General features: G+C 72.2%; 52 protein-coding genes and 1 pseudogene. 23 read left to right on the top strand and 30 right to left on the bottom strand.

Annotated elements, in window-relative coordinates; genetic code table 11:
• The 3 genes and pseudogenes from HS99_RS19665 to HS99_RS19655 form a co-directional block, all read right to left on the bottom strand.
• A partial coding sequence (locus HS99_RS19665; RefSeq protein WP_503104914.1) for an NADH-quinone oxidoreductase subunit C occupies window positions 1-818 on the bottom strand: 818 nt, incomplete at its 3' end.
• Window positions 806-1,300: pseudogene (locus tag HS99_RS19660) on the bottom strand (NADH-quinone oxidoreductase subunit B); the annotation flags it as partial. The gene HS99_RS19665 and the pseudogene HS99_RS19660, both read right to left, overlap by 13 nt.
• Window positions 1,291-1,707 carry an NADH-quinone oxidoreductase subunit A gene (locus HS99_RS19655; protein WP_030284196.1) on the bottom strand — a complete coding sequence of 139 codons (417 nt, stop codon included), beginning with the start codon at window positions 1,705-1,707 and terminating at the stop codon, window positions 1,291-1,293. The gene HS99_RS19655 and the pseudogene HS99_RS19660, both read right to left, overlap by 10 nt.
• Window positions 1,708-1,991: 284 nt before the next feature.
• Between HS99_RS19655 and HS99_RS19650 the strand changes: the two genes are divergently transcribed.
• The gene (locus tag HS99_RS19650; RefSeq protein ID WP_030551569.1) at window positions 1,992-3,212 is read left to right on the top strand and encodes a sensor histidine kinase; all 1,221 of its coding nucleotides are present in this window, start codon (window positions 1,992-1,994) and stop codon (window positions 3,210-3,212) included.
• A gap of 149 nt (window positions 3,213-3,361) precedes the next feature.
• On the opposite strand, the gene HS99_RS19645 is transcribed toward HS99_RS19650, so the two are convergent.
• Window positions 3,362-4,474, bottom strand: coding sequence for a S1C family serine protease (locus tag HS99_RS19645; RefSeq protein WP_030551571.1), 1,113 nt, complete (start codon window positions 4,472-4,474; stop codon window positions 3,362-3,364).
• A gap of 222 nt (window positions 4,475-4,696) precedes the next feature.
• Here HS99_RS19645 and galE point away from each other — a divergent pair, with 222 nt between their 5' ends.
• Entirely contained in the window at window positions 4,697-5,683 is a 987-nt protein-coding gene (gene galE / locus HS99_RS19640; protein ID WP_030284203.1) for a UDP-glucose 4-epimerase GalE, read from the top strand.
• Between the two features lie 37 nt (window positions 5,684-5,720).
• Here galE and HS99_RS19635 read toward each other — a convergent pair whose 3' ends face one another.
• Window positions 5,721-8,141, bottom strand: a complete 2,421-nt coding sequence (locus HS99_RS19635) for a serine/threonine-protein kinase (RefSeq protein WP_030551573.1) — start codon at window positions 8,139-8,141, stop codon at window positions 5,721-5,723.
• 416 nt (window positions 8,142-8,557) lie between these two features.
• Here HS99_RS19635 and HS99_RS19630 point away from each other — a divergent pair, with 416 nt between their 5' ends.
• A complete protein-coding gene (locus HS99_RS19630; protein WP_030284205.1) occupies window positions 8,558-9,205 on the top strand; it encodes a TetR family transcriptional regulator in 648 nt (215 codons plus the stop codon).
• Window positions 9,206-9,665: 460 nt separating this feature from the next.
• Here HS99_RS19630 and HS99_RS19625 read toward each other — a convergent pair whose 3' ends face one another.
• The 6 genes from HS99_RS19625 to HS99_RS19600 all read right to left on the bottom strand — a co-directional run bounded on the left by HS99_RS19625 (window position 9,666) and on the right by HS99_RS19600 (window position 15,542).
• Window positions 9,666-10,610, bottom strand: coding sequence for a beta-ketoacyl-ACP synthase III (locus tag HS99_RS19625; RefSeq protein WP_030284214.1), 945 nt, complete (start codon window positions 10,608-10,610; stop codon window positions 9,666-9,668).
• Window positions 10,611-10,732: 122 nt separating this feature from the next.
• Window positions 10,733-11,992: a L,D-transpeptidase family protein gene (locus HS99_RS47855; RefSeq protein WP_267885515.1), complete on the bottom strand. Its 1,260-nt coding sequence runs from the start codon at window positions 11,990-11,992 to the stop codon at window positions 10,733-10,735.
• Window positions 11,993-12,107: 115 nt separating this feature from the next.
• A complete protein-coding gene (mqnE, locus tag HS99_RS19615) occupies window positions 12,108-13,271 on the bottom strand; it encodes an aminofutalosine synthase MqnE (RefSeq protein WP_030551577.1) in 1,164 nt (387 codons plus the stop codon).
• A 52-nt stretch (window positions 13,272-13,323) separates the two neighbouring features.
• Window positions 13,324-14,286, bottom strand: a complete 963-nt coding sequence (locus tag HS99_RS19610; protein WP_030284219.1) for a threonine ammonia-lyase — start codon at window positions 14,284-14,286, stop codon at window positions 13,324-13,326.
• Window positions 14,287-14,289: 3 nt separating this feature from the next.
• Entirely contained in the window at window positions 14,290-14,748 is a 459-nt protein-coding gene (locus HS99_RS19605; protein WP_030055719.1) for an Lrp/AsnC family transcriptional regulator, read from the bottom strand.
• A 119-nt stretch (window positions 14,749-14,867) separates the two neighbouring features.
• Window positions 14,868-15,542: a UbiX family flavin prenyltransferase gene (locus HS99_RS19600; RefSeq protein WP_030284222.1), complete on the bottom strand. Its 675-nt coding sequence runs from the start codon at window positions 15,540-15,542 to the stop codon at window positions 14,868-14,870.
• Between the two features lie 90 nt (window positions 15,543-15,632).
• Between HS99_RS19600 and HS99_RS19595 the strand changes: the two genes are divergently transcribed.
• The 3 genes from HS99_RS19595 (at window position 15,633) to HS99_RS19585 (ending at window position 19,493) form a co-directional block, all read left to right on the top strand.
• Window positions 15,633-16,382 carry a cyclase family protein gene (locus tag HS99_RS19595; protein WP_030284224.1) on the top strand — a complete coding sequence of 250 codons (750 nt, stop codon included), beginning with the start codon at window positions 15,633-15,635 and terminating at the stop codon, window positions 16,380-16,382.
• Between the two features lie 86 nt (window positions 16,383-16,468).
• On the top strand, window positions 16,469-17,185 hold the full coding sequence (locus HS99_RS19590; protein ID WP_030551581.1) for an MOSC domain-containing protein: 717 nt from the start codon (window positions 16,469-16,471) through the stop codon (window positions 17,183-17,185).
• Window positions 17,186-17,438: 253 nt separating this feature from the next.
• Complete coding sequence (locus HS99_RS19585) at window positions 17,439-19,493, top strand: LPXTG cell wall anchor domain-containing protein (protein WP_141763767.1); 2,055 nt, start codon at window positions 17,439-17,441, stop codon at window positions 19,491-19,493.
• A 67-nt stretch (window positions 19,494-19,560) separates the two neighbouring features.
• Here the strand turns inward: HS99_RS19585 and HS99_RS19580 are convergent, their stop codons facing one another.
• Both HS99_RS19580 and HS99_RS19575 read right to left on the bottom strand, forming a co-directional pair.
• Window positions 19,561-19,929: a VOC family protein gene (locus HS99_RS19580; protein WP_030284229.1), complete on the bottom strand. Its 369-nt coding sequence runs from the start codon at window positions 19,927-19,929 to the stop codon at window positions 19,561-19,563.
• Window positions 19,926-20,732: a TetR/AcrR family transcriptional regulator gene (locus HS99_RS19575; RefSeq protein ID WP_030284231.1), complete on the bottom strand. Its 807-nt coding sequence runs from the start codon at window positions 20,730-20,732 to the stop codon at window positions 19,926-19,928. Before HS99_RS19575 ends, HS99_RS19580 begins: the two co-directional genes overlap by 4 nt.
• 96 nt (window positions 20,733-20,828) lie before the next feature.
• On the opposite strand from HS99_RS19575, the gene HS99_RS19570 reads away from it, so the two are divergent.
• From HS99_RS19570 to gcvH, 3 genes are all read left to right on the top strand, one after another.
• Window positions 20,829-22,055, top strand: a complete 1,227-nt coding sequence (locus tag HS99_RS19570) for an FAD-dependent oxidoreductase (RefSeq protein WP_030284234.1) — start codon at window positions 20,829-20,831, stop codon at window positions 22,053-22,055.
• 67 nt (window positions 22,056-22,122) lie between these two features.
• Window positions 22,123-22,878: an alpha/beta fold hydrolase gene (locus HS99_RS19565; RefSeq protein WP_030551585.1), complete on the top strand. Its 756-nt coding sequence runs from the start codon at window positions 22,123-22,125 to the stop codon at window positions 22,876-22,878.
• A gap of 102 nt (window positions 22,879-22,980) precedes the next feature.
• Window positions 22,981-23,370: a glycine cleavage system protein GcvH gene (gene gcvH / locus HS99_RS19560; RefSeq protein ID WP_030551587.1), complete on the top strand. Its 390-nt coding sequence runs from the start codon at window positions 22,981-22,983 to the stop codon at window positions 23,368-23,370.
• Window positions 23,371-23,426: 56 nt separating this feature from the next.
• Here gcvH and mqnP read toward each other — a convergent pair whose 3' ends face one another.
• Together mqnP and HS99_RS19550 are read right to left on the bottom strand one after the other, a co-directional pair.
• Entirely contained in the window at window positions 23,427-24,332 is a 906-nt protein-coding gene (gene mqnP, locus HS99_RS19555; protein ID WP_030284244.1) for a menaquinone biosynthesis prenyltransferase MqnP, read from the bottom strand.
• Entirely contained in the window at window positions 24,320-25,777 is a 1,458-nt protein-coding gene (locus HS99_RS19550; RefSeq protein WP_030284245.1) for a menaquinone biosynthesis decarboxylase, read from the bottom strand. Before HS99_RS19550 ends, mqnP begins: the two co-directional genes overlap by 13 nt.
• 94 nt (window positions 25,778-25,871) lie before the next feature.
• Here HS99_RS19550 and HS99_RS19545 point away from each other — a divergent pair, with 94 nt between their 5' ends.
• From HS99_RS19545 to HS99_RS19530, 4 genes are all read left to right on the top strand, one after another.
• On the top strand, window positions 25,872-26,312 hold the full coding sequence (locus HS99_RS19545) for a PLD nuclease N-terminal domain-containing protein (protein WP_030284246.1): 441 nt from the start codon (window positions 25,872-25,874) through the stop codon (window positions 26,310-26,312).
• Window positions 26,313-26,763: 451 nt separating this feature from the next.
• Window positions 26,764-28,365 (top strand): acyl-CoA carboxylase subunit beta, encoded by a 1,602-nt coding sequence (locus HS99_RS19540; protein WP_030284248.1) that lies wholly within the window; start codon window positions 26,764-26,766, stop codon window positions 28,363-28,365.
• Window positions 28,366-28,443: 78 nt separating this feature from the next.
• Complete coding sequence (locus HS99_RS19535) at window positions 28,444-28,653, top strand: acyl-CoA carboxylase epsilon subunit (RefSeq protein WP_030284250.1); 210 nt, start codon at window positions 28,444-28,446, stop codon at window positions 28,651-28,653.
• Between the two features lie 229 nt (window positions 28,654-28,882).
• Window positions 28,883-29,494, top strand: coding sequence for a ScbR family autoregulator-binding transcription factor (locus HS99_RS19530; protein WP_043388209.1), 612 nt, complete (start codon window positions 28,883-28,885; stop codon window positions 29,492-29,494).
• A 13-nt stretch (window positions 29,495-29,507) separates the two neighbouring features.
• Here the strand turns inward: HS99_RS19530 and HS99_RS47850 are convergent, their stop codons facing one another.
• Window positions 29,508-30,125, bottom strand: a complete 618-nt coding sequence (locus HS99_RS47850; RefSeq protein ID WP_046386368.1) for a ScbR family autoregulator-binding transcription factor — start codon at window positions 30,123-30,125, stop codon at window positions 29,508-29,510.
• 349 nt (window positions 30,126-30,474) lie between these two features.
• Between HS99_RS47850 and HS99_RS19520 the strand changes: the two genes are divergently transcribed.
• Window positions 30,475-31,539, top strand: a complete 1,065-nt coding sequence (locus HS99_RS19520) for a ScbA/BarX family gamma-butyrolactone biosynthesis protein (RefSeq protein WP_078867320.1) — start codon at window positions 30,475-30,477, stop codon at window positions 31,537-31,539.
• A gap of 24 nt (window positions 31,540-31,563) precedes the next feature.
• On the opposite strand, the gene HS99_RS19515 is transcribed toward HS99_RS19520, so the two are convergent.
• The 7 genes from HS99_RS19515 to hemL form a co-directional block, all read right to left on the bottom strand.
• Entirely contained in the window at window positions 31,564-31,950 is a 387-nt protein-coding gene (locus HS99_RS19515) for a hypothetical protein (protein ID WP_157846560.1), read from the bottom strand.
• A gap of 140 nt (window positions 31,951-32,090) precedes the next feature.
• Window positions 32,091-33,281: a c-type cytochrome biogenesis protein CcsB gene (gene ccsB / locus HS99_RS19510; RefSeq protein ID WP_030284258.1), complete on the bottom strand. Its 1,191-nt coding sequence runs from the start codon at window positions 33,279-33,281 to the stop codon at window positions 32,091-32,093.
• 3 nt (window positions 33,282-33,284) lie between these two features.
• Window positions 33,285-35,051 (bottom strand): cytochrome c biogenesis protein ResB, encoded by a 1,767-nt coding sequence (gene resB / locus HS99_RS19505; protein WP_046386369.1) that lies wholly within the window; start codon window positions 35,049-35,051, stop codon window positions 33,285-33,287.
• 2 nt (window positions 35,052-35,053) lie between these two features.
• Complete coding sequence (locus HS99_RS19500) at window positions 35,054-35,827, bottom strand: cytochrome c biogenesis CcdA family protein (RefSeq protein ID WP_030284262.1); 774 nt, start codon at window positions 35,825-35,827, stop codon at window positions 35,054-35,056.
• Entirely contained in the window at window positions 35,824-36,438 is a 615-nt protein-coding gene (locus HS99_RS19495; RefSeq protein WP_030284264.1) for a TlpA family protein disulfide reductase, read from the bottom strand. Before HS99_RS19495 ends, HS99_RS19500 begins: the two co-directional genes overlap by 4 nt.
• A 142-nt stretch (window positions 36,439-36,580) precedes the next feature.
• Complete coding sequence (locus tag HS99_RS19490; protein ID WP_046386371.1) at window positions 36,581-37,231, bottom strand: histidine phosphatase family protein; 651 nt, start codon at window positions 37,229-37,231, stop codon at window positions 36,581-36,583.
• A gap of 62 nt (window positions 37,232-37,293) precedes the next feature.
• The gene (gene hemL, locus HS99_RS19485; protein ID WP_030284268.1) at window positions 37,294-38,622 is read right to left on the bottom strand and encodes a glutamate-1-semialdehyde 2,1-aminomutase; all 1,329 of its coding nucleotides are present in this window, start codon (window positions 38,620-38,622) and stop codon (window positions 37,294-37,296) included.
• A 478-nt stretch (window positions 38,623-39,100) separates the two neighbouring features.
• Here hemL and HS99_RS19480 point away from each other — a divergent pair, with 478 nt between their 5' ends.
• The gene (locus HS99_RS19480) at window positions 39,101-39,583 is read left to right on the top strand and encodes a hypothetical protein (protein WP_078938809.1); all 483 of its coding nucleotides are present in this window, start codon (window positions 39,101-39,103) and stop codon (window positions 39,581-39,583) included.
• A 135-nt stretch (window positions 39,584-39,718) separates the two neighbouring features.
• Here the strand turns inward: HS99_RS19480 and HS99_RS19475 are convergent, their stop codons facing one another.
• From HS99_RS19475 to HS99_RS19465, 3 genes are all read right to left on the bottom strand, one after another.
• The gene (locus HS99_RS19475) at window positions 39,719-41,176 is read right to left on the bottom strand and encodes an MFS transporter (RefSeq protein WP_030551595.1); all 1,458 of its coding nucleotides are present in this window, start codon (window positions 41,174-41,176) and stop codon (window positions 39,719-39,721) included.
• Window positions 41,177-41,279: 103 nt separating this feature from the next.
• Complete coding sequence (locus HS99_RS19470) at window positions 41,280-41,768, bottom strand: MarR family winged helix-turn-helix transcriptional regulator (RefSeq protein WP_030284273.1); 489 nt, start codon at window positions 41,766-41,768, stop codon at window positions 41,280-41,282.
• Window positions 41,769-41,831: 63 nt separating this feature from the next.
• Window positions 41,832-43,115 carry a glycosyltransferase family 39 protein gene (locus HS99_RS19465; protein WP_030284275.1) on the bottom strand — a complete coding sequence of 428 codons (1,284 nt, stop codon included), beginning with the start codon at window positions 43,113-43,115 and terminating at the stop codon, window positions 41,832-41,834.
• 153 nt (window positions 43,116-43,268) lie between these two features.
• Between HS99_RS19465 and HS99_RS19460 the strand changes: the two genes are divergently transcribed.
• Window positions 43,269-43,856, top strand: coding sequence for a DUF4291 domain-containing protein (locus tag HS99_RS19460; RefSeq protein ID WP_030284277.1), 588 nt, complete (start codon window positions 43,269-43,271; stop codon window positions 43,854-43,856).
• Between the two features lie 25 nt (window positions 43,857-43,881).
• On the opposite strand, the gene HS99_RS19455 is transcribed toward HS99_RS19460, so the two are convergent.
• Together HS99_RS19455 and HS99_RS19450 are read right to left on the bottom strand one after the other, a co-directional pair.
• Window positions 43,882-45,552: an RICIN domain-containing protein gene (locus tag HS99_RS19455; protein ID WP_232543160.1), complete on the bottom strand. Its 1,671-nt coding sequence runs from the start codon at window positions 45,550-45,552 to the stop codon at window positions 43,882-43,884.
• A 242-nt stretch (window positions 45,553-45,794) separates the two neighbouring features.
• Window positions 45,795-46,034: a chaplin gene (locus HS99_RS19450; RefSeq protein ID WP_030284281.1), complete on the bottom strand. Its 240-nt coding sequence runs from the start codon at window positions 46,032-46,034 to the stop codon at window positions 45,795-45,797.
• A 118-nt stretch (window positions 46,035-46,152) separates the two neighbouring features.
• Here HS99_RS19450 and HS99_RS44145 point away from each other — a divergent pair, with 118 nt between their 5' ends.
• The 4 genes from HS99_RS44145 (at window position 46,153) to HS99_RS19435 (ending at window position 47,751) form a co-directional block, all read left to right on the top strand.
• Complete coding sequence (locus HS99_RS44145) at window positions 46,153-46,371, top strand: hypothetical protein (protein ID WP_141763766.1); 219 nt, start codon at window positions 46,153-46,155, stop codon at window positions 46,369-46,371.
• A gap of 231 nt (window positions 46,372-46,602) precedes the next feature.
• A complete protein-coding gene (locus HS99_RS19445; RefSeq protein WP_030284283.1) occupies window positions 46,603-46,845 on the top strand; it encodes a chaplin in 243 nt (80 codons plus the stop codon).
• 106 nt (window positions 46,846-46,951) lie between these two features.
• Window positions 46,952-47,221 (top strand): chaplin, encoded by a 270-nt coding sequence (locus HS99_RS19440; RefSeq protein WP_030284285.1) that lies wholly within the window; start codon window positions 46,952-46,954, stop codon window positions 47,219-47,221.
• A 149-nt stretch (window positions 47,222-47,370) separates the two neighbouring features.
• Window positions 47,371-47,751 (top strand): hypothetical protein, encoded by a 381-nt coding sequence (locus HS99_RS19435; protein ID WP_046387201.1) that lies wholly within the window; start codon window positions 47,371-47,373, stop codon window positions 47,749-47,751.
• A 76-nt stretch (window positions 47,752-47,827) separates the two neighbouring features.
• Here the strand turns inward: HS99_RS19435 and HS99_RS19430 are convergent, their stop codons facing one another.
• Window positions 47,828-48,547: a hypothetical protein gene (locus HS99_RS19430; RefSeq protein ID WP_030284288.1), complete on the bottom strand. Its 720-nt coding sequence runs from the start codon at window positions 48,545-48,547 to the stop codon at window positions 47,828-47,830.
• Between the two features lie 327 nt (window positions 48,548-48,874).
• On the opposite strand from HS99_RS19430, the gene HS99_RS19425 reads away from it, so the two are divergent.
• The 3 genes from HS99_RS19425 to HS99_RS19415 all read left to right on the top strand — a co-directional run bounded on the left by HS99_RS19425 (window position 48,875) and on the right by HS99_RS19415 (window position 50,053).
• Window positions 48,875-49,219 carry a hypothetical protein gene (locus HS99_RS19425; protein ID WP_037829602.1) on the top strand — a complete coding sequence of 115 codons (345 nt, stop codon included), beginning with the start codon at window positions 48,875-48,877 and terminating at the stop codon, window positions 49,217-49,219.
• 82 nt (window positions 49,220-49,301) lie between these two features.
• The gene (locus HS99_RS19420; protein WP_030551600.1) at window positions 49,302-49,646 is read left to right on the top strand and encodes a hypothetical protein; all 345 of its coding nucleotides are present in this window, start codon (window positions 49,302-49,304) and stop codon (window positions 49,644-49,646) included.
• 140 nt (window positions 49,647-49,786) lie between these two features.
• The gene (locus HS99_RS19415) at window positions 49,787-50,053 is read left to right on the top strand and encodes a hypothetical protein (protein WP_030284294.1); all 267 of its coding nucleotides are present in this window, start codon (window positions 49,787-49,789) and stop codon (window positions 50,051-50,053) included.
• A gap of 55 nt (window positions 50,054-50,108) precedes the next feature.
• Here HS99_RS19415 and hemB read toward each other — a convergent pair whose 3' ends face one another.
• On the bottom strand, window positions 50,109-51,095 hold the full coding sequence (gene hemB, locus HS99_RS19410) for a porphobilinogen synthase (protein WP_030551602.1): 987 nt from the start codon (window positions 51,093-51,095) through the stop codon (window positions 50,109-50,111).
• Between the last annotated feature and the right edge of the window lie 27 nt (window positions 51,096-51,122).

Below are 51,122 nucleotides of genomic sequence, written 5' to 3'. Positions count from 1 at the left end.
CCCGGACAGCGCCTCGGTGTCGCGCCCGCCGCCCGCGCACCGCGCGCGGGCCGCTCGGCGACCGGCGGCAGGGTGCCCTTGAGCGGCCCCCACTCGTTCGGGTCCGGCACACCGGCCGGCTGCATCTTGCGGCGGGCCGGCCCGCCGCCGTGGTCCGGCTCGCCCGGCTCCTTGGCGCCCGGCCAGTCCTTGGCCACCCGCGCCGCGAGCACGAACTCCTTGCGCAGCGGGTGCCCCTCGAAGCCGTCCGGCAGCAGCAGGGTGGCCAGGTACGGGTGCCCGGGGAAGTCGATGCCGAACATCTCGTGCGTCTCGCGCTCGTGCCAGGCGGCCCCCGCGTACACCGCGACGGCGCTGGGCAGCGCGGCCCCGTCGCGCGGCACCCGGGTGCGCAGCGCGAGGTGGCGCACCCCCGGCGCCTCGGCGGCGGCCAGGTGCGCGACCACGGAGAAGCCCTCGGCGAGCTCGTCGACGGCGCTCAGCCAGTCGAAGAAGCCCAGGCCCAGCACGTCCCGGGCGCTGGTGAGCGCCTCGATCCAGCGCTCGGCCGGCACGTCGACGGTGATCAGCCCGTACGCCTCGGCGCCGGTCGCCCACTCCCCGACCGACGCCGCGTACTGCTCGGGCGTGGTCACGAGACCCCTCCCTCGGACGAACCGGCCGGAGCACCGGCCGACGGGCCGGCCGGGGGCCCCGGCACCAGCGGACGGCGCAGCGCCGCTGCGGGCGCGGCGTACCGGCCGGGCAGGGACTCGGCGGCGATCTTCTCCTGCAGCTTGAGGATGCCCTGGAGCAGCGCCTCCGGCCGGGGCGGGCAGCCGGGCACGTAGACGTCGACCGGGATGATCTGGTCCACGCCCTTGGTGACGGAGTACGAGTCCCAGTACGGGCCGCCGGAGTTCGAGCAGGCGCCGAAGGAGATGACGTACTTCGGCTCGGGCATCTGCTCGTAGAGGCGCTTGACGGCGGGCGCCATCTTGTCGGTGACCGTCCCGGAGACGATCATCAGGTCCGCCTGACGGGGGCCGGGCGCGAACGGGATGACGCCCATCCGGATGAAGTCGTGCTTGGCCATGGACGCGGCGATGAACTCGATCGCGCAGCAGGCCAGGCCGAAGTTGAAGCACCAGAGGCTGTAGCGGCGGCCCCAGTTGAGCACGACCTTGACCGGGTCGGGCGCGAGCCGGGCCAGCGGGCCGAGGCCGCGGCGCTCTACGGCGCCGGGGCGGGCGGGGTCGGGCAGCCCGAGCGGGACGGGACCGCCCTGGGCGCCGTGCGAGTGGGTGTGCGTCACGTCCATTCCAGAACGCCCTTCTTCCAGGCGTAGAGCAGTCCGACCGCGAGGAAGCCGATGAAGAGGAACATCTCGACCAGCGTTCCGGCGCCGTACCCGGCGGCGGCGAAGACGGTCGCCCACGGGAACAGGTAGATCGCGTCGACCGCGAAGATCACGTACAGGAAGGCGTACACGTAGTAGCGGATCTGGGTGTGCGCCCAGTCCTCGCCCACCGGGTCCACCCCGCACTCGTAGGCGAGGAGCTTCTCGGGTGAGTACACCACCGGCCGCAGCAGGCGGTTGGCGGTGAACGCCACGGCGACGAAGAGCACCCCGATGACGGCCAGCAGGCCCATCGCGGCGTACGCGTCGAAGTAGCCGCTGCCGACCGCTGGGTCGGCCGCGACGGCAGCCGTCTGCTGCCACTCCATGCCTTCGCCTCCACCTCGGCCGCGAATCCGCCCTCAAGACAGTTCTACGACTTTTACTCACACGGTCTTAACCGTGGCCAATGCGTGAGTCTAAGGGGACGGCTCCACTCCCCCCGAAACCTGCCCGCTCCGCAAGACGTCCCGTGGACGTCCGGATGAACGCCCGGGGACCGGTCGGGGTGGGGATAACCCCCGGCCGGGAAGATGTATCACCCCCATGGCACACCCCGCCCGCGATTCGGGATGCTGGGTCCGCCAGCTCGAACGAGGGGACGGATGATCCGATGAAGTCGCTGAACCGCGCCGTGGACGCCATCAGGGAGCAGGACGCCCGGATGGAACGCCCGCCGCTGTACGGCGCGCGGATGTGGCGCCAGGTCGGCCACCTGATGCTCAACCTCCCGCTGGGCATCGCCGGCTTCGTGCTCTCGGTCACCGCGCTCTCCGTCGGCCTGGGCCTGTCGGTCACGGTGATCGGCCTGCCGGTGCTGGCCGCCGGCCTGGCCGGCTCCCGCGCCCTGGGCGCGCAGGGCCGCAACCGGGCCCGCTCCGTCTACGGCTCCCGGATCGACGAGCCGGAGCCGGTGAGGCCGCGCCGCCCGGGCATGGTCGCCTACACCATCGCCCACCTCACCGACCTGCTGAACTGGCGCTCGGCGCTCTACAACGTGCTGATGCTGCCCTGGGGCATCCTGAGCTTCGCCCTGTCCCTGGTCTCGGTGATCGTGCTGTGGCCGGTGCTGCCCGTGGTGGTGCGCACGATGGCGGCGGTCGACCGGATCCTGATCGAGTCACTGCTCTTCCCCGGCGCGCTGGCCGAGCGGGTGCGCGAGCTGGAGGACGACCGCGGCACCGTGGTCGACACCGCCGCCGCCGACCTGCGCCGGATCGAGCGCGACCTGCACGACGGCGCCCAGGCCCGCCTGGTCGCGCTGGCGATGGACCTGGGCATGGCCAAGGAGCGGCTGCGCGAGGTGGAGACCCAGGAGGACGTGGCGGTCGCCACCCGGATGGTCGACAACGCGCACGGCGAGGTGAAGCTCGCCCTGCAGGAACTGCGTGACCTGGCCCGCGGCATCCACCCGGCGGTGCTCACCGACCGCGGCCTGGACGCGGCGCTGTCCGCGGTCGCGGCCCGCTGCACCGTCCCCGGCGGGGTGAAGGTGAACGTCGACCTGGCCGGACCGGACGGCGAGCCCGAGCGCCCGGACTCGGCGGTCGAGGGCATCGCCTACTTCACCGTCAGCGAACTGCTGACCAACGTCTCCAAGCACGCGGGCGCCCGGACCGCCTCGGTCGACGTCTGGCGCTCCGACAACCAGCTGATGGTGCTGGTCCACGACGACGGCAAGGGCGGGGCCGCCCCCTACCCGGGCAGCGGCCTGGGCGGGCTGGCCGAGCGGATCCGGGCGGTGGACGGGGTGTTCCTGGTGAACAGCCCGGAGGGCGGCCCGACCACCGTCACCGTCGAGCTGCCCTGGCGCACCCGCACCACCCGCCGCTAGGACCTGTCAGCCCGGCGAAGGGCGCCGGGACCCCGTCGAGGCAGCGGACGGGGTCCCGGCGCCGGTCCGGTGCGCCGGACGGCCCGCGGGACCCTTGCGCGGTGGGCGGGCCGGTCTGCGTACCGGGGTCGGAAACGCCGTCGAAGGGCTCAGGGCGTGCCCTGGGAACTGCTCTCCAGCGTGCCGAGCGTGACGTCGGCGGTCCTGCTGTTGCCGTCCCGGGTGTAGGTGACGGTCACCTTGCTGCCCGGGGTGAGCGAGGCGAGCGCGGTGGTGAGCGCGTTCAGCGAGTCGACCGGGGTGTCGCCGATCTTGGTGATGACGTCGCCGGGCTGGAGCCCCGCCGAGGCGGCCGGTCCGCCCTGGCTGACCGCCACGATGACCGCGCCGGCCGGCTGGAACTGCTGGTCGAAGCTGGTCCGGGCGGTGATGCCGAGTGCGGCCCGGCCGGAGTTGGTGACCTTGCCCTGCTTGATCAGCTGGTCGGCGATGTTGGTGATGGTGGACGCCGGGATGGCGAAGCCGATGCCGGGGGCGGCCGCGCCGTTGGTCTGCGGCTCGGTCGCGGCGAGGGTGTTGATGCCGATCACCTGGCTGTCCAGGTTGACCAGTGCGCCGCCGCTGTTGCCCGGGTTGATCGCGGCCGAGGTCTGCACCATGTTGCCGATGGTGGCGCCCGGCGAGCCGGCGTTGCGGGGCTCGGAGACGGTCCGCCCGGTGGCCGAGACGATCCCCTGGGTGACGCTGCCGGAGAGTCCGAGCGGGCTGCCCATGGCGAGGGTGATCTGCCCGAGCTGGACCTTGCCGGAGTCGCCGAAGGTGGCCGGCCTGAGGCCGCTCGGCGGGCTGCCGAGCTTGATCACCGCGAGGTCGGAGTCGGGGTAGCTGGCGACCAGGGTGGCATCCAGCGACTTGGTGGTGTTGGCCAGGGTGACGGTGAAGGTGGTCGCGGAGCCGACCACGTGGGCGTTGGTGACGATGTCGCCCTTGTCGTCGTAGACGATCCCGGAGCCGAGGCTGTCGCCGGTGGTGATCTGGACCACCGAGGGCAGCACGTCGCCGATCACCTTCTGGTACGCGTCCTGCAACTGGTTGGCGCTGCCCGGCTGGGTGCCGGGGGCGGAGGAGGCCTGCTTGGTGGTGCCGGACGGGGAGCCGGCCGTCGGTGAGGCGGCCGCGGAGGAGGAAGAGGTGGAGCTGTTGCACCCGGCCAGCGCCAGCGCGAGCGCCGTCACGACCGCGACCGCGCCCGGCGCGAGCAGCCGGCCCTGTGCCGCCCTGGGCCCGGTCGGCCGCGGGCCGGCCGGCAGCGGGCGGTTGTGTTCCTTCGTTCGGCTCACCTGGCTGCCTCCGATTCGTCACCACGCCGAGGGCGCGGGCATGAGAGCACGGGAAACTTTGTCAGCATTTCACCTATTTGTCCGGATCGCCGTCCCGACTCGCCCGAACCCGGTGGCCCGCATTCGAACGCCTAGGATTGCCCCATGACTTGGTTGATCACCGGCGGTGCCGGATACATCGGTGGGCACGTCGTCCGCCAGTTGCTCGACGCCGGCGAGCGCGTCGCCGTCCTGGACGACCTGAGCACCGGCGACGCCTCCCGGGTGCCGGACGGCGTCCCGCTGATCGAGGGCTCGACCCTGGACCGCGCCGTCCTGGACACCGCGATCCGCGAGCACGGCATCGAGGGCGTCCTGCACTTCGCCGCCAAGAAGCAGGTCGGCGAGTCGGTCGAGCAGCCGTTCCTGTACTACCGCGAGAACATGATCGGCCTGCAGACGGTGCTGGAGGCCGCGGCCGGGGGCGGCGTCAAGCGCTTCCTGTTCTCCTCCTCCGCCGCCGTCTACGGCATGCCGGACGTCGACCTGGTCACCGAGTCCACCCCGTGCGCGCCGATGAGCCCGTACGGCGAGACCAAGCTGGCCGGCGAGTGGCTGGTCGCCGCGGCCGGCAAGGCGTACGGGATGTCCACCGTGGCCCTGCGCTACTTCAACGTGGCCGGCGCCGCCTCGCCCGAGCTCTCCGACGCCGGGGTGTTCAACCTGATCCCGATGGTCTTCGAGCGGCTGACCGCCGGCGAGGCGCCGCGGGTCTTCGGCGACGACTACGCGACCCCGGACGGCAGCTGCGTCCGCGACTTCATCCACGTCTCCGACATCGCCTCGGCCCACGTGGCCGCCGCCAAGCGGCTGGCCGCCGACCCGGCCGGCGAGACCGCGCTGGTGCTCAACATCGGCCGTGGCGAGGGCGTCAGCGTCAAGGAGATGATCGAGGTCATCGGCAAGGTCACCGGCTACGACGTCACCGCCGAGGTGACCCCGCGCCGCCCCGGCGACCCGGCCCGGGTGGTGGCCGCCGCCGACCTGATCCACCGCGAGCTGGGCTGGAGCGCGAGCCACGACGTGGCCGACATGGTCTCCTCCGCCTGGGAGGGCTGGTGCAGCCGCCACCCCGAGGCCCGTAAGGCCTGACGCCCCGGCGTCACCGGACCGGCGGTGTCCGCCCCGCTCAGCGGGCGGGCACCGCCGTGCCGTAGAAGGCGTCCAGCGCGTACACGCAGCGGTCCTTGGAGCCGACGAAGACCCGCCCGCCGACCGCCACCGGGGAGCCGGTGAGCTCGCCCTTGGTGCCGAGCTCCCAGCGCAGCTGACCGGTCGCCAGGTCCAGGGTGTGCAGGGAGTGGTCACGGCTGCCCAGGTGCACCAGGCCGTCGGCCAGCGCCGGGGAGCCGACGATCTCGCCGCGCGCGGTGTAGCGCCAGCGCTCCCGGCCGGTCGCCGCCTCGAAGGCGTACAGCACCTCGCCGCTGCCCACCAGCACCATGCCGTCCCCGACCACCAGCGGCTCGGCGCCCTGGCGGCCGCCGGTGACCCCGCGCCAGCGGTCCAGGCCGGTGGCCGCGTCCAGCGCGTAGACGGTGCCCAGGTAGTCGGCCACGTAGACCGCGTCGCCGTCCAGCGCCGGCGGGGTGAACAGCACCACCGGGGCGTCGAAGCGCCAGCGCTCGACCCCGCTGGCCGCGTCCAGCGCGTACACCCGGGTGCCCGCCGTCACGTACAGCACGCCGCCGCGCTCGACCGGGTGCGAGGGCACGTCCTCGCCGACCTGGAAGGACCAGCGCAGGCCCGCGCCGCGCGGGTCGACGCAGCGCAGCCGCCCGGCGCCGTAGTAGTAGGCGGAGCCGCCCACCAGGACCGGGCCGGACTGCGGGTTCTCGTAGTCCTGCTGGGCGTCGTCGGCGCGCCACAGCTCGGCGCCGGTGGCGGCCGCGCGCAGCTGGACGCCGCCGCCCCGCACGCCGCAGCAGAGCACGCCGTCGGCGGCGGACAGCGAGTAGACCCAGCCGTCCAGCGAGGTGCGCCAGCGCTCGGTGCCGTCCGCGACGTCCACGGTGTACAGGTGCGGGCCGTCGGCGGCGTGCACCCGGCCGGCGTCCACCGCGAGCGCCCAGGCGACGTCCCGGGTCTTGTAGCGGCGCTCGCCCGAGCCGATGTCCAGCGCGTGCACCTCGAAGCTGGAGACGAAGAGCGTGCCGTCGGCGACCACCGGGGTGCCCCAGACGTCGTTGGACATCCGGAACCGCCACGGGCGCCAGCGGGCGGCCGGAGCCGGGGAGGGCTGCGGGGCCGGGGTCAGCGGGGGCGCCGGTGACGGGGTCGGCGCCGCCCGCCGGACCCAGTCGGTCGCGGCGGGGGCGGTGCTCGCACCCGGCTGCTCGTGCTCGGCCCGCGGCCCCGGGCCTATCCGCACCGAGGCACCGGACAGCTGCACCTCGACGGCGACGCCGCCGGTGGGCGCCCGGTGCTTGTTCTTGGAGGGGATCTTCGCGGTCGGGATCTCGCCGTCCCCGGTCCCGGGGAGCGGCCCGGCGTGCACCGGCCCGGCCGGCGGGGCCTGCCCGGGGCCCGGGTAGGTGCGCGGGTCGTCCGCGCCGACGGGCTGCGGCGGCACGGGCGGCCGCTGCGGCGGGGCCTGGAGCGGCGGCTGCTGCGGCTGCTCGGCCGGCCCGGAGTACGGGCGGGGCGTCGGCGCGCTCGGGCGTCGGCCGCGCTTGCGCTCGATCAGCTCCAGCGCGTGGGCGGGCAGCCAGTCGCCGGCCTCGCCGGAGGCGTCGTCCCGGGAGAACAGGTGCGGGGCCAGCTCGGCCTGGATCTGCGCCGGGGTGGGCCGGCGCTCGGGCGCCTGCTGCATGCAGGCGCGGACCAGGTCCATCAGCTCGGGCGCCATGCCGGTCAGGTCCGGCTCCTCGCGCAGCAGCTGGAACACCGTCTCGACCGGGTTGGAGCCGCGGTACGGCGGGTGCCCGGTGGCGCAGAAGACCATCAGCGAGCCGAGCGAGAAGACGTCGCTGGCGCCCCGGACGGTCCGGCTGTCCCGGGCCTGTTCCGGGGACATGTAGGCGGGGGTGCCGACCGCGACGTTGGTCATGGTCAGCCGGGTGCTGGAGACCCCGGACGCGATGCCGAAGTCGATCACCTTGGGGCCGTCCTCGACCACCAGGACGTTGGAGGGCTTGAGGTCGCGGTGGATCAGCCCGGCCGCGTGGATGGACTGCAGGGCCTCGGCGATGCCGGCGACCAGCCAGCGGGTCGCCTCCACCGGCAGCGGGCCGCACTCCTCGACCAGGTCCTCCAGCGAGGGCGCCGGGATGTACGCGGTGGCCAGCCAGGGCACCCGGGCGTCCGCGTCGGCGTCCACCACGGCCGCGGTGTAGAAGCCGCCGACCGTCTTGGCCGCCGCGATCTCGCGGGCGAAGCGGACCCGGAACAGCTCGTCCTCGGCCAGCTCCCCCCGGACGGTCTTGATGGCCACCCGGCGCCCGGAGGCGGAGCGCGCCAGGTAGACCAGCCCCATCCCACCCGCGCCGAGCCGCCCCAGCACCTCGAAGGGCCCGATCCGCCTCGGATCGTGCGCCGTCAGCTGGTCCACTCCGCAGCCACCTCCCCGTTGTCCGCACCCGCCGCGTGGTGCCGGACCCGATTCTCCAATGCCGCCCGGCGCATCTCCAACCTCCCCCACCGCGAGGCGGTCGCCGACCGGTCCGCTGGCCGGCGACGACGGAACGGCCGGATTCTGACGCCCGTTCCGGCCACGGCTTGCGCCCCGGCGCCCGGACCGTCGACTCGACACCCGGTGCGACCGGTCACGCTCTGTCACCCGACCAACCCTCAGCGGACTCGCCGTCACGCTATGGGGTCAAAAGCACACGGGGGGGCTTCAAGAGCGGCTGCGAGGCCCGGTGAAATTCCGTCCGAAGTGCTTCGGAGCCCTATAGCAACCCCCCGTGCGGAGTAATAGTCGCATCACCGAATCGCGCCAAGATCTTGCCACGGTAAGCTGACGGCATGACAGGACAAGTTCGCACCGTCGACGGTCGCGTCGCCGGGCGACGCGGACAGGAGACGCGGCAGAAGCTGCTCGACTGCCTCCGCGAGATGCTCAGCACGTCGCCCTATCGGGACGTCAAGGTCATCGACGTCGCCCGTATGGCGGGTACCTCCCCCGCGACCTTCTACCAGTACTTCCCGGATGTCGAGGGCGCAGTCCTCGAAATCGCCGAGGAAATGGCCAAGGACTCCGACACCCTCAAAGAGCTGGTGGCCGGAAAGTCCTGGGCAGGGAAGTCCGGACCGACCACTTCGGAAGAACTGGTCGACGGATTCCTCGCCTTCTGGCGCAAGAACGACGCCATTCTCCGAGTGGTCACGCTCGGTGCCGCGGAAGGGGACAAGCGGTTCTTCAAGATCCGCATGACCGTCCTCAACTCGGTCGCCAAGCCGCTCGCCGAGGCCGTCAAGGAACTCCAGGCGAAGGGTCAGGCCGACAAATCGCTCGACCCGAACGCCGTCTCGGGGGCCCTGGTCTCGCTGCTCGCCTCGGCGGCCGAGCACCAGAAGGCCTTCACCTCCTGGGGCGTCAAAGTGAAGGATCTCAAACCCAACCTCGCTCCCCTGGTGTACCTGGGCGTCACCGGTAAGAAGGCGCCCAAGTAGCACCGTCCGTTCGATCCACCATCCGCTCCGCGCGCAGCCCCGGCCTCCTGTCCGGGGTACGACGGACGGCGGCCGTGTCCTCGGGGGAGGTCCGCCGACGTACCGCACGCGCGCCAGACATGCCGGTGGGCGGGCACCCGTACGAGGGTGCCCGCCCACCGGCATGTGCGGCCCCAGCGAGGGCCGGGACAGAACGCTCCGGAGGCGAGCGGGCGAGTCCCCGCCCCGAGCCGAAGGGGCGCGCCGGTGCCGAAAGGGAGGAGCGACAAGCGAGGAACGAGCGCCGGAGCGACGACCGTCGGCGCCGGGTCGGGAGCGGCCCGCAGGCGAGCGGGCGAGTCCCCGCCCCGAGCCGAAGGGGCGCGCCGGTGCCGAAAGGGAGGAGCGACAAGCGAGGAACGAGCGCCGGAGCGACGACCGTCGGCGCCGGGTCAGAGCGCTCCGGAGGCGAGCGGGCGAGTCAGGGGCAGCGGACGACCTGGCCGGCGTAGGCCAGGCCGCCGCCGAAGCCGAAGAGCAGGACCGGGTCGCCCGGGGAGAGCTCGCCGCGCTCGACCAGCTTGGAGAAGGCGAGCGGGATGGAGGCGGCCGAGGTGTTGCCGGAGTCGACCACGTCCCGGGCCACCACCGCGTCGGCGAGGCCCAGCTTGCCCGCGATCGCGTCGATGATCCGCAGGTTGGCCTGGTGCGGGACGAAGCCCTTCAGCTCCGACGGGTCGAGCCCGGCCCGCTCGCAGGCCTCGCGGGCCAGCGGGGCGAGCTGGGTGGTGGCCCAGCGGAACACCGACTGGCCCTGCTGGCTGATCACCGGGTCCCAGCCGGTGATCACCACGGCGTCGCCCCGTTCCGGCTCGGAGCCCCAGACCACCGGCCCGATGCCCGGCTCGGCGCCCTCCTCCTGCGCCTCGACCACCGCGGCGCCGGCGCCGTCGCCGAAGATCACGCAGGTGGAGCGGTCGGTCCAGTCGAGCGTGTCGGTCATCCGCTCGGCGCCGATCACCAGGGCGCGCCGGGCGGCGCCGGCCCGGATCGCGTGGTCGGCGGTGGCCAGCGCGTAGGAGAAGCCGGAGCACACCGTGTTGATGTCGTACGCGGCGGGCGAGCGGACGCCCAGACGGGCGGCCACCGCGGCGGCGGTGTGGGGGCTGCGCTCGATCGCGGTGCAGGTGGCGACGACGACCAGGTCGATCTCCGCCGCCGTCCGGCCGCTGTTGGCGAGGGCCTTCTGCGCGGCCTCGGCGGCGAGGTCGACCAGGGTCTCGCCCTCGGCGATGTGCCGGGTACGGATGCCCACGCGGGTGCGGATCCACTCGTCGTCTGTGTCGACGAATGCCGCCAGGTCGTCGTTGGTGAGGACCTTGGGGGGCTGGTAGTGGCCGAGTGCCACAATGCGCGAACCGCTCATGCTGCCATGGAACCGGGTTACCCGCTGGTCAGCCGGGCATGACCGGCTACAGGATCCGCCCCGCCGATCTGTAGGGGCCCCACAAGCGCCTTGGGGCGCCTGGGTCCGGACGTCCGCCGAGGTCAGGCGGCCAGCGAGGCGGCGTCACCCATCACGATCACCGGGTGGGCGGCCGGGTCCAGGGTGCGGATCAGCTGGGCCATCTTGTCCTCGGGTATCGACACACAGCCGTGGGTCGGGCCGTCGTGGTCGACGTGCAGCCAGATGCCGCCGCCCTTCTTGGTGCCCATCGGGCGGCGCATGTCGAGCGGGGAGCTGCCGGCGACCCGGTTGTAGTTGATCGCGACCACGTAGTCGAAGGAGCCGTCCAGCTGGTCGCCGAAGAAGCCCGTCCCGGAGACCACGAAGCTCGGGTCCTTGTCGTACGGGAGCTTGCTGCCGGGGTTGTCGTTGCGGCCGCCGGCGTCGGTGAGGTCGAAGACGCCGATCGGGCTGCGCAGGTCGCCCTCGTTGTGGTCGGTGGTCCAGCCGTTCTTGCCGTTGTGGCCCTGCCAGGTCTCCCCGGCCAGCCAGCGGCCCTCGGGGGTGCGGGTCCACAGGGTGACGCTGTTCTTGTCGGTGTCCTTGCCCTGGCCGCTGGCGACCACGACCTGGGTGGTCGCGGCGGGGATCTTCGCGGTGAAGGCGGCACCGAGGCCGGGTATCGCGGCCAGCGATCCGTCCGGGCGGGTCTCGCTCCGGCCGGCGGCCGGGGCGGCGGACTGCCGGTCGGCGGCGGCCTGGACGGCGCCGGGGGCGGGCGCGGGGTGGTCGGGCTTGCTGACGCCCTCCGGCCCGGGGCCGTCGGCCGCGGTGGCGACGGACTTGGCGCTGTCCTGGCCGACGGTGTACCAGCCGGCGGCGGCCGCGACCAGCAGCGCGGTGCCGGCCATCACGGCCTTGCCGTGACGTTTCTGTTTGGCCTTGCGCCGCCGGCCCCGGGCGGCGGCCCGGCCACCCGGCGCGGGGGTCGCGGCGGGGGCCACGGAGGCGAGGGGCAGCACGGGTGCGAGTTCCTCGGGAACCGGCTGCTCGTAGGCCGGCTGCTCGTAGGCCGGTTCCTGGTCGACCGGCTGCTCGTGGGCCGGCTGCTGGTACGGCTCGTAGGCCGGTTCCGGATACTCCTGGTACACCGGCTGGGGTTCGGCGGGGTACGCCTGGAACGTCTCGCCGTACGCCTCGAAGTACCCGTCAGCGGTCTGCTGGTACTCGCCGGGGTGGCCCTGCGGGGACGGCTCGTAAGCGCTGTACGGCGCCTCGTTCGACTGCTGGGGCACCCCGTACACCGGTTCCTGCATCGGCTCGTACGGCGGGTACTCGGTGGCGCGATGAGAACCGGACATGCGGTCGATCCTGCCAAACGCCGTACCCGTTGGTAAACCCGGGTCCCGTGCGGGAGCCGTGAAGGCGCCGCCGCCCGGACCGCGGGTGCGGTCCGGGCGGCGGGGAGTTCGCAGGTCAGAGGCGCATCGCCTGCGGGGTCTCGCGACGCGTCAGGTCCGGGCCGTCGTACTCGCGGATGATCTCGTAGCGGGTGTTGCGCTCCACCGGGCGGAAGCCGGCGTCCCGGATCAGGCCGAGCAGGTCCTCGCGGCCGAGCTTGTTCGGGGTGCCGAAGTTGTCCGCGTCGTGGGTGATCTTGTACTCGACCACCGAGCCGTCCATGTCGTCCGCGCCGTGGCTGAGCGCCAGCTGGGCGGTGGTGACGCCGTGCATCACCCAGAAGACCTTGACGTGCGGGACGTTGTCGAAGAGCAGCCGGGAGACCGCGAAGGTCTTCAGGGCCTCGGCGCCGGTGGCCATCTCGGTACGGGCCATCAGCCTGTTGCGCACGACGCCGTCCTTGGAGTCGTGGAAGTCGTGCTGGTAGCGCAGCGGGATGAAGACCTGGAAGCCGCCGGTCTCGTCCTGCAGCTCGCGCAGCCGCAGCACGTGGTCGACCCGGTGGCGGGGCTCCTCGATGTGGCCGTACAGCATGGTGCAGGGCGTCTTGAGGCCCTTGCCGTGGGCCAGGCGGTGGATCCGCGACCAGTCCTCCCAGTGGGTGTCGTGGTCGACGATGTGCTGCCGGACCTCCCAGTCGAAGATCTCCGCGCCGCCACCGGTCAGCGACTCCAGGCCGGCGTCGATCAGCTCGTCCAGGATCTCGTCCGCGGACAGGCCGCTGATCTTCTCGAACCAGTGGATCTCGGTGGCGGTGAAGGCCTTCAGCGAGACGTTCGGCAGCGCCGCCTTCAGCTCCCGCAGCGAGCGCGGGTAGTAGCGCCACGGCAGGGTCGGGTGCAGGCCGTTGACGATGTGCAGCTCGGTGAGGGACTCGCTCTCCATCGCCTTGGCGAGGCGGACGGCCTCCTCGATGCGCATCGTGTACGCGTCCTTCTCGCCCGGCTTGCGCTGGAACGAGCAGTACGCGCAGGACGCGCTGCACACGTTGGTCATGTTGAGGTGGCGGTTGACGTTGAAGTGGACGACGTCGCCGTTCTTCCGCGTCCGCACGTGGTGGGCCAGCCCGCCCAGCCAGGCCAGGTCGTCGCTCTCGTAGAGCGCGATCCCGTCCTCGCGGGTCAGCCGCTCACCCGCGTAGACCTTCGCCTCCAGCTCGCGCTTGAGCCCTGCGTCCATGCGGTGACCCGCCTCCTCCGACATTCGATTCCTTGCCGGAAGGAGCCTACGCCTATGCCGAGAGCAGCTCCGCGAGCAGACCCGGGTCGATGTTGCCGCCGCTGACCACGGCGGCCACCGTCTGGCCCCCGGTCTCGGCGGCCCGGTGGAAGTACGCGGCCGGGGCGACCGCGCCGGAGGGCTCGGCGACCAGCCGGCCGCGGCGGGCCAGCAGGGCGACGGTGGCGCGGATCTCGTCCTCGGTGACGGTGACGATGTCGTCCACGTAGGCGGTGATGTGCTCGTACGGCAGCACGCCGACCGAGGGGGTGCGCAGCCCGTCCGCGATGGTCCGGTAGGTGTCCGCGGCCGGCCACTCCACCCGGCGCCCGGAGCGCAGACTCGCCCGGGCGTCGGCGGCCAGCTCCGGCTCCACGCCGATCACCCGGACGCCCGGGCGGGTGAGCTTGAGCGCGGCCGCCGTCCCGCCGATCAGACCGCCGCCGCTGACCGGCACCAGGACGGTGTCCAGCTCGGCCGGGGCGTCCTCGGCGATCTCCAGGCCGACGGTGCCCTGGCCCGCGATGATGAACGGGTCGTCGTACGGCGGCACCCAGACGTAGCCGTGCCGGTCGGCCAGCTCGCCGGGCAGGGTGTCCCGCTCGGCCGGCGGCACCAGGATCACCTCGGCGCCGTACGAGCGGGTGGCCTCCACCTTGACCGCGGGCGAGGTGTCCGGCATCACGATCACGGCCTTGATGCCGAGCAGCTGCGCCGCGTACGCGACCGCCTGTGCGTGGTTACCGCTGGACTGGGCGACCACGCCGCTGGAACGCTCGTCCGCGGACAGCGCGGACAGCCGGTTGTAGGCGCCGCGGGTCTTGAAGGCCCCGGTCGGCTGGAGGTTCTCGGGCTTGAGCCAGAGCCGCCGCTCGCCCTCGGCCGCCCAGGGGGCGGGGACCAGCGGGGTGCGTACGGCCACCCCCGCGATCCGCTGCCGGGCGGCGCGCAGCTCCTCCAGACCGACCAGTGCCATACGTCACTCTCCTACAGGAGGAAGCTCACTCACCCGGTTCTCCCACTTCGTGGAGAGTACGACGGTGGTGCGCGTCCTGGCCACGCCCTTCGTGCCCGAGATCCGCTTCACCACCGACTCCAGCCCGGCCACGTCGGCCACCCGGACCTTGAGCATGTAGGAGTCGTCACCCGCGATGAACCAGCAGTCCTCGACCTCGTTGAGGTCCTTCAGCCGGAACGCGACGTCCTCGTGGTCGGCCGCGTCGGTGAGCTGAAGGCCGATCAGGGCCGTGACGCCGAAGCCGAGCGAGGCCGGGTTGACCGTCGCGCGGTAACCGGTGATCACACCGGCCTGCTCCAGGCGGTTGATGCGGTCCGTGACGCTCGGGCCGGAGAGACCGACCAGCCGGCCCAGCTCGGCGTAGGACGCGCGGCCGTTCTCCCGGAGCGCCTGGATGAGCTGCCTGTCCACCGTGTCCATATACCGTCCGCGTCCTTCCGAACCTCACCAGACCCACAGATCATTATCCGGATTCAAAGGCGCTGTGCGCTGACCGTCCCGGATATCGCAGAGAAGATACTCTCCCACCCTCGCTCTCCTTACTCCCCCTCAGCCCGATCGCCGTCCCCGTCGCCCGGTTTGCGGGCGGCCGCGCCCAACTCGCCCTCCCAGCGCAGGTACAGGGAATGCGGCACGTCGACCGCGTCCAGCACCCGTCCGGCCACGAAATCCACGAGTTCGCGCACGGTGGAGCCGCCGGCGTAGAAGCCGGGCGAGGCGGGCAGCACGACCGCGCCCTGCGCGTCCAGTTCCACCAAGTGCTTCAACGTCACCCCGTTGAGTGGTGTCTCGCGCACGCACACGACCAGCGGGCGGCGCTCCTTGAGGGTGACGCTGGCGACCCGCTGCAGCAGGTCCTTGCTCAGGCCGAGCGCGATCCCGGCCACCGCGCCGGTGGTCGCGGGGACGACCAGCATGCCCTTGGCGGGGTACGAGCCGCTGGACGGTCCGGCCGCGAAGTCCCCGGCCGGCCAGTACCGGACGTCGTCCAGGCGGTCCTCCGTCCCGAGCCAGCGCGCCAGGTCGGTGCGCCAGTGGGCGTCCCGGAAGGAGATGCCGGTCTCGTCCAGGAGGGTGAGCCGGGCGGCCCGGCTGACGATCAGGTCCACCGCCTCACCGGCGGCGAGCAGCGCCCGGATCACCGAGGCCGCGTACGGCGTCCCCGACGCTCCCGAGACCCCGACCACCCACGGCTGACGCTTCGCAGTTCCCATGGGGCAATTCTGTCCCGCCCCCACCTGCGGCTTCGGCCCGGGGACGGCGGAGCGGGCCCGCGGCGGCGCGCCCCCTGGGAGGATGGGCGCATGGCAGCGACCCTCGTCGACCTCACCCATCAGGTGACCACCGCGATGCCGGTCTACCCCGGCGACCCAGCTGTCCTGCTGGAGCCCGCGCTCACCACCGCCACCGCCGGGGTGAACGTGCTGGCCCTGCACCTCGGCTCGCAGTCCGGGACGCACGTGGACGCGCCGTACCACGTGGACGTCACCTGGCCGACCCTGGACGGGCTGCCGCTGGAGCGGTTCACCGGCCCGGCCGTGGTGGCCGACCTGCGCGGGCTGGAGCCCCGTACGGCCGTCACCCCCGAACTGCTGGCGCCCGCGCTGGAGCGCTGCGGGGAGGGCTCCGTCCTGCTGCTGGCCACCGGCTGGGCCCGGCACTGGGGCACCGACGCCTACCTGGCCCACCCCAGCCTCACCCCGGCCGCCGCCGAGGCTATCGTGGCCGCCGGGGTGCGGACGGTCGGCGTGGACGCGCTGAGCGTGGACCCCACTCCCGACCCGGGGCCGGACGACCGGGCGGTGGCCGCGCTGCTCGCCGACCTCACCGACGAGCACGACGGGCCCGACCCGGCGGTGGAGGAGTCGACGCTGGCCGCCCACCGGGTGCTGCTGGGGGCGGAGGGCGGAGGGGTGATCGCCGAGAACCTGACCGACCTGCGGGCGCTGCTGGAGGCGCAGGAGGCCGGCCGGCCGGTCGAGGTCTCGCTGTTCCCGTTGCGGCTGGTGGCGGCGGACGGGGCTCCGGTGCGGGCGGTGGCGCGGCTGGGCTGAGGGGTGCCCCGACCACGCATGGAGGCCCATCCGGCAGGGGACTTGGTCTAGACCATCCCCCGGTGGCGCCACTAGGCTGTCCGGCCATGGCTGAGATCATCGGAGTGGTCGAGCGGCTCTGGCGCTACCCCGTGAAGTCCACCGGCGGTGAGCGGCTCGGCGCCGTGGACGTGGACCTGCGCGGCCTGGCCGGCGACCGCCTCTACGCCGTCCGCGACGCCTCCGGCAGGCTCGGCTCGGGCAAGAACACCCGCCGCTTCCGCCGGATGGACGGCCTGCTCCGACTCTCCGCCCGCCTCGGCCACCGGATCGACGGCCCCGAACTGTTCGACCCGCTCGGCCGTCCGATCGACCGCCCGACCGCCTTCCTGCGCGCCTACCTCCAGCGCGCGGACGTCGAACTCGCCCGCGAGGACGCCGTCTCGCACTTCGACCGGCTGCCGGTCAGCCTGCTCACCACCGCCACCCTGGACTGGGTCCGCGAGGCCGTCCCGTTCGCCGTGGTGGACGAACGCCGCTTCCGTCCCAACATCGTGCTGCGCACCCCGCCCGGCACTCCGCCCTTCGTCGAGGACACCTGGCTCGGCCGCCGGGCCCACGGCGAGGCCCCGGACAGCGCCCGGCTCGCCTTCGTCGCCTCCAGCGAGCGCTGCGCGATGAGCGGCGCCCCGCAGCCCGGACTGCCGCACGCCCCCGAGATCCTCAAGGCGATCGCGCACGCCCACGAGGGCCGGCTCGACGCCCTCGCCGAGGTGGCCGCTCCAGGGCGGCTGCGGCTGGGCGACCGGTTGGTGCTGGACTGATCCGCCGGGCAGGCCAGGGGACGAATCCGCAGGTCAGAGGGGCTTTGAAGATTCTCCGAAAAAACTTTGAACCCACCTGCAACCCCCGTGCCTGTCGCACGTCTATGTGAGTGAGCGGCGGGGAAGCCCGCCCGAGCGACCCGCAGGCGACACCGGGGGCACCACCCCGGACCTCGGGTCCGACCGTGACCGCGCTGATCGACCGGCAGAACGCTGTCGGTGCAACACCCTGGGGGGTACTCGAATGTCCGTCGTGCCTGCACGTCGTTCGCGCTCCACCGTTCTCACCGCCGCCACCCTGGGCGTCCTGCTGGCGACCGGCGTCGTCGTGGCCTCCCCGGCCGCCTACGCCGCCGACGCCCCGGCCGCCACCGCCACCGCCACCGCCACCGCCACCGCCACCGCGGAGCCGACCGCCAAGGCCACGGCCGACAAGCTGTCGCTGCAGGTCGACGCACCCGCGACGGTCGGCCGCGGCGGAGGGCCCGTCGAGTTCACCGAGACCGTCACCAACTCCGGCACCGCCGACGCCTCGTTCAAGCTGCGGGTCAAGGCCGCGACCGACGCCAGCCCCCTCGCCAACCAGGTCATCAAGGTCGAGTACCGCGACACGGACGGCGCCTGGAAGCCCGTCACCGACACGGTGCCCGGCCTGACCGTCGCCGCCGGCGCCACCAGGACCGTCCAGCTTCGCCTCACCACCGGGCTCCACTCCTACTGGACCGACCGGGTGTCCACCGTGAAGCTCAGCTCCGCCGTCCTCGACGCGACCGGCAGCACCGTCCTCGCCGAGAGCACCAAGGACGTCTCGGCCGAGTACGTGACCCTGGAGGTCGGGAACGCCCCGACCACCGCCGTCATCGGCGGCGCGCCGGTCGAGTTCGACGTCACCATCAAGAACCCCAGCGCCTCCCGCTTCACCAACGTCTCCAAGGTCCTGGAAGCCGACAAGTCCAGCACGCTCCAGATGCAGAAGGCCGACGGCAGCTGGCAGACCCTCACCGGAACCTCCCTCCCCCACGCCGGCGGAGACCTCCTCTACCAGCTCGCGGACGACCAGAACCTGGCGCCGGGCGAGACCTTCACCCGGCACCTGCGCCTCGGCTTCACCGGAGACGCCAAGATCGGCACGACGTACGTCCACCCGTGGGCGCTGCTCGACCAGGGCAGCAACTACTCGCCCGTCTCGGTCGGCCCCCAGTACATCGCGATCAACCTCACCGGCTCCGCCCTGGGCCTGTCGGTGCAGGAGCCGGCGTCGATCGGCAACGGCGGCAAGCCGGTCGAGTTCACCGAGACCGTCACCAACGCGGGCAGCTCCGACGCGCCGTTCAACCTCAAGCTCGACGCGAGCAACCCGAACGCCCGCAGCGACGGCCGCATCGCGCTGGAGTCCCTCGACGCCGACGGCAACTGGAAGCCGGTCGGGCTCACCTTCAAGCAGCAGCCCGACGGGTTCCACTTCATCGGCTCCCTCAACGACGTGACCGTCCCCGCCCACGGCGCCAAGACCGTCCAGCTCCGCCTCGCCGCCCCGCTCAACAACGACTGGGCCGGCCAGAGCGGCACCGTCAAGCTCGCCTCGGCCGTCCTCGACAGGACGGGTCAGTACGTCCTCGCCGAGAGCACCAAGGACGTCGCGCTCAAGGCCCTCGACGTGCAGACCAAGGGCGCGCCCACCACCGCGGTCCCCGGCGGCACCCCGGCCGAGTTCGACATCAGTTTCATCAACTCCAGTGCCTCGGCCTACGACAACGTGTCGCCCATCGTCCAGACCGACCGGCGCAGCACCCTCCAGGTGCAGAAGGCCGACGGCAGCTGGGAGAACGTCACCGGCGTCCCGACCAGCCAGCCGGGCGCCGACCAGGTCGTCTACCACCTCACGGCGGACAAGAACCTGCCCGCCTCGACCACCGTCACCAAGCACGTCCGCCTCGGCTTCACCGACGGCGCCCCGATCGGCCGGACCTACGTCAACACCTGGGCCGTCCTCGGCGAGAACACCGACTTCCCCGCCTCCGTCGGCCCGCAGGGCTTCCCCGTGGACGTCACCAGCACCCCGGTCAGCGGCACGGGCAAGGGCGCCGCGGGCGGTGACACCACCGCCGTCAAGGCCGGCCTCACCAGCACCTCCGGTGGCGGCTCCGACGCCACCGGCACCGACAGCACCACCGACACCCAGTCGGCGGGCGGCTCGCTCGCCCACACCGGCTCGGACGGCATGCTGGCGGCCGCGGCGGCCGCCGCCGGCCTGCTCGCCAGCGGCATCGCCGCGCTGTTCTTCGCGCGGCGCCGCCGCAGCGCCTGATCCCCCGCTCAGAAGAGCACTGAGCCCCGGCTCCCCGGCACTGTCCGGGGGCCGGGGCTCGGCGTTCTCAGCCCCTGACGAGGCAGAAGGGATGCCCGGCCGGGTCGGCGTGGACGCGCCAGCCGCCGGCGTCGTGGAGCCGTACGGCACCGAGGGCGAGTACGGCGGCTTCGGCGGTGTCGAGGTCCGCCACGTCGATGTCCAGGTGCGCCTGCTGGGGGTGCTCCCCGTCGGGCCAGCGGGGCGGGCGGTGGTCGGCGACGCCCTGGAAGCAGAACACCGTCCCGTCGTCGAGGTGGAGGGTGGACCAGCCGGCGCCGAGGGACCACCGCCGGTCCGGGCGGTCGACCTCGCCGCCGAGCACAGCCGCGTAGAACCGGGCGAGCGCCCCCGGGTCCGGGCAGTCCAGCACCAGGCACTGCAGTGTGCCGATCACGGCTCTCCTCCGGGGGTGCTCTCGTCGGGGGCGGGCAGGGCGACCGCCCGCAGGTAGGCCTCGGTGAAGAGGTCGATGGACTCGTCCAGCGAGGGCAGGCCGGCCCCGAGGGTGGTTTCGAGCACCGGGCGCATCAGGACGCGGCTGAGCAGCGGGCCCAGCAGCAGTTGCACCAGAACCGGGAGCGGCAGCGGTCGGATCCGGCCGGACTCGACGTGGGGCAACAGCAGCCGGCCGAGGCCCTCGACGATCCGCGGCATGTGGACCGTCATCATCCGGGCGGCGGGCCCGTCGGGGCGGCTGAGCAGGTCGGCGAAGACCGCCGGGACGATCCGCGGCTCGTCGGCGAGGCTGGCGAGGAAGGTGTGGTGGAGCGCCCGGACGGTGTCGTCCAGGCGCTCGGGCGGGTCGGCCGCCAGCGCCTCCAGGTTCGGCAGCGGGCCGTACTGCAGGAAGACGGCGGCGAGCAGGCCGTCCCGGCCCTCGAAGACGGCGTGCAGGCTGGGCAGCGAGCACTCGGCGCGGTCCGCGACGGCGTCCAGGGTGATCGCCCCGAGGCCGCGTTCGGCCACCAGACGGGCCGCCGCCTCGATCGCGCGCTCCCGTACCGGCGGGCGTCCGCCCGGGTCGACGCCCGTCTGCCGGACCGCCTCGTCCAGGGCGGCGCGGGAGCCGCCGAGCCGGCGCAGCAGGGTGCTGCGCGAGATCCCGGCGGCCGTCGCGATCGCCGTCAGCGGCACGTCCGCGACGTCCTGTCCGCGTTCCTTCGCCGCTGCCAGGGCGGCCTTCACCAGATCCTGCATGTGGAGCATCGTACTACTTGACACCTGAGACGGTTCCAGAGATTCTCTATATGCAAGTTCCACGAGGAGCGGCAAGGGGACCGAGGGGAGAAAGCCATGAGCGTCGTCGTCTCCGGGGGCGGACCGGCCGGAATGATGCTGGGCCTGATGCTGGCCCGGGCGGGGGTCGAGGTGACCGTGCTGGAGAAGCACGCCGACTTCCTGCGCGACTTCCGCGGCGACACCGTCCACGCCTCCACCGTGCGGCTGATGGACGAACTCGGCCTCGGCCGGAAGTTCGCCGAACTCCCGCAGAGCCGGCTCGGCAACCTGGTGCTGCCGCTGCCCGGCGTCGGCACCGTCGTGCTGAGCGCCTTCGACCGGCTGCCCGCTCCGTACAACTACATCGCGATGATGCCGCAGTGGGACCTGCTCAACTTCCTGGTCGAGGAGGCGAAGCGGGAGCCCGCCTTCACCGTGCGGATGAACACCGAGGCGACCGGGCTGCTGCGGGAGGGCGGACGGGTGGTCGGCGTGCGCTACCGCACCCGGGACGGCGAGGAGGGCGAGATCCGCGCCGACCTCACCGTCGCCGCCGACGGCCGGCACTCCACGCTGCGCCGGGAGGCCGGTCTCGCCCCCCGGGAGTACCCGGTGCCCTTCGACGTCTGGTGGTTCCGCCTCCCCCGGCACGCCCACGAGCGGACCGCCCCACCCAACCTCACCCCCGGCTTCGGGGACCGCGACATGGCGCTCAGCCTCACCCGCGACGACTTCTTCCAGATCGCGTACTTCAACTCCAAGGGCTCCGACGCCCGGCTGCGCGGCGAGGGCATCGAACGCTTCCGCGCCCGGATCGCCCGGATCATGCCGCAGTACGCCGACCGCGTCGACCAGCTGGCGAGCATGGACGACGTCCACCTGCTCGACGTCAGGCTCAACCGGCTGGACCGCTGGTACGTCGACGGACTGCTGCTGATCGGCGACGCCGCCCACGCGATGTCCCCGGCCGGCGGCGTCGGCATCAACCTCGCCGTCCAGGACGCCGTCGCCGCCGCCACCCTGCTCGCCGAACCGCTCCGGCGCGGCCGCCCGACCGTCGCCGCCCTGGCCCGGGTGCAGCGGCGCCGCTGGTGGCCCACCGTGGTCATGCAGCGGCTCCAGCGGATCCTCCACGGCGTCATGTTCGCGCCGGTGCTCTCCGGCCGCCGCTCCGGGCCGCCCACCGGCTTCGCCGTGGTCTCCCGCCGGGTGCCCGCGGTCCGGCTCGCCCTCTCCCGGCTCATCGCCCTCGGTCCGCGCCCCGAACACGCCCCGGCGTTCGCCCGGCGGCCGACCGCCTGACCCGGCGGACGGCGCGTTTCACGGACCGGTCGTTCGGACGGGTGGTTTCCGGGGGAGGACCACCGGCATGACGATCCCTCACCGCGTGACCGGCACCGGCGACCACCACGTCCTCGTCCTGCACGACTGGTTCGGCACCAGCGCGGGCTGGGGCCCCTTCCTCGACTACCTCGACGGCAGGGCCTTCAGCTACGCCTTCCTCGACTACCGCGGCTACGGCGAACGCAAGGACGTCACCGGCGAGTACACCCTCGCCGAGATCGCCGCCGACGCGCTCGCCCTCGCCGACCAGCTCGACTGGGACCGCTTCTCGCTGGTCGGCCACTCGATGGGCGGCAAGGCTGCCCAGCAGGTCCTGGCCGAGGCGCCGCTGCGGGTGCGCAAGCTGGTCGGCCTGGCGCCGGTGCCGGCCGGGGCGTACCCGCTGGACGAGGCCGGCGAGGCGCTGTTCTACGGCGCCGCCGGGGACCGGGAGAAGCGGTACGCGATCCTCGACCTGGTCACCGGTCAGCGGGCCGGCCGGGTCTGGCTGGACCGGATGGTCGACCAGTCGCTGCGGCTGTCGAACGCCGAGGCCTTCGACGGGTACGTCCGGGACTGGACGACGGCCGACCTGGAGCGCCGGATCAACGGGAACCCGGTGCCGGTCAAGGTGATCGTCGGCGAGCACGACCTCGCCCTGACCGCCGACGTCATGCGGGGCACCTGGCTGGAGCACTACCCCAACGCGGAGCTGGAGGAGCTCGGCGGCAGCGGGCACTACCCGATGTACGAGGCGCCGGTCGCCCTGGCGTCGTCGCTGGAGTCCTTCCTGCACAACTGACGCGCAGGCCTCACTCGTTCGGGTGAGTTCGCGTTCGGGAGCGGGGATGTGTAGCAGGCTCCTCCCCGTAACCGGTCAGCCGCCCGAGCGAAAGAGGAAGCCATGCCCGCCGACATCCCCGCCGACCTCAAGTACACCAGGGACCACGAGTGGGTCCTGCTGCAGGGAAAGACAGCCCGCGTGGGCATCACCAACTACGCGCAGAGGCAGCTCGGTGACATCGTCTTCGTCGAACTCCCCAAGGAGAAGGACAAGTTCGACCGCGGCCAACCGTTCGGCACGGTGGAGTCGGTCAAGTCGGTGAGCGAGCTCTACGCCCCGCTGTCCGGAACGGTCGCCGCGGTGAACCAGGACCTGAACGAGGCACCCGAGGACATCAACGGCGACCCGTACGGCGACGGCTGGATGATCGAGCTGACGCTCACCAGCGCCGACGAGCTGAAGGATCTGCTCACCGCGGCCGAGTACGAGGGCTACCTCAAGGAGGAGTGACCCGGCCCTCGGACGCGACGCGGCGCCCGCCGGAATCCCGGCGGGCGCCGCCCGGGTCAGATGCCGAGACCGCGGAGGACCAGGTCGACGAGGGCGAAGAAGAACAGCGAGATGCCGACGAAGCTGTTGGTCTGGAAGAAGGCCCGGTTGAGCCTGGACAGGTCGTTGGGGCGGACGATGGTGTGCTCGTAGACGAAGGCGCCGGCGACGACCAGCAGGCCGATCCAGAACGCCGGGCCGGCGTGGGTGAGGACCGCGAACCAGCCGAGCAGCAGGGTGGTGAGGACGTGGCAGACCCGGGCGCCCCGGATCGCGGCCGGGACGCCGAAGCGGGCCGGCGGGGAGCCGACGCCGTTCTCCCGGTCGGACTCGACGTCCTGGCAGGCGTAGATCAGGTCGAAGCCGCCGATCCAGATGCCGACGGCGACGCCCAGCACCACGGCCTCCCAGGACCAGCTGCCGGTCACCGCGAGCCAGGCGCCCACCGGGCCCATGGCCTGGGCCAGCCCCAGGATGGCCTGCGGGAAGTTGGTGAACCGCTTGCCGTACGGGTAGACGACCATCGGCACCACGGCCACCGGGGCGAGCGCCAGGCAGAGCGGGTTCAGCATCGCCGCGGCGCCGAGGAACGCCACCAGGGCGACCGCCGACCCGACGTACGCCGTCCTCAACGACACCGCGCCCGTGACGAGTTCGCGCCCGGCCGTGCGCGGGTTCCGGGCGTCGAGCTCGCGGTCGATGATCCGGTTGGCGGCCATCGCGAAGGTGCGCAGGCCCACCATGCAGACGGTGACGACGAACAGCTCGCCCCAGTGCACCCGCCTGTCGGCCAGGAACATGGCGGTCAGCGCGGCGATGTAGGCGAAGGGCAGGGCGAAGACCGAGTGCTCGATCATCACCAGGCGCAGGAACGCCCTCGTGCGTCCCGGGGTTTCGACAGCGGCCGTGCTCACAGTCCGTATTCCTTCCAGCGACGCGAGACCAGTGCGGCCGTGGCCGGGTCCGAGGACACCATCTCCGGCCAGCCGCCGTCCCGGGTGTAGCCCTCCTCCGGGAGCTTGCGGGTCGCGTCGATGCCCGCCTTGCCGCCCCAGAACTGCTGGTAGGAGGCGTGGTCGAGGTGGTCGACCGGGCCCTCGACCACGGTGAGGTCCCGGCTGTAGTCGACGTTCCCGAACGCCCGCCAGGCGACTTCCTGGTAGTCGTGGACGTCGCAGTCGGAGTCCACCACGATGATCAGCTTGGTGAGCGACATCATGTGGGCGCCCCAGATCGCGTGCATCGTCTTCTGGGCGTGCTTGGGGTACTTCTTGTCGATCGAGACGATCACGCAGTTGTGGAAGCCGCCGGCCTCGGGCAGGTCGTAGTCGACGATGTCCGGGATGATGATCTTCAGCAGCGGCAGGAAGAACCGCTCGGTGAACTTGCCCAGCGGGCCGTCCTCCGTCGGCGGGCGGCCGACCACGATGGACTGCAGGATCGGACGGCGGCGCATCGTCACGCAGTCGATCGTCAGCGCCGGGAACGGCTCCTGCGGGGTGTAGAAGCCGGTGTGGTCGCCGAACGGGCCCTCGGGGAGCATCTCACCGGGCTCCAGCCAGCCCTCCAGGACGACCTCGGCGTCGGCCGGGACCTGCAGCGGCACAGTCTTGCAGTCGACCATCCGCACCCGCTCGCCCGCGATGAAGCCGGCGAACAGGTACTCGTCGATGTCGCCGGGCAGCGGCGCGGTGGCCGCGTAGGTGACGGCCGGCGGGCAGCCGAAGGCGATCGCGACCGGGAGGCGCTCGCCGCGCTTCGCCGCGACCGCGTAGTGGTTGCGACTGTCCTTGTGGATCTGCCAGTGCATCCCGATGGTGCGGCGGTCGTGCCGCTGGAGCCGGTAGAGGCCGAGGTTGCGGACGCCGGAGTCCGGGTCCTTGGTGTGGGTCAGGCCCAGGTTGAAGAAGGAGCCGCCGTCCAGCGGCCAGGTGAAGAGGGCGGGCAGCTCGTCCAGGTTGACGTCGTCGCCGGTGAGCACGACCTCCTGGACCGGGGCGTCGCCGGACTTCACCTGCCGGGGCGGGACGTGCGCCATCGAGGCGAGCTTGCCGAAGGCGTCCCGGAAGCCGGTGAAGCCCTGCGGCAGTTCCGGCTTGAGCAGGCCGGCGATCTTCTCGGAGACGTCCTCCGGGCCCTTGAGGCCGAGCGACTTGGCGAGGCGCCGTTCGGTGCCGAAGACGTTCATCGCGAGCGGCATCGACGAGCCCTTGACGTTCTCGAACAACAGCGCCGGGCCCTTGGCCTTCTGCACGCGATCGACGATCTCGCCGATCTCCAGGTGGGGGTCCACCTCCGCCTTGATGCGCTTGAGGTCGCCCTCGCGGTCGAGGGCCCGGAGAAACGAGCGGAGATCGTCGTATGCCATGCCTGTCAGTATCCGCCACCCGATAGCCTGGCTTGCGTCAAGGGCCCGGGAAGGCGCCCGCCGCTACCGCCCTCGACGGGGGGAGACCGCAGCCGTGCTGAGGATTCTTCTGACCATCGTCCTTCCGCTCGCGCTGTGGGTGTGGGCGTTCATCGACTGCCTGGTGGCCCCCGAGGACGAGGTGCGGCACCTGCCGAAGCCGATCTGGCTGATCATCGTGCTGCTCTTCCCCCCACTCGGCCCGATCGCCTGGCTGGCGGCCGGCAAGCGGCGCGGCTTCCTGCGGTCCGGCGCGCCGGACGGGCAGCCGGGGCGGCCGGCCGACGGCGGCCCGGCGGGGTACGGCGGCGCGCGGGGCGGACGCCCGCCGGCACCGGACGACGATCCGGAGTTCCTCGCCTCCCTCGGGAACGGGTCGTTGAAGGGGAACGACAAGGACCACGAGGACATGCTCAAGCAGTGGGAGGCCGATCTGCGCCGCCGGGAGCGGGAGCTGCGCGGCGGGGACGAACCCGAGGACGGGCGAAAGAGCTGATCGGAGCGGCCCGCCCGCTCCCCCGAACAGCCCACTCGGCCGACCGCAGGTGGGCAGCGACGTTTTTGGCGCTTCCCTACGACTGTGGAGCCTCTGGCACGACTCCGTCCGTTCCCGGCGCCACAGTCGAGCGGCGCTTTAGCCGTGCTCCAGACAGCCGCCCTACAGTGTGGCGAGACAGCCCTGACCTGCGCTTTTCTTTATGCTCAGATCATCGGACCATCACCTGACCGATCACCCTCGGCATTCGAACGGACACGGGGAGCACCGCCCTCGACCCGTCCGCTTCTGTGAAGGCCTGACAGCTAAACGAACTCGACCTTGTACGGAATCGACGCCGAAACCAGCACACGCCCCCTCGTACAGTCATAAGTGAAGAAGTTGATTCGCAGCTGGGGGCACAGCAGACATTGGCTGTCGGACAGTTCCCTCACCCTTGGAGTGGTTCGAGATGACGGTTGTGCATGAGGCGCCGGTCGGCGGCGAGGTCCCCGAGGTCCCGGTCGACGCCAAGGGGCGGGTCGCCGAGCTCCACGAGCTCCGCGAGAAGGTGCGTCGCGGCCCCAGCGAGAAGGCCACCGAGGCCCAGCACGCGAAGGGCAAGCTGACCGCCCGCGAGCGCATCGAGCTGCTGCTGGACGAGGGCTCCTTCCGCGAGGTCGAGCCGCTGCGCCGGCACCGCGCCCAGGGCTTCGGCCTGGAGGCCAAGAAGCCGCACACCGACGGCGTGATCGTCGGCTGGGGCACCGTGCACGGACGCACCGTGTTCACCTACGCGCACGACTTCCGGATCTTCGGCGGCGCCCTGGGCGAGGCCCACGCGCAGAAGATCCACAAGATCATGGACATGGCCATCGCGGCCGGCGCCCCGCTGGTCTCGCTGAACGACGGGGCCGGCGCCCGCATCCAGGAGGGCGTCACCGCCCTGGCCGGTTACGGCGGCATCTTCCAGCGCAACACCAAGGCCTCCGGGGTCATCCCGCAGATCTCGGTGATGCTCGGCCCGTGCGCCGGCGGCGCCGCGTACTCCCCCGCGCTGACCGACTTCGTCTTCATGGTCCGCGAGACCTCGCAGATGTTCATCACCGGCCCGGACGTGGTCCAGGCGGTGACCGGCGAGAAGATCAGCCAGAACGGCCTCGGCGGCGCCGACGTGCACGCCGGCGTCTCGGGCGTCTCGCACTTCGTCTACGACGACGAGCAGTCCTGCATCGAGGAGGTCCGCTACCTCCTGTCGCTGCTGCCGCAGAACAACCGCGAGATGCCGCCGTCCGTGGTCAGCGAGGACCCGGTCGAGCGCCGCAACGACAGCCTGCTCGACCTGGTGCCCGCCGACGGCAACCGCCCGTACGACATGCGCAAGGTGATCGAGGAGATCGTCGACCACGGCGAGTACCTGGAGGTCCACGAGCGCTGGGCGACCAACGTGCTGTGCGTGCTGGCCCGGGTCGACGGCCACGTCACCGGCATCATCGCCAACCAGCCGCAGTCGCTGGCCGGCGTGCTGGACATCAACGCCAGCGAGAAGGCCGCGCGCTTCGTCCAGATGTGCGACGCCTTCAACATCCCGCTGGTCACCCTGCTGGACGTCCCCGGCTTCCTGCCCGGCGTCGACCAGGAGCACGGCGGCATCATCCGCCACGGCGCCAAGCTGCTGTACGCGTACTGCAACGCCACCGTGCCGCGCATCTCGCTGATCCTGCGCAAGGCCTACGGCGGCGCCTACATCGTGATGGACTCCCGCTCCATCGGCGCGGACCTGTCCTACGCCTGGCCGACCAACGAGATCGCGGTGATGGGTGCCGAGGGCGCCGCCAACGTCATCTTCCGCCGCGAGATCAACGCCGCCGAGGACCCGGACGCCATGCGCGCCCAGAAGATCAAGGAATACAAGAACGAGCTGATGCACCCGTACTACGCGGCCGAGCGCGGCCTCGTGGACGACGTCATCGACCCGGCCGAGACGCGCCAGGTGATCGCCTCCGCCCTGGCCATGCTCCGCACCAAGCACGCCGACCTGCCCAGCCGCAAGCACGGCAACCCGCCGATGTAGCGGCGCGGTCCGCCGCAGCGGGCCGTACCGAACGCCACCACACACCGGAGCAACAGCAACCGGGGGAGAAACCAGGACATGACCGCTTCCGCCGAACCCCTCGTCCGCATCGTCCGCGGCAGCCTCTCCGACGAGGAACTCGCCGCCCTCACCGCCGTTCTGGCCGCCCGCGCGGCCGTCGCCCAGCAGGCCGCGGCCACCGCGCAGGTCGAGCCGATCGCCAACTGGCAGCGGCTGGAGCGGCGCCCGGCGTACTACTCGCCGGTCAGCTGGCAGCAGGCCGCCTGACGGTTCCGGGCTTCCCCGACGGCCGGTCACCCCATCCGGGTGACCGGCCGTCGGGCCGTTCCGGCCCGGCCCCCGGACCGGGCCGGGGCGTGCGCGCACCGTTCGTGCCCGTCCGATCGGGCACGGAGGGGCTCGGTAGGATACCTACCGGACGGTTCGAGTCCGCCGACCCGTCGGCCCCCTTAGGATCGGCCGCTGCCGAGGTACAGAACTTTCCAGGGAGGCTGCGATGGCCAGGCAGGCCCGCGCGCTGGCGACCCGCCAGGCGGTGCTCCTCGCGGCCGCCGAGGTGTTCGACGAGCGGGGCTACGCCGCCGCCACGATGTCCGAGATCCTGGACCGGGCCGGCGTCACCAAGGGCGCGCTGTACTTCCACTTCCACTCCAAGGAGGAACTGGCGCTCGCCGTGATCGAGGGCCAGGGCGCCTGGATCGCCTCCTGGGTGCCGTCCTCGGACAGCCCGGTGCAGACCCTGATCGACCTCGGGTACGCGTTCGCCCGCGCGCTCCAGGAGGACCCGCTGGTGCGCGGCAGCATCCGGCTGACGATCGAGCACGGCAGCTTCACCCAGCCGCAGATCGCCGCCTACCAGGGCTGGATGGACCTGGTCCGCGAGCTGCTGGAGCGCGCCCGGCAGGCCGGGGACCTCCACCCCGGGGTCGACCTGGTCGCGGCCTCCGGGGTGATCACCGGCGCGGTGACGGGGATCCAGCTGAGCTCCCAGGTGCTGGCCGACCGGCAGGACCTCATCCAGCGGATGGCCGACATGTGGACGCTGCTGCTGCCGGGGCTGGTCCAGCCGCACGCGCTCGCCCGGCTGAGCGTCGCCGAGCGCCGCTGACCGCGGTACCGACTCAGACCCGGTAGCCCGCGCAGCCCTCCGGCCCCACCAGGGCCGGCAGCGCGGCCGCCCAGAGCCGCCGGACGGCCTCCGGTGCCGGGCGCCCGGCCTGGTCGGCGGCCAGCAGCACCTGGCCCGCCACCACCGCGGTGAGCAGTTCCGCGCAGGCGTGCCGGTCCGCCCCCGGGCGCAGCTCGCCGGCCCGGTCGGCGCGGTCCAGCAGGCGGTGGACCACCGCGGTGAGGCTGCGCCAGGCGGTGTCCGGTCCGCACGTTCCGCCGCCCGGTCGCGGCCCCTGGCGGCCGAGCCGGACGCCGGCCCGCACCACCACGTCCTCGCGCAGCAGCCGGGCCAGCTCGTGCGAGAAGTCGATCAGCCCCTGGACGGCCTGCCCCTCGGCGCGCAGGGCGTGCAGCGCGGCCGAGCCGATCTCCCGCCCGGCCGCGGCCCGCACGCCGTCGGCCAGGGCCTGCTTGGAGACGAAGTGGAAGTAGAGGGCGCCCTTGCTCACCCCGGCCCGGCGACTGATGTCGACCAGGCTGGCGGCCTCGAACCCGACCTGCGCGAAGGCGTCCGCAGCCGCGAGCAGCACGGCCTGCCTGGTCCGCCCCGCGCGTTCCTGCTTGACCACTGACCCCTCCGGACTCCGCCGGTCGCGCTCCCCGCCCCACCCGGCTGCTGTCGGCGCTCCCTCGGTCGGTGGCGGCGCCTCGCATGCGGACGACACCCGCCGAAACCGCATGGTTGGTATCTAATCTAGCGCGTGTGTCGACCCCGCCGTCCAGCGGGGACCACCCCCGCCCAAGGTCTGCCCTCCCCGTTTCGGGCATTGCCGCAGACCAGGGGCCGGGTAGCGTGGTCGGTCCGGGCGGTGCGGCCGGGCCACCCCCGGTCGCCGAACACAAACCGGGTGGTATGTATGTTTTGCTGTGGGCGTCCGTAGCGGCCGCTCGACCGAGACCCTGGAGCTGGGGCCAGTCATGCCATTGATCGTAGAGCCGGGCACTCACGGCCCGTACGCCCACCCCGGCTCCGGCGTACACCCGGGCACGGGCCCGGGCACCGGCTACGACTTCCACGACCGGACCGTCTCCCGGCACCTGGTGCACCGCGCCTCGGTCTCCGAGGTCTTCCTCACCGGCTGGCAGGCCACCGGCCCGTACGACTTCCTGCTCGGCGCCCAGTGGCCCCGGCTGCACGGCTTCTACCGGCTGCCCGGGGACCGCTACCACGACCCGGTGCTGGTGGCCGAGACCGTCCGGCAGGCCGGGCTGCTGGTCGGCCACGCGGGCTTCGGCGTGCCGCGCGACCACCACTTCGTCATGGAGGACCTCGGCTACGCGCTCGGCGACGCGGGCCTGCGGGGCCTCGCCGTCACCACCGGACCGGCCTCGCTGATGCTCACCGTCGGCTGCCAGGACGTCCGGATGCGGCACGGCCGGCTCGCCTCGCTGCGCGTGCACGCCGAGATCACCCGGGACGGCCTGCGGATCGGCCACGGCTCCGGCCAGCTGCGGGTGGTCACCCCCGCCTCGTACGAGCGGCTGCGCGGCCCCGGCCGGGGCGTCGTCACCCCGCCGCTGCCGCCGGAGCCCGCCGCGCCCGAACTCGTCGGCCGGGCGCAGGCCGCGGACGTGGTGCTCAGCCCGACCCTGCGGCCGGACACCTGGCTGCTGCGCGCCGACGCCGGACACCCGGTGCTGTTCGACCACGAGCTGGACCACGTGCCCGGAATGCTGGTGCTGGAGGCCGCCCGGCAGGCCGCCCAGCGGCTGCACCACCCCGAGCCGGTCGTGCCGGTCGAGCTGGTGACCTCCTTCGAGCGCTACATCGAGCTGGACCGGCCCTGCTTCGTGCGGGCCGTCCGCGAGTGCTCGGCGGACGGCCGCCGCACCCCCGTCCAGGTGCGGTTGCTCCAGGACGGGCGGACGGCGGCCGAGTGCCGGCTGTTCACCGAGCCGGTCGACGGTCCGCGGGTGCCGGTCCGGCGGGACGCCTTCGACGGCCGCCCCGCCGTTCCCGGCCTGCTGCCGCTGGCCAGCTGAGCCCGCCGGGCGGGCCGGACCCCGTCAGGCGGCCACCAGGGTGGCCGGCCGCCCGGCGTGCATCACGCTGAGGTTGGCCGCCAGCCGGACCGGGTCCTGGGCCAGCCAGAGCCGCAGCGCCGCGCCCAGGGCGGCACTGGCCGACTCGATCCGGACGTCGGTGATCTGGGCGATCCGGGCCGCGCCGGGGACCAGCAGGTCGGCCAGCGCGGTCGGCAGCCAGACCGTCAACGCGCACGGCGCCGGCGTCGCGAGGGCGCTCAGCAGCCGGTAGGCGTCCCCCGGTGCGCTGAGCGTGGGGATGATGTCCAGCAGAGCGTCGGCCACCACTTCGGACACGTCGCTCCGGTGTCCCTGGGCGAGCCGTCGGAGCAGCAGTTGCTCGGCGGCGGTGATTCGGACGGTCAGCATGACCTCGTCGCACTCCATTGCGCGATTTCCTCCTCGTTCCTCCCCGTACCGGCACGGACGGCCGGCACGAACTACCCCTGTTGCACCTCGGCCCGGCCACTTTCCTGCGGAAGGCCGGGCCGGTGGGTGCGCCGCCCCGGTCAGATACCCGCGTACGAGTGCTTGCCGGTGACGAAGATGTTCACGCCGTAGTAGTTGAAGAGCCAGCAGGCGAAGGCCGCCAGCGCCAGGTACGCGGCCTTGCGACCCTTCCAGCCGGCCGTCGCACGGGCGTGCAGGTAGCAGGCGTAGGCGACCCAGGTGATGAACGACCAGGTCTCCTTCGGGTCCCACTCCCAGTACTTGCCCCAGGCGGCCTCGGCCCAGATCGCGCCCGCGATGATGGTGAACGTCCACAGCGGGAAGACCAGGGCGTTGATCCGGTAGGACAGCTTGTCGAAGGTGGACGCGGCGGGCAGCCGGTTGCAGACCGAGACGCGGATGCGGGCCAACGCGATCCTGGTCTGGGAGTACTTCTGCCCGTCGTGCGAGCGCAGCGCCCCGGGCCGGAGGAACTCGTACTTGCCCTCGTCGGCCCGCTGCCGGTACGAGTCCTGGACCAGGTACAGCAGGGTCGAGATGAACGCCGCGTAGAAGGCGCCGCCGCAGAAGATCGCGGTGGAAACGTGGATCGCCAGCCAGTACGAGTGCAGCGCCGGGACCAGCTGCTCGGAGTCGGTGTACAGCACCTGGGTCGCGATGCCGAGCGTCAGCAGCACCGCGACGGTGACCGGCAGGCCGAGCCAGCGGACGTTCTTGCGCGCGGCCAGCAGGACCACGTACGCGGCCGTCATCGCGAAGGCGAAGGCGCAGGAGAACTCGTACATGTTGCCCCACGGCCAGCGGGACACCGAGAGCCCGCGGGCGACGATGCCGCCGCCGTGCAGCAGCAGCGCCAGGACGGTGAGCGAGATCGCGATGCGGCCGGCCAGGTCGGCCTTCTCGCTGGTGCCGGCCGCACCCGGGCCGTCCACGTCCTCGTCGGTGCGACCGCCGGTGACCACCGTCGCGCCCTCGCCCGCCAGCACGGTGCGGGTGAGCGTGGTGGTGCCGCCCTTCGCCCCGGCCACGGTGACGGTGACCTTCTTCGCGGCCTTGGTCTCCGCGGCGGCGACGGTCTCGGCGAGGTTGCCGGACTGCTCCTTGGAGCGGACGGCGACCGCGCCCTTGCTGCCGAACGTCCACTCGAACATGTGGGCGAACATGGCGATCGTGTAGACCGCCATCGCCGAATAGATCAGCTTGTTTGAGAGGTCGGCCAGCTGTGGGTCGACTCCCGAGGCGAGATGCACCGTCTACTCCTTGGAGTTCTGGTCGGCGGGGACTGCGGGGTCCGAGGCCGCGGCCTCGGGGGCGTCGGGTACTGCTTCCTCGGCCGGGGCCTCGACGTCGGCCTGCGCGGTTCCGTCGCCGTCCTCCTCCGACGCCGGGGCGTCGTCCTGGAGGTCCACCGCGAGTTCGGCCAGCTCCTCGGCGATCTTCGCCGACTCGCTGCGGGCCAGGCCGGCCAGCTCCACCTGGGTGCCGCCGCCCGGCAGGGCCACCGCCCGCACCCAGATCCGGCGGCGCTGGATGAACAGCGAGCCGATCAGGCCGAGGATCGCCAGGACGGCCCCGGTCAGCGCGATCGCGTTGCCCGGGCGGTGCGAGACGTTGAAGCTCGCCCACTGCTTGTAGCCCTCGAAGGTGATGCTGCCGTAGCCGTTCGGCAGGTCCCAGGCCTGGCCGGGCTTGAGCAGGGCCTTGGCCGGCTGGCCGTCCTGCTGCATCTGGGTGAGCTTGGAGGTGTTCAGCTGGTAGATGTTCTGCGGCAGGCCGGAGTCGGTGCCGAGGTCGCCGGAGAAGGCGTTCAGCACCAGCTCGGGGGCTGCGTCGCCGGGGAACAGCGAGATCGGGCCGGTGCCGGCGAAGCTCAGCGGGGCGGTCGGCAGGAAGAAGCCGGAGAAGCCCAGCTGGGTCCTGTTGCCGTCCGGGCCGACGCCGTAGTCGGAGACCTTCACCACGCCGGTCGAGGTCAGGTTGGCGTCCTGCGGCAGGAACGGCACGACGTCGTGGTAGACCACGTCGCCCTTGCCGTTCTTCACGGTGATCACCGGGGCGTAGCCGTGGCCGATCAGGTAGACCTTGCTGCCGCCGATCTCCAGCGGGTGGTTGACCTCGATCGTGCCCTTCTTCAGCTTCGACTCGTCGCTGCCCCCGTAGTACTCGACGTTCGCGGTGAACTGCCGGGCGGCACCCATCTGGTCACCGGTGTTCTGGAACTTCGAGGTGAAGTCGTCGAGCTTCAGGTAGAACGGGTCGAGGTCCTGGTTCCCGTAGAACCGGGTGCCGGTGAAGTCGTCGAGCTGGGTGATGGTGTTGGAGTAGCCCTGGCCCTCGACCATCAGCTTCCCGCCGGTGCCGGAGGCCAGGCTGGCCCAGGCGAAGCCGCCGAGCAGCGCGAACAGCGACAGGTGGAACAGCAGGTTGCCGACCTCGCGCAGGTAGCCCTTCTCCGCGGCCACCGAGCCGCCGGAGAGGTCGGCCCGGAAGCCGCGCTTGCGCAGCAGCCGGTGGGCGGCGGCGTTCACCTGCTCCGGGTCCGCCCCGGTGCGCCAGGCCGCGTACACCGGCATCCGGGTCAGGTTGCGCGGTGCGGCCGGCGGCTGGGAGCGCAGCACGCCGACGAACTGCCAGGTGCGCGGGACAATGCAGCCCGCCAGCGAGACGAACAGCAGGATGTAGATCGCGGAGAACCAGACCGAGCTGTAGACGTCGAACAGCTGGAGCTTCTCGTAGATCGGCGCGACCGCGGTGTGCTGCGCCTTCCAGGTCTGCACCTTGAACTGGTTCTGGCCGTTCTGCGGGATCAGCGAGCCCGGGATGGCGGCCAGCGACAGCAGGAACAGCAGGATCAGGGCGACCCGCATCGAGGTCAGCTGGCGCCACATCCAGCGCGCCCAGCCGAGCACCCCTATGCCGGTCGGCCCCTCGGACTCGACCGGCGCGGTGCTGAGCCGCTCCGCGGCGGTGTCGTCGTCCGGTGCCGGGGGCAGCTCGGTATCGGTCGTGGTCTTGCTCACGGTCAGATTCCGATCTGGGAGTCGGCGGTCCAGGACTGCAGTTCGCTCATCCAGGAATCCCAGATCCCGGTGACGAGCAGCAGACCGACCGCGACGAGCATGCCGCCACCGATCCGCATGACGAGCGGGTAGTGCCGCTTGACCCACCCGAAGGCCCCCAGCGCCCGGCGGAACGCCAGCGCGGCCACGATGAACGGTACGCCGAGGCCGAGGCAGTAGAAGGTCATCAGCAGGGCGCCGCGCTGGGCGTCGGCCTGGTTGAGCGCCAGGTTCGAAACGGTTGCCAGGGTCGGACCCATGCACGGCGTCCAGCCGACCCCGAAGACCACGCCGAGCAGCGGCGCGCCGAGCAGGCCTATCACCGGACGGCGGTGGGTGCGCACCTCGCGCATGCTCAGCCCGGGCACCAGGCCCATGAAGGCCAGTCCCATGACGATCGTCACCGCGCCGAGCACCGTCGAGATGACCCGCTGGTGCTCCTTGAGCGTGCCGCCGAACTGACCGAACAGCGCCCCGCTGGAGACGAAGACCGCGGTGAAGCCGAGGATGAACAGTACGGCCCCGAGCAGCATCCGCCCCCGCCGGGCCCCGCGCGCGTCGGCGAGGTCAGCGGCGGAGAAGCCCGTGACGTAGGAGAGGTAGCCGGGGACGAGCGGCAGCACGCAGGGCGAGAAGAACGAGACCAGGCCCGCCGCCACCGCGATCGGGGCGGCCACCAGCAGCGCCCCGCTCTGCAGGGTCGCGGTGTTGTCGGCGAGCTGGAGTGGCGCACTCACTGCTGCTGCTCCGCGACCACCGGCTGGACGATCGACTCCAGCGCCTCCTGGGTCGTCCCGCCGACGGCGCGGGCGGCCAGCTTGCCGTCGCGGTCGACGACCAGGGTGGTCGGGATGGACTGCGGGTTGAGGCTGCCCTTGGGGAACTTGAGCAGCTGGGTGCCCGCCGGGTCGAAGATGCTCGGGAAGCTGACGCCCTGCTCCTGCTCGAAGCGGACGGCGTTGGTCTTGTCGGTGTCCCGGGTGTTGATCCCCAGGAACTGGACGCCCTTGTCCTTGTACTCGTCCGCGACGGCCTGGAGGTTCTTCGCCTCGGCCCGGCACGGACCGCACCAGGAGCCCCACACGTTCAGCACCACGACCTTGCCGCGGTAGTCCGAGAGCTTGACCTGGTTGCCCTCCAGGGTCTCCCCGGAGACGTCCGGCGCGTCCCCGCGCTTGCCCGCGTCCGCCTTCGACAGGTTCGTCCCCTTCACGGTGACGAAGCCGACCTGGCCTTCACCGCTGCTCGACGAGCCCGAGGAGGAACAGCCGGTGAGGACGAGCGCAGCGGCGGCGACTGTGGCGGCGGCTGCGGCGACACGGGGACGGGGGCGCGTCATGGCAGACATGTGAAAAGTTTCGCATGGAGTTCCGGGCAGGTTCCGGGGGGTCCTCCCTTGCGCATCGCACCCATCCTGACCTGCGAAGACTTCGGGTCACCCGGCGCTCGCCAAGTGACCCGAAGTCATACTTACGCACCGCTTACGGGCCTCAGGCGCCGAAGCTCTTCCCCACCGGTTTGTCGCCCTTGCGGCCCTTGCCGACCAGGTGCGCGGGCAGCAGGTCGCGGGCCGGCTCCCGGTAGCCGACCGAGACGATCCGGTCGCCCTCGAAGGTGAAGCTGGTCAGCGAGGCCAGCGAGCACTGCCGGTTGCGCGGGTCGTGCCAGAGCCGGCGGCGCTCGACGAAGGAGCGGAGGATCCAGATCGGCAACTGGTGGCTGACGCAGACCGCCTCGTGTCCGCGGGCGGCGTCCCGGGCGGCGCCGAGCGCGCCCATCATCCGCACCGCCTGGTCGAGGTACGGCTCGCCCCAGGAGGGCTTGAACGGGTTGGTGAGGTACTTCCAGTAGCCCGGGTTGCGCAGGGAGCCGTCGCCGACCCCGAAGGTCTTGCCCTCGAAGACGTTCTCCGCCTCGATCAGCCGCTCGTCCACCGCGAGGTCCAGGCCGTGCGCCTTGGCGATCGGCGCGGCGGTCTCCTGGGCCCGCTCCAGCGGGGAGGCCACCACGTGGGTGATGTCCCGGTCGGCCAGGTCCTCGGCGACCCGGTCGGCCATCTGCCGGCCCAGCTCGGACAGGTGGTAGTCCGGCAGCCGCCCGTACAGGACGCCCTCCGGGTTGTGCACCTCACCGTGACGCATCACGTGGACGACGGTGATCTCTTTGGCGCTCACTTCTCAACTACTCCTGGGGTCGGGTCCGACTAGACCGTGGCGGCGGCAGCGGCGCGCGCGGCGGCCGGCAGGGCGGCGGCGATCCGCTCGATCGCCCGCTCGTCGTGGCTCGCCGAGACGAACCAGGACTCGAAGGCGGACGGCGGCAGGTAGACGCCCTCGGCCAGCATGGCGTGGAAGAAGGCGGTGAAACGGTACGCCTCCTGGGTCCTGGCCTCTTCGTAGTTGGTGACCGCGGCCTCGGTGAAGAACACCGAGAACATGTTCCCGGCGGTCTGCAGCCGGTGCGCCACGCCCTCCTTGGTGAGCGCCTCGGAGACCAGGCCGGAGATCTCGGCGGAGACCCGGTCCACCGTGGCGTACACCTCGTCGGTGCAGCCGCGCAGCTGGGCCAGGCCTGCCGCGGTGGCGACCGGGTTCCCGGACAGGGTGCCCGCCTGGTAGACCGGGCCGGCCGGGGCCAGGTGGGCCATCACGTCGGCGCGGCCGCCGAAGGCCGCGGCCGGGAAGCCGCCGCCCATGACCTTGCCGAAGGTCAGCAGGTCCGGCGCCCAGCCCTCGTTCGCCGCCTCCAGGCCGTACCAGCCGGCCTTGGAGACGCGGAAGCCGGTCATCACCTCGTCGGAGACGAACAGCGCGCCGTTGTCCCGGCAGAGCCGGGCCAGGCCCGCGTTGAAGCCGGGCAGCGGCGGGACGACGCCCATGTTGCCGGGCGAGGCCTCGGTGATGACGCAGGCGATCTCGCCCGGGTGGGCGGCGAAGGCCTGCTCGACCGCGGCCAGGTCGTTGTACGGCAGCACGATGGTGTCGCCGGCCTGGGCGCCGGTGACGCCCGGGGTGTCCGGCAGGCCGAAGGTGGCCACGCCGGAACCGGCGGCGGCCAGCAGCGCGTCCACGTGACCGTGGTAGCAGCCGGCGAACTTGACCACCTTCGCGCGGCCGGTGAAGCCGCGGGCGAGGCGGATCGCGGACATGGTGGCCTCGGTGCCGGAGGAGACCAGGCGGACCTGCTCGACCGGGGCGACCCGGGCGACGATCTCCTCGGCGAGCTCGACCTCGCCCTGGCCGGGCGTGCCGAAGGAGGTGCCGAGGGCGACGGCCCGCTGGACGGCGTCGATCACGGCGGGGTTCGAGTGGCCGAGGATCATCGGACCCCACGAGCACACCAGGTCGACGTACTCACGGCCGTCGGCGTCGGTGAGGTAGGGGCCGGTGCCGGACACCATGAAGCGCGGCGTACCGCCGACCGCGCGGAAGGCGCGCACCGGGGAGTTGACACCGCCGGGCGTGACCACGGAGGCGCGATCGAACAGCGACTGGGACTGGGGGGCTTCGTAGGGGTAGCTCACGTGAGACATGGTCTCAAATCGTGTCCTTGAGCTCTGCATGTCCGGCCCGATCATCTGGAACGATGATCCGGGCACCGTTGTCTGTACGGTTGTCCGTGACGGTTGTCCGTGGCGGTCGTGCACGGGCGGGGCCGCTGGCTGTTCCGGAGCACGGACCAGTCAGACTGTGTGCACAGAGTGCGCGAGCGCTCCGGTTGTGTACAGGGGTGTGGAGAGGACTGCTGTGTGCCGCGAGTGGGTACGGCCCGCGAGTAGGCACGGCGGCGCATGACGGGTAGGAGCACGTCCGGTGGGCGCCGGGCGTGCGGGGGTCTGTCGATTCCGGCGAATTCCGGTGAGGATGGTCCGAGTGTCCGAGGCGCAGGACGGCTTCGACGAGGCGGCGGGGGGCTCCCGCAGGCCCGCCGAAACCGCACGCGGGGGTACGGGAGCGGGTACGGGTCGTGGTCGTCGCGGCGGCGAGAGGCGGGGTGAGGGACGCGTGGGGGTGACCTACAAGTACTTCGGCGCACCGGACCGCGCGACCGCCGCAAGAGTCCCCACCGCCCTCGGTCCGGGGGGGCTCGGCCTCGACGCCGGCGAACTCGTCGCGCTGGGGCGACTCGGCGACCTGATGGAGACCAGCGGTTCCCCCACCGGCCACCTCTCCACCAAGATCAAACCGGAGACCATGAGCGCCATGGTCCTCACCGGCATCCAGGGCGTCCCGCTGCACCAGGTGCCGCCGCTGGAGCTCGTCGTGCTGCACCCGGACTACGCCGTCGTCCAACTCCCCCACAACGTGGTCGAACCGCTCCGCAAGGCGGACGAGACGGAACTCGGCGCCGCCGCCTTCATCTGGTCCACCGTCCCCGACCGCCGCGGTCCGCGCGACGCCTTCGTGATCTACACGATGCTGCACGAGTGGCAGGACTTCGCCAACCGGCTGCACGAGGCCGGGCACCAGCTGTACTGCCTGGTCTGGCCGTAACGGGGAAGCACCGCAGGGGGAACTCCATGACGTACGCCGGGCCGGCCACGGGAGTTCCCTCCCGCGGCCGGCCCGAAGTCGCGTACCCACTGCTGCCGTTGGACGCCGGGCGCCGTCACCACTGCTCAGGCTGAGTCAATTCCCCGGCTGTTCCATGGAGTTGACGTCCGGCCGGAGAACCGCCGCCGCCAGCACCAGCGCCACCGAGAGCAGTCCTGCGGCCACCGTGAAGGCGAGCCGGAAGCCTCCGGTGAGCGCCTCGGCCGCGGGATGCCCGGCGGCGGCCAGAGCTCCGGCGCGGCCGTCGGCGAGGGTGGTGAGCACCGCGACGCCGAGTGCGCCGCCGACCTGCTGGGTGGTGTTGAACAGACCCGAGGCGGTGCCCGCGTCCTGCGGCCCGGCGCCGGACATGCCGAGCACCGCGAGCGCGGACAGCACCAGGCCACCACCGCCGATCAGCAGCATGGTCGGCAGCAGGTGGACGGGGTAGTCGGCGTCGACCGGCAGCCGGGCCAGCAGCCCGAGCGCGACCACCAGCATCGCGAGGCCCACGAGCAGCACCGCGCGCTCGCCGTACCGGGCGCCCAACCGGGCGGAGAGCAGCAGCGACACCGCGCCGATGGCGACCGCGGCGGGCAGCATCGCGAGGCCGGTGGCGGCGGCGCCGTATCCGAGGACCTGCTGCAGGTAGAGGGCGACCAGGATCTGGAAGGCGAACATCCCGGAGATGGTCAGGAGCTGCACGGCGTTGGCACCCGAGACATTCCGGGAGCGGAACATCCGCAGCGGCAGCAGGGGGTGGGCGGCCCGGGCCTGGCGGAGCAGGAAGGCGGCCAGCAGGGCGAGCGAGAGCGCGCCGAGGCCGAGGGTGCGGGCCGAGGTCCAGCCGTGGGCGCCGGTGCCGACGATGGTGTAGATGCCGAGCATCAGGGCGGCGGTGATCAGCGCGGCGCCCAGGGCGTCGGCACCGGCCCGCAGGCCCGGGCCGTGGTCGGCCGCCAGCACCCGGACGGCCAGCAGGACGGCGGCGAGGCCGAGCGGCAGGTTGATGAGGAAGATCCAGTGCCAGCTTAGGGCCTGGGTGAGGACCCCGCCGAGGACCTGGCCGATCGAGGCGCCGGCCGCGCCGACGAAGCTGAAGGCGCCGATCGCGCGGCCGCGCTCGCCCGGCTCGGGGAAGAGCGTGACGACCATGCCGAGGCTGACCGAGGAGGCCATCGCGCCGCCGACACCCTGGAGGAAGCGGGCGGCGATCAGCATCCCCTGCCCGGTGGCGACGGCGCAGAGCAGCGAGGCGGCGGTGAAGAGGGCGAGTCCGGCGACGAAGACGCGCTTGCGGCCGATCAGGTCGCCGAGCCGGCCGGCCAGCAGGAGCAGCCCGCCGAAGGCGATCAGGTAGGCGTTGACCGTCCAGGTGAGGTCGGCGGGCGAGAAGTGCAGGTCGTCCTGGATGGCGGGCAGCGCCACGGTGACGATCGAGCCGTCCAGGACGATCATCAGCATGCTGGCGCAGAGCACCGCGAGGGCCAGTGCGCGGGGGCGGGCGGGGGCCGCGGGCGCCGTGTCGGGCGCGGCCGGGGCGTGCGTGGTCATGGCGGGTCTCCCGGTTCGTCGAGTACCGGGAAGGAAGCTATCAGATTGTTTTGTTCGGGACTATCTATCTCGGGAGAATCCTGGACCGGGGTACGACGAGGCGTCAGCTCCGGGAACGGCGGGCCCGGCGGACGGAGCGTTCGCTCTCGACCGGCTCCGCCAGGTGCCCCTCCACCAGACGGGTCAGGGCGGAGACGAAGACCTCCCGCTCCGGCTGCGGCAGCGAATCCAGCAGCTCGCGGTGCACCCGGTCGGCGATCGCGGTGCCCTGCACGACGGCCCGCTCGCCGGCCTCGGTGACCGAGATGATCCGGGCCCGGCGGTCGGTGGCGGACGGGCGGCGCTCGGCCAGGCCCGCCTTCTCCAGCTCGTCGACGGTGACCACCATGGTGGTCTTGTCCAGGTCCGACAGCTCGGCCAGCTGGATCTGGGTGCGCTCGGCCTCCTGCGCGTGGAACAGCACGCAGTACGCGCGGGGGGTGATCCCGAGCTCGGTGAAGGCCGCCGCCATCCGGGTCGCCAGCACGTGGCTCGCGTGGTCCAGCAGGCCGGAGATGTCGCGGATCTGGCGCACGGGCGGGGTCGTCGTCATGCGTCCGAGGTTAGCAACGGCCCGTCTGCTGCCGGATGATCCCGTAGCCAACCAACACCGGGCCTACGGGATGCCCAACTCGAACAGCGCATAGCCCGCGTACCAGCCCGCCGCGATCACCGGCATCGCGAACATCCCGACCAGCGAGGAGGTCCGCACCCGGCGCAGCGCCACCGCCAGGCCGATGAACAGCGGGAAGGCCGGCAGCAGGTAGCGCGAGATGTTGCCGAAGATCTGGTTGCTGCTCAGCGCGGTGAAGACGGTCATCCCGGTGTACACCCACAGCACCAGCGGAGGGCGGGCCTGCCGCAGCAGCACCAGCAGGCCGGGCAGGGCGATCAGCAGCGCGATGGCGATCAGGTCCGGGACGGGGTTGGACTGCCAGAAGTCCCAGTGGCCGGTGATCACGTCCATGACCGTGCGCAGGGTGGAGGCGCCGAAGTCGAAGTAGCGGTTCCAGGCGCCGCGCTGGAGCTTGAAGTAGCCACCCCAGTCACCCATCCGCCAGCCGACCCAGGCGACGTAGCCGATCAGGCCCCACGGGGTGATCAGCATCGCGGTCAGCGGGCGGGCCACCCCGTCGGTGCGGCGGACCAGCGCGACCAGCGCGGCGATCGAGACCGCGGCGATCAGCGCGGCGGCGGTCGGCCGGTTGAGGCCCGCGACCAGGGCCAGCAGGCCCGCGGCGATCCAGCGGCGGGTCATCACGCAGTAGCAGGCCCACGCGGACAGCGCGACGAACAGCGAGTCCGAGTAGACCGCCCACTCCACGCCCGAGCCCGGGAACAGGCCCCAGATCACCGCGGCGATCACACCCGCCCGGAAGCCGGCGAGCCGCTCGGCGATCGCGAAGATCCCGGCCGCGGCGACCAGCGAGGCCAGCACCGAGACCACGATCCCGGAGCCGTACGGGCCGAGCCCGGTCACCACGCCGACCAGCCGCATCAGCCAGGGGTAGAGCGGGAAGAAGGCGGCGGAGTTCTCGTAGTAGGTGGCCAGCGGGAAGCCGTGCAGCGGGATCAGCTGCGGGTCGTACCCGTTCTCGGCGATCCGCTGGTACCAGATGCCGTCCCAGGTGCCCAGCACGTCCCAGGCGTGGGCGCCGCCGCCTCGGCCGACCTGCTTCTTCAGGTAGTCGCCGGTGTGCTCCAGCAGCACCAGAAAGACGGTCAGGCCGATCGCCTTGACCACCGCGTACGCGCCGAGCGCGGGCGCGAAGCGGTCCACCAGCACCCCGAACCGCCCGGGCACACGGCCCGTCCGCTCCTCGGGTCGCTCCGCCGACGGCGCCGGTTCGGTGGCGGACGGCTCGGTGCTGGACGACTCGGTGCTCGATGCCGTGCTCATCTGCTCTGGGTACTCCCCGCCCCGCTCATGGTGCGCGCGGCTCCGGCGCAACGACGTTCCAGAGAGCCTACGGCACGGCCCTGAGGGCCCGCCCTCCCCGCCCGGCCCGGAAAATCCGTGGCGCGGGACACCTGCGCCCGCGACGATGCGGCCATGCCGCTCCAGCCGCCGAAGCATCAGATCCGGGCGCTCCACACCGCCGACACGATCACCGTCTACCAGGCCTTCCCGCCCCGGATCGCCGAGCGGGCCGCGGCCGAGGGGCGGTTCCCGGAGGCGTTCCAGCGGGACCGGATGACGTGGATCAAGCCCTCGTTCCTCTGGATGATGCACCGCAGCGACTGGGGGCGGCGCGAGGGCCAGGAGCGGGTGCTCGCGCTGGAGATCAGCCGCGAGGGCTTCGACTGGGCGCTGGAACGGGCGGTGCTGAGCGCCTACACCCGGCGGGTCCACGAGTCGCAGGCGGCGTGGAAGCGGGAGCTGCGGCAGAGCCCGGTGCGGGTGCAGTGGGATCCGGAGCGCAGTGCGGACCTCGGGGCGCTGGAGTGGCGGGCGATCCAGGTCGGGCTGCGCGGCGGGGCGGTGCGGCGCTACGCGGACGAGTGGATCCGGCGGATCACGGACGTCACCGCGCTGGCCGACCGGATCCGGCGGGAGCGGGACCGGGCGCTGCTGCCGGTCGAGACGCCGTACCCGATGAGCGCGGCCGTCGCCGCCCGGTTGGGGGCGGCGACGGCCTGAGCCACGTCAGCCGTGGACGCGCGCGTCAGCTGTGGACGTAGACGATGCCGAGCTTGGTGAGCTGCCAGAGCTGGGCGGGGGCGCCGGTCTCGGTGGCGAGTTCGACGTAGGGGTTGCCCTTGGCGTCGAGATCGGCGCTGGTGGCCAGGACCTTGGTCGGGTCCGCCGAGTCGGCGATCTCGTAGTTGCCGTTGCCGGCCGGCTTGAACACCCAGTGCTGGTTGGCGCCGCCGTTGCAGCCCCACTGCTGGATCCGGGTGCCGGGGGCGGTGGCGGCCGCGTTGGCGTCCAGGCACATGCCGCGGTTGCCGCTGAAGTCCAGTTCGTAGCTGCCGCCGGACTTGGCCTCCAGGACGAAGGACTGGTTCAGTCCCCCGGCCGCCGGGTAGCCGATCGCGGCCCGGCCGTTGGTGGAGTCGCCGTAGGTGCCGCCGCCGGAGAGGTCGAGCGCGTTGCCGGTGGCCGCGTTGGTGAGCTGGTACCAGGAGCCGTCCTCGGGGACGTCGCCGAAGGGCTTGCCGGGAGTGAGCGGCTGGATCGAGGTGGTGTTCTGCTGGTTGAGCGTGCAGTACGCCTCGGCCTGGTCGGGCCTGGCGAAGAACTGGCCGAGGCAGACGCCCTCACCGCGGTAGCCGGCCACCCGCAGGTGGTACGACTGGCGGACCATGTTCATGCACAGCCCGGGGATGCCGATCTGCGAGTCGCAGCCGTTGCGCGCCCACTCGGAGAGGTTGATGACGTCCCCGTTGGAGTACTCGTACGGGGAGGTCGTCCACTCCGCGCACACCTCGTGCCCGAAGGCGACCCGCCGCTGGTCCAGGTACCGCACGCCGGGCACCTGTTCGGCCGCGCCGCGGAGCGCGTCGCTGAACGTCGGGACCACCCAGTTGTGGCCCCAGGCGAGGTCCTCGGGGAAGGCCGGGCAGCCGTCGGTGATCTTGCCGAGGTAGTCGTTGCGCCGGATGTCCGGGGTGATCGGGTTGAAGTACGACTGGTAGACCAGCTGGTACGAGGAGTCGGCGTAGCCCGCGCGGCGCATGGTCTGACGGATGTTCTGCAGGGCGGCGACGACCTTGGGCTGGACCCGCTGGGCCCGTTTGCGGATCTCGTCGCTGCCGATGGTGTCCCGGCAGCCCTGATCCTTGGGGATCGGGAAGTACTGCGCGAGGCAGTGCATCATGATGCCGCTGAAGTCGAAGTCGTCGTTGGCGCCGATCGTGACGACGACCATCTTGACGTCGTACTTGCTCGCCGTGTCGGCGAGTTTGACGTCCTGCTTGGGCTCGCCGAAGTCGCCGCTGCCCGAGCCGGTGATCTTGGCCAGCTCCGGGTCGCTGACCAGGTCACCGGTCTGGGCGCCGGAGCAGGCGAGGTCGATCGGGGTGACCCCGGGGATGTCGGTGACGAAGATCTCCGACTTGGGGTGCCGGTGGCAGTAGTTGGTGGGGGTGTCGGTCTCCGGGAAGTAGCCGTCGCCGGTGTCGGTGCCGGCGCCCTCCCCGGAGATGGCACTGTCGCCGAGGGCGACGATCGCGGCCGGGCGGGTGGCGGCCGGGGCCGGGGCGTTGTCGGCGAGGGCGGCGGGAGCACCGGCCAGGCCGAGGGTGGCGACGAGGACGCCGGTGGCGAGCAGTGCGGCGGACCGGGACGAGCCCGTCCGCGCTCGTCTCGCCGTGGACGTGCGGAACCTGATCACACGCGACTCCTTGCGGGGGCGGGGAACCGCCGGGCCGGGGGTGCCGGGCGGTGCGGAGCAAGAGCGGTGCAGAAAGGTGAGCAGGTCTCACATTCTAGGTACTGACAAGTAGTCCAACAAGGCTCGTGACATCACCTGCGCGCTGACGCGCCGACAGCGAGCGGACGCGGAAAAGCCGCCGCTCCGCGCCCCAGGAGGGAAGCGCGGAACGGCGGCTCTCACCGGCCGAACCGGGTGCGACCTCAGCCGTTGTTGAGGCAGTGGTTGCCGAACGCCGGGTTCAGCAGGCCGACGACGTCGATGGTGTTCCCGCACAGGTTGACCGGGATGTGGATCGGCACCTGCACCTGGTTGCCCGAGATGACACCGGGGGAACCCGCAGCGACACCCTGGGCACCGGCGCTGGCCATCGCGGTGCCGGCACCGGCGGCCACGATGCCCACCACGGCCGCGCCAACGGCGGCGGTCTTCTTGACGCTCATGTGAGCCTCCTGACTGTTCAACAGAAATGCACGGGGAGTGCGACATCTAGAACGAGACCCGTCCGGACCGGTTGCGACGGCGCCTGCACTGTCACCCGTACGGACCAACGCCGCCCGGGTGACCGGCATTCGGGTGATCAGCGGACCGGACCGTTTCCCCCTGCGCGCTCCCTCGTTCTCCCTGACGAAGACGATCCAACCCGGCCCTAATCAGGAATCGAGTACCGCCCATGCGCAGCTCGCCCACGGCCTCGTCGGCACCGAGGCCCCCGGCAAGTCGGTCGACGTGGCGGGCCCCTCGGAATCCGGCGTTCGGCGACACCGCCTGAACGCCTGACCGGGAATTCCTGGTCGCGCCTCCACCCGAACCGTTCCCGGCCGTGCGGGAGCATTCGCGGGGCGCCGGAAAACGCGGCGGCTGCGTCGACGCCCGAGCCATGGGCGGAACACGCCGGTGTGCGCCGTCGGAGTGACATTCACGGAAATCCCTGCAGCCTTCGGGTGAGTATTCCTGCTCGCCCGACTCCCGACACCTCACTTCCGTCGGGCAGAAATCGGAGGAAGAATCATGCGCAACTTCAAGAAGGCCGCCGTCCTGTCACTGGCGACCACCGGCCTGGTGTTCGGTGCCGCCGGTGGCGCGTTCGCCAGCGCGGGCGCCGAGGGCGTGGCCGCCGGCTCCCCCGGTGTCATCTCCGGCAACCAGATCCAGGTGCCGATCCACATCCCGCTCAACGTCTGCGGCAACAGCATCGACGCCGTCGGCCTGCTGAACCCGGCGTTCGGCAACACCTGCGTCAACAACGGCTGAACCCGCGGTCGCCGCACCGGCGACAGCTGATTCACCCGAGCACGTGCCCCCCGTTGCGCCGGGGCCGGCACGCTCCACCCGTGTGTGATCGAGGAGATCAACCCCCATGCAGAACGTGAAGAAGGTCGCCGTCCTCTCCGCCGCCGCCGCCGGCCTGGTGCTGGGTGCGGCGGGCTCCGCCGCCGCGAGCGCGGGCGCCGAGGGCGTGGCCGCCGGCTCCCCCGGCGTCGTCTCCGGCAACCAGCTCCAGGTCCCGGTGCACGTCCCGATCAACCTGTGCGGCAACAGCATCAACGTCATCGGCGTGCTGAACCCGGCGTTCGGCAACACCTGCGCCAACGTGGAGATGCACCCGAAGCCCGCGGACGACTGCTGATCCCCGATCGGCACACGTTTCGGCCGTCCTGCCCCCCGACCAGTCGGCCGGGGGGCAGTTCGGCATCCCCGGACCGGACGTCCGCAGCCCCAGGGCCCGCCTCCCCGGTCCGGTCGGGCCGGGCCCCACTCCACCGAAGGGTGATCCGCATGGTTTCGAAGAAGGGCGGGGCCGGAGTGGCCGCCGCCGTGGGCGCGGTGGTGCTGCTCGGCGCCGGTACCGCGCAGGCCGCCACCACCTCGGGCCAGCAGCGTGCGGCGGGCCCGGCCTCGCTGGCGAAGACCGACGTCGGGCAGGCGCTGAACGGGACGACAACCGGGCTCGGCTACGGCGTCGCGCCGATCAAGAGCCTGCGCGTGGACCCGTGGGCCAACTCCTCGGCCGACGTGCTCAACAACGGCGCGACGATCCAGCCGGACCAGGGCCTGGCACCGGTCGGCACCGGCATGCTGACCGGACCGCTGAGCGCGGGCGGCGGCGTCAAGGACCTGCCGCTGGTCGGCGGGCTGACCGGCGTCCTGCCCGGCTGAGCGCCCGGACGCGCCGGAGCCCGGCTCCCCCGCCTCGTCGGCCAGGGGTGCCGGGCTCCGGCGCGTCCGGGGGGCCTCAGAGCCGGGTCAGGCCGGCCAGGGGCGCCAGGCCGCTGCCCTGCTGCACCAGACCGGCGGCCGTCCCGGTGGCCGCGTCGGTCGCGCTGGTCTGCTGCAGCACACCGGTCGCCGTCCCGGTGGTGGCGTCGGCCAGGTGGTTCACCGCCTCGGTGGCGGAGATCCGCTCCTGGTCGGCGCCGAGGCTCGCGGTGGCCCCGGGGACGGCCTGCACGGCGGCGGGCACCAGGCGCGGGTCCACCTCGTCCACCCGGAGCCGGCCGTCGGCGAGCTGGCCGGTGCCGTCCTGCACCAGCGCCGGCGGCTTGCCCACGTCCAGGCCGGGGGTCTTGGCCTGGAGCGGAGCAGCGGGGGCCTCCAGCAGCACCTCGCCGAGGTCGGCGCCCCGGTCGACCAGCGGGAGCGGCAGCTGGGCCCTGGCGCTCGGGCCGAGCTTGCCGGTGGGCAGCTGGGGCACCAGGTGGTTCGGGACCAGCCCGTTGTCGGTGGTCCGGCCGGGGACCGGCGGCATGACCAGCGAGGTCGGGATGCCGGCCGTGAGGTGGCCGCCCAGCGGGCCCAGCGGCACGTCCGCCGGGACCTGCTGGGTGGACAGCCTGTCCTCCAGGGCCCCGACCTGGTCGGGGCTCACCGAGGCGGCGGAAGCCGCTCCCTGGGAGGCGAGCACGCCCGCGCCGACCGCCAGGAGCATGGCGCCGGCCCGCTTGGAGAACTTCATGCTTTTCACCGTTCTGCTGTCCGTATCGGGACGTCCTGGAGGTTCCAGGACTGGAAATCCATCGGGGAGGGCTGCGGGACCGCAGCCGGAAAGCAATCTGCGCAACGAGTGTCCGTGAGTTCGGATTGCGGGCGTTAACCGATTCGGGTCAATAATCCGACCGGAAACCATCCCGGGGACGCGCCTCCCGGACTCTTTTCAAAAATCCCCGTAACCTTCCGTGCCGTCATTCTTTGATCTGGACGTCAGTGACTGCAGACCGGGTCTGAGCGTTCGACCGCGTTGCTACGCACGGAAACCGAAAGCATTTCAGAGAGGGATCTCCCCATGATCCAGAAGTCCTTCGCCGCCGCCGGCCTGGCCGTCGCCGCGCTGGCCGGTGCCGCCGCCCCCGCCTCGGCCATCGGTAACGCGGACGGTGGTGCCGCCTCCATCGAGGGCAACGGCGGCACCAACTTCACCGGGACGGTCGGGAACAACAGCCCGAACTTCCACTTCCTGGACAACCCGAACGTCTGCCTGCCGGAGATCCACAACATCGCCGTCGCGGTGCTCGGCGTGGCCGTCCCGGTCGAGGTCCCGGTCGCCAACACCGGCGGCAAGCAGTACTGCACCGTCGGCCAGGGCACCCAGTCCACGGGCGACGGAGGCGTGTCCCACCTGATCGGCTGACGGCCCCACAGCCCTCCCCCGCACCGATCCCCCGAACCACCCCGAATCGCTCCCCGATTCACCCCTGAGAGGAAAACCGGAAATGATCAAGAAGACCCTCGCTGCCGCCGGCCTGGCCGCCGCCGCCATCGCGATGTCCGCCGGCTCGGCCTCCGCCATCGCCGACGCGGACGGCGCGGCCACCACCGTCCAGGGCAACGGCGGCACCAACCAGACCGGCACCCACGGCAACGGCAGCGCGAACTACCACGCCCTGGACAACCCGAACATCTGCGTGCCGGAGATCCACAACATCGCCGTCGCCGTCGCCGGCGTCGCGGTGCCGGTCGAGGTGCCGGTCCTGAACAACATGCCGAAGCAGTACTGCAACGTCGGCCAGAACACCCAGTCCACGGGTGACGGTGGCGTCTCGCACCTGATCGGCTGATCAAGGGGCGTGGCACGGACGGAGGGCCCGGGGAGGAAGGTCTCCCCGGGCCCTCCGGGCTTGACCGAGTCAGAGCACGAGTCAGAACACCAGTCAGAGGCCGAGCGCCCGCGGGGCGCTCCCACAGAGAGGGCAGATCCATGAAGAGCAAGCTGGCCAAGACCGCCCTGACCGCCGCCGCCGCGCTGGCGCTCGCGGGTGCCGCCACCCCGGCGTTCGCGCACGTCGGCCTGGAGGGCGGCGGCGGCATCGTCGCCTCCGCCGACCAGCCGTTCCTGGCGGGCGGCGGTGGCGGTGTCGCCCACACCTCCGACATCGTCGCCGGCGGTGGGGGCGGCGGCGCCGCCACCGCGACCGACCTGGTCGGCGGCGGCGAGGGCTTCGCCCACATCAAGGGCTGGAAGTAGCGAGAACCGGAAGGCCGGGCCCCCGCACTGGGCGGGGACCCGGCCTTCCGTGCGCTTACTGCTGCTTGAGCATCCGGGCGGCCTCGACCGCCCAGTAGGTGAGGATCTGCTCGGCACCGGCCCGGCGGATCGAGGTGAGCGTCTCCAGGATGGTGCGCTCCCGCTCGATCCAGCCGTTGGCGGCGGCCGCCTCCACCATCGAGTACTCGCCGGAGATCTGGTACGCGGCCACCGGCACCGGCGAGGCATCGGCGACCTGCCGCAGGACGTCCAGGTACAGCATGGCCGGCTTGACCATCACCAGGTCCGCGCCCTCGGCGAGGTCCAGCTCCAGCTCGCGCAGCGCCTCGCGGGCGTTCGCCGGGTCCTGCTGGTAGGTCTTGCGGTCGCCCTTGAGCGAGGAGTTGACGGCCTCGCGGAAGGGGCCGTACAGCGCGGAGGCGTACTTGGCCGTGTAGGCGAGGACGCTGACGTCCTGGTGCCCGGCCTCGTCCAGCGCCCGGCGGATGACGGCGATCTGGCCGTCCATCATCCCCGACGGGCCGACCACGTGGACGCCGGCCTCGGCCTGGACCACGGCCATCTCGGCGTAGCGCGCCAGGGTCGCGTCGTTGTCCACGCTGCCGTCCTCGGCCAGCACGCCGCAGTGCCCGTGGTCGGTGAACTCGTCCAGGCAGAGGTCGGACATGACCACCAGCCGGTCGCCGACCTCCGCGACCACGTCGCGGATGGCCTGCTGCAGGATCCCGTCCGGATTGGTGCCCTCGGAGCCGACGGCGTCCTTCACCTCGGGCAGGCCGAAGAGCATGATGCCGCCCACGCCCGCCTCGGCGGCCTCCACCGCGGCCTTCCGCAGGCTGTCCCGGGTGTGCTGGAGCACGCCCGGCATCGAGGTGATCGGCCTCGGCTCGGCGATGCCCTCGCTGACGAAGGCGGGCAGGATCAGCTCCGCCGGGTGCAGCCGGGTCTCGGCGACCAGCCGGCGCATCGCCGGGCTCCGGCGCAGACGGCGGGGGCGAACGTACGGGAATTCAGCGGACACGGCTTCTCTCTCCGAACGGTTGTGCAG

This window comes from Kitasatospora aureofaciens (assembly GCF_001188955.3).
GTDB lineage: Bacteria > Actinomycetota > Actinomycetes > Streptomycetales > Streptomycetaceae > Kitasatospora > Kitasatospora aureofaciens.
This window is presented reverse-complemented; position numbering and strand designations above follow the sequence as displayed.

Excerpts from the sequence above, each read along its gene's own strand:
- HS99_RS19630 (WP_030284205.1), top strand. The coding sequence starts at position 8,558 with ATGACAGGACAAGTTCGCACCGTCGACGGTCGCGTCGCCGGGCGACGC.
- hemL (WP_030284268.1), bottom strand. The coding sequence starts at position 38,622 with ATGTCTCACGTGAGCTACCCCTACGAAGCCCCCCAGTCCCAGTCGCTG.
- HS99_RS19430 (WP_030284288.1), bottom strand. The coding sequence starts at position 48,547 with ATGAAGTTCTCCAAGCGGGCCGGCGCCATGCTCCTGGCGGTCGGCGCG.
- HS99_RS19540 (WP_030284248.1), top strand. The coding sequence starts at position 26,764 with ATGACGGTTGTGCATGAGGCGCCGGTCGGCGGCGAGGTCCCCGAGGTC.
- HS99_RS47855 (WP_267885515.1), bottom strand. The coding sequence starts at position 11,992 with ATGTCCGGTTCTCATCGCGCCACCGAGTACCCGCCGTACGAGCCGATG.
- HS99_RS19535 (WP_030284250.1), top strand. The coding sequence starts at position 28,444 with ATGACCGCTTCCGCCGAACCCCTCGTCCGCATCGTCCGCGGCAGCCTC.
- HS99_RS19590 (WP_030551581.1), top strand. The coding sequence starts at position 16,469 with ATGGCTGAGATCATCGGAGTGGTCGAGCGGCTCTGGCGCTACCCCGTG.
- HS99_RS19600 (WP_030284222.1), bottom strand. The coding sequence starts at position 15,542 with ATGGGAACTGCGAAGCGTCAGCCGTGGGTGGTCGGGGTCTCGGGAGCG.
- HS99_RS19415 (WP_030284294.1), top strand. The coding sequence starts at position 49,787 with ATGAAGAGCAAGCTGGCCAAGACCGCCCTGACCGCCGCCGCCGCGCTG.
- HS99_RS19490 (WP_046386371.1), bottom strand. The coding sequence starts at position 37,231 with ATGCGTCACGGTGAGGTGCACAACCCGGAGGGCGTCCTGTACGGGCGG.
- HS99_RS19625 (WP_030284214.1), bottom strand. The coding sequence starts at position 10,610 with ATGAGCGGTTCGCGCATTGTGGCACTCGGCCACTACCAGCCCCCCAAG.
- HS99_RS19575 (WP_030284231.1), bottom strand. The coding sequence starts at position 20,732 with ATGCAGGATCTGGTGAAGGCCGCCCTGGCAGCGGCGAAGGAACGCGGA.
- galE (WP_030284203.1), top strand. The coding sequence starts at position 4,697 with ATGACTTGGTTGATCACCGGCGGTGCCGGATACATCGGTGGGCACGTC.
- HS99_RS19425 (WP_037829602.1), top strand. The coding sequence starts at position 48,875 with ATGATCCAGAAGTCCTTCGCCGCCGCCGGCCTGGCCGTCGCCGCGCTG.
- HS99_RS19520 (WP_078867320.1), top strand. The coding sequence starts at position 30,475 with ATGCCATTGATCGTAGAGCCGGGCACTCACGGCCCGTACGCCCACCCC.
- HS99_RS19495 (WP_030284264.1), bottom strand. The coding sequence starts at position 36,438 with ATGTCTGCCATGACGCGCCCCCGTCCCCGTGTCGCCGCAGCCGCCGCC.
- HS99_RS19650 (WP_030551569.1), top strand. The coding sequence starts at position 1,992 with ATGAAGTCGCTGAACCGCGCCGTGGACGCCATCAGGGAGCAGGACGCC.
- HS99_RS19420 (WP_030551600.1), top strand. The coding sequence starts at position 49,302 with ATGATCAAGAAGACCCTCGCTGCCGCCGGCCTGGCCGCCGCCGCCATC.
- HS99_RS19550 (WP_030284245.1), bottom strand. The coding sequence starts at position 25,777 with ATGGCATACGACGATCTCCGCTCGTTTCTCCGGGCCCTCGACCGCGAG.
- HS99_RS19595 (WP_030284224.1), top strand. The coding sequence starts at position 15,633 with ATGGCAGCGACCCTCGTCGACCTCACCCATCAGGTGACCACCGCGATG.
- HS99_RS19530 (WP_043388209.1), top strand. The coding sequence starts at position 28,883 with ATGGCCAGGCAGGCCCGCGCGCTGGCGACCCGCCAGGCGGTGCTCCTC.
- HS99_RS19565 (WP_030551585.1), top strand. The coding sequence starts at position 22,123 with ATGACGATCCCTCACCGCGTGACCGGCACCGGCGACCACCACGTCCTC.
- HS99_RS19445 (WP_030284283.1), top strand. The coding sequence starts at position 46,603 with ATGCGCAACTTCAAGAAGGCCGCCGTCCTGTCACTGGCGACCACCGGC.
- HS99_RS19475 (WP_030551595.1), bottom strand. The coding sequence starts at position 41,176 with ATGACCACGCACGCCCCGGCCGCGCCCGACACGGCGCCCGCGGCCCCC.
- mqnE (WP_030551577.1), bottom strand. The coding sequence starts at position 13,271 with ATGGACGCAGGGCTCAAGCGCGAGCTGGAGGCGAAGGTCTACGCGGGT.
- HS99_RS19435 (WP_046387201.1), top strand. The coding sequence starts at position 47,371 with ATGGTTTCGAAGAAGGGCGGGGCCGGAGTGGCCGCCGCCGTGGGCGCG.
- HS99_RS19570 (WP_030284234.1), top strand. The coding sequence starts at position 20,829 with ATGAGCGTCGTCGTCTCCGGGGGCGGACCGGCCGGAATGATGCTGGGC.
- HS99_RS19515 (WP_157846560.1), bottom strand. The coding sequence starts at position 31,950 with ATGCTGACCGTCCGAATCACCGCCGCCGAGCAACTGCTGCTCCGACGG.
- HS99_RS19655 (WP_030284196.1), bottom strand. The coding sequence starts at position 1,707 with ATGGAGTGGCAGCAGACGGCTGCCGTCGCGGCCGACCCAGCGGTCGGC.
- gcvH (WP_030551587.1), top strand. The coding sequence starts at position 22,981 with ATGCCCGCCGACATCCCCGCCGACCTCAAGTACACCAGGGACCACGAG.
- HS99_RS19450 (WP_030284281.1), bottom strand. The coding sequence starts at position 46,034 with ATGAGCGTCAAGAAGACCGCCGCCGTTGGCGCGGCCGTGGTGGGCATC.
- HS99_RS19610 (WP_030284219.1), bottom strand. The coding sequence starts at position 14,286 with ATGGCACTGGTCGGTCTGGAGGAGCTGCGCGCCGCCCGGCAGCGGATC.
- HS99_RS19460 (WP_030284277.1), top strand. The coding sequence starts at position 43,269 with ATGCCGCTCCAGCCGCCGAAGCATCAGATCCGGGCGCTCCACACCGCC.
- HS99_RS19605 (WP_030055719.1), bottom strand. The coding sequence starts at position 14,748 with ATGGACACGGTGGACAGGCAGCTCATCCAGGCGCTCCGGGAGAACGGC.
- HS99_RS19470 (WP_030284273.1), bottom strand. The coding sequence starts at position 41,768 with ATGACGACGACCCCGCCCGTGCGCCAGATCCGCGACATCTCCGGCCTG.
- HS99_RS19440 (WP_030284285.1), top strand. The coding sequence starts at position 46,952 with ATGCAGAACGTGAAGAAGGTCGCCGTCCTCTCCGCCGCCGCCGCCGGC.
- HS99_RS19465 (WP_030284275.1), bottom strand. The coding sequence starts at position 43,115 with ATGAGCACGGCATCGAGCACCGAGTCGTCCAGCACCGAGCCGTCCGCC.